The following is a 56,408-nucleotide window of genomic DNA, read 5'->3' on the forward strand; positions in this document are numbered from 1 at the left end:
CGCCGGGGTGTTCACGTCGCTGTAGTTGCCGACATAGGCCGTGCCGGTGCCGTTGACCGTGGCGCTCCACCAGCCGCCGCGCGGCGTGACTTCGGTGGGGTTCAGCGTCCGCTTGTAGCTGGCGCGGAACAGCTGCTGCTCGATCGGGTATTCCTTGCCGTCGCGCATGGAGGCGGTGAAGAAGACCTCGCCGGTGTCCTGGTTGACCCCCGCCAGCGACTTGACCGGATAGTCGCCGCGCGTGATCGCGCGCAGGCGGCGGCCGTCCTTGGCGTAGAGATACAGGTGACGCCACCCGCTCTCTTCGCTGGACCAGATGAAGTTGCCATCCTTCAGCGCCTTGAAGTCGTGGGTGACGTTGACCCAGGCCTTCGAGGTCTGGCTGGCGATCACGCGGCTGGCGCCCGTGGCCGGATCGACGCTCAGCAGGTCCAGCCGCTTCTGGTCGCGCGACAGGCGCTGGACGTAGGCGACCGAGCCGTCCGCCGCCCAGTTCACCCGGCCCAGATAGATGTCGGTATCGGCGCCCAGGTCGACCTTGACCCGTTGGCCGCTCTGCACGTCCTGGACATAGAGCTCGACCACGGCGTTGGGCCGTCCGGCGCGGGGGTAGCGCTGCTGGGCCACCGAGGCCCCGCCGCCGGTGATGTCCAGACGCGGGATGACGTCGACCGTGCTCTCGTCCGTGCGCTGCAGGGCGATGTAGCGCTCGTCCGGGCTCCACCAATAGCCGGTGTCGCGGTCCAGCTCTTCCTGGGCGATGAACTCGGCCGTGGCCCAGGTGATCAGGTCCTTGCCGTCCGTGGTGATCGCCTGTTCGGCGCCCGTCTCAAGGTTGATCAGGACCAGATTCTGGTCGCGCACGAAGCTGACGAAGGCGCCCTTGGGCGAGACCTTGGCGTCGATCTCATCGGCCGTCGTCTCGGTCAGACGGCGCACCGAGCCGTCGGCGCGGTTGGCCAGGAAGACGTCGCCTTCCAGCGGCGCCAGGATGTAGCGGCCCTGCTCGTCCCACGAATATTCGACCACGCCGCGCTGGGAAATCCGCATCCGCTCGCGTCGCGCCTTCTCGGCCTCGGACAGTTCGCCCGCGTCGGGGACCAGGGCGCGGGCGTCGATCAGCTTGAACGGTTCGCCCCCCTTCACCGGCGCGGCCCACAGGTCCAGCACGTCCACGTCGTCCTCGCGCGAGCGCAGGAAGGCGACCAGTTCGCCGTCCGGCGACAGGCTGACGCCGCGCGCCACCGGCCCGGCCAGCGACGGATTGGAGAAGACCCTCTCGACCGTCAGGATCGAGGAGGCGGGCGCCGCAGCGGCGGGCGGCGTCGCGGGCTGCGGCGTGGATTGGGCGAAGGCCGACGTCGCAGCCATCAGGATCGTCGAAGCAAGGAGAAAAGTGCGCATGGCGGCGAAGCTAGAGCCGGAATCCTTCGTCGTCATCCCTTCTTTCGCCCTTCCCTGTTCATGTCGGACGGAGGCTCGCCCCGATCAGCCAGCCTACCCTGCCGCCTGTGCTAGCCTGCGCGCCGACCACGAGAGACACGACCGCCCGTTGCAGGGGATTTCAGACGAATTGGACTCTCTTTTTCCCTTCTCCCCTTGTGGGAGAAGGTGGCCCGTCAGGGCCGGATGAGGGGTGTCGGCGCGACGCTCGAACGTCACTCAAGACAGGTCCGCGTCCGTCCGGATATCGAAGCGTTCACACCCCTCATCCGTCAGGCTCCGCCTGCCACCTTCTCCCACAAGGGGAGAAGGATCTTGACGCACTGTCGCTCCCGGCTGCCTCAAGCAACAGAAGGATCGCCGCACCACCTTTCGCAATCGGCCTCGACCGCCTAGTTAGGCCCCATGTCTGACGCCTCCCTCGCCGCGCCGCCCGTCAAGGCCAGTCCGTTCCATGAGTTGGAAGTCCTGTGGGTCCGCCACTGGAACGACCAGTTGTTCAGCTTCGCCCTGAAACGGCCCGAGGATTTCCGCTTCCGTTCGGGCGAGTTCGTGATGATCGGCCTGCCGGGCGAAGACGGCGGCAAGCCCGTGCTGCGCGCCTATTCGATCGCGTCGCCCTTCTGGGCCGAGGAACTGGAGTTCTTCTCCATCAAGGTCGAGGACGGCCCTCTGACCTCGCGCCTGCAGAAGATCGTCGCGGGCGACAGCGTGCTGATGGGCAAGAAGCCGACCGGCACCCTGGTGCTGGACGCCCTGACCGGCGGCGAGCGCCTGTGGCTGATCGGCACCGGCACGGGCCTGGCGCCCTGGCTCTCGGTGGCGCGCGATCCGGAAACCTATTCGCGCTTCAAGCAGGTCATCGTCTGCCACACGGTGCGCAACGTCGCCGACCTGGCCTATCGCGACTTCTTCAGCCACGAGATCCACGACGACCCGCTGATCGGCGACGAGGCCAAGGCCCAGCTGACCTATTATCCGACCGTGACGCGCGAACGCTTCGAGACGCCGGGCCGCATCACCGACCGCATCAAGTCGGGCGACCTGTTCGCCGACCTGCAACTGCCCAGCGGCTTCTCGCCCAACAGCGACCGCGTCATGCTGTGCGGCTCGATGGCCATGATCAAGGAGACCGGCGAACTGCTGGAATCCCACGGCCTGAAAGAAGGCTCGAACGCCGAACCCGGCGACTATGTTCTGGAGCGCGCCTTTGTCGGCTGACCTGATGACCTCTCCCCGCACCGTCGCCATCGACGAGCGCAAGGCCCCGGAAGACTGCGTCACCATGGTCGACGTGCGTCAGGGCGTGGATGCGCTGGACCGCGCGCTGGTGACCCTGCTTGCCGAGCGTCAGCGCTATATGGACGCCGCCGCGCGCATCAAGCCGAACCGCGACGCCGTCTTCGATCAGGCCCGCATCGACGACGTGGTGGCCAAGGTCCTGGCGGCCGCTGGCCCCGCCGGCCTGTCGCCCGACATCGCCGAGCCGGTCTGGCGCCTGCTGATCGACCGCTGCATCGCCCACGAGTTCGGAACCTGGGACCAGACGCGGGTCTAGCCTCGCTTCAGCCCTTCAAACTCCTAAGCGCCAGCTCATGGCGATACGCCGCCACATCGGCCAGGGCCGCGTCCAGCGCCGTGCGCACCCGCTCCAGGCCCGCCGGGGCGGCGGCCTGTTCGCCATGCTCCACCTCGGCGCAGATCTCGGCCAGAGCCTTGGCCCCGATGCCGGCCCCCGCGCCGCGGATGGTGTGCACGGCGTCGCGCCAGCCTTCGCTGGAGGCGTCCAGCAGGGCCGACCACATGCGGGCCTGTTCAGCGAACAGGCCCAGCACTTCTTCCGTCACCTCATCCATGCCGCCGGTCATGGCTTCGAGGACGGTGAAATCCACCGCCCCCGACAGGTCGCGCCTGGCCATTTAACCCTCGGCCTCTTCGCCCTTGGCGAGGCGAGAGTTACGCGACGACCAGACCAGGTAGACGGCCAGGCCGAACAGGTTCCACAGCAGGAAATACAGCTGCGTCGAGCTCTTCAGGCTGAAGAAGAAGACGATGCAGCCGATGATGGCGACGCCGCCGACCAGCGGCCACAGCGGCGCCTTGAACTTGCGTTCGCGGTTCGGCTCGCGCACGCGCAGCACGATCAGGCTGATCCCCACGGCCATGAAGGCCATCAGGGTGCCGGCGTTGGCCAGCGACGCCAGTTCGTCCAGACGCATGATGCCCGCCAGGAAGGCGACGACGACGGCGGTGAAGATCGTCACCACGGTCGGCACGCCGCGATTGGAGATCTTGGCAAGGCGATTGGGCAGCAGACCGTCCCGGGCCATGCCCAGGAAGATGCGGCTCTGGCCGAACAGGAAGGCCAGCAGCACGGTCGGCAGGGCTACGACGGCGGCGGCGGCGATCCACTGGGCGGCGACGCCCTGGCCCAGGCCGCGCATGATGTGCGCCAGCGGCTCGGGGCTGTCGGCGAAGCTGGCGACCGGAGCGGCGCCGATCGCAGCGGCGGCGACGGCGATGTACAGGATGGTGCAGACCACCATCGAACCGACGATGCCGATGGCCAGGTCGCGCTCGGGCTTCTTGGTCTCCTCGGCCGCCGTGGCGATGGCGTCAAAGCCGTAGAAGGCGAAGAAGATGATGGCCGCCGCCGCCATGACGCCCGTCTGAACAAAGGGCGCGCCGAAGCCGTAGGGCATGAAGGGCGTGAAGTTGGCCGCGTCGAAGCGCGGCAGGGCGATGGCCACGAAGGCCACCAGGGCGGCGATCTTGATGACCACCAGCACGGCGTTCAGCGTCGCGCTCTCCCGCGTGCCCAGCAGCAGCAGGCCGGTCACGATGCCGATGATGAAGACCGCCGGCAGGTTGATCAGCCCGCCCTCGACGTGCGGACCGACGGTCAGGGCGAACGGCAGGTCGATCCCCAGCCCGGCCAGGAAGGGCGCGGCATAGCCGGACCAGCCCACGGCCACGGCCGAGACGACCAGGGAGTATTCAAGGATCAGGCTCCAGCCCACGACCCAGGCGAAGATCTCGCCCAGGGCGGCATAGGAGTAGGTATAGGCGCTGCCCGAGGCGGGCATGATCGTCGACAGCTCGGCATAGGCCAGGGCGGCGCAGGCGCACACCAGACCGGCCAGGGCGAAGCTGATCAGCACCGCCGGACCCGCCAGCCCCGCCCCGACCCCGATCAGAGTCAAGATGCCGGTGCCGACGATGGCGCCGACGCCCAGCGCCATAAGGTGCGGCCAGCTCAGGGTCTTTTTGAGCCCCGGCCCCGAACTCGGGGCCAGCATCGCGTCGATCGAGCGACGACGGTTCCAGAACGCCATAATCTTTACTCCCCCTCGCCGCGTCTTCCGGCGGCTGATTCAAGGCGCGACCTTAGCGCGCGTTGCAATCATGATAAAAGACGCATTTGACGCTTGCACAGCCCCATCGCTGCGAGTAATAGGAGCGCCCTTCGCCGAGGTTGTTCACAACGCAGCGAAGGGCCGGCGCCACACCAAGGGCGCAGACGACGGTACGGGTGATTAGCTCAGTTGGTAGAGCAGCTGACTCTTAATCAGCGGGTCCACAGTTCGAACCTGTGATCACCCACCATCGTCTCTTTAATTCCTTCATCGCTGAAGACAGCCGCCCAGGCGGCAGGCCATCCGACCGCCGCCGGTTTCTGCTAGAAGTCGCGCATGTCCGACCCCGTCTCGATTCCCGCCCCCGCCCCTGCTTCTTTTGGCCCGCTTCACGGCGTGCGGGTTCTGGACCTGTCGCGGGTGCTGGCGGGGCCGTGGGCGACGCAGACGCTGGCTGATCTGGGGGCCGAGGTCATCAAGATCGAGCGGCCCGGCGCCGGCGACGACACCCGCCATTGGGGCCCGCCCTTCACCACCACGGCCGACGGCGCGCCCGGCGACGCCGCCTATTTCCTGTGCGCCAACCGGGGCAAGAAGTCGGTCGAGCTGGACATCGCCAGCCCCGATGGCGCCGAGGCCGTGCGCCGTCTGGCCGCGACCTGCGACGTGGTGGTCGAGAACTTTAAGACCGGCGGGCTGAAGAAATACGGCCTCGACTACGCCGCGCTGACGGCGGTCAATCCGAGGCTGGTCTACTGCTCGATCACCGGCTTCGGACAGGACGGGCCGGATGCGCACCGGGCGGGCTATGACTATATGATCCAGGCCATGGGCGGGCTGATGTCCATCACCGGCCAGCCCGACGGCGCGCCGGGCGCCGAGCCGATGAAGGTCGGGGTGGCGGTCGTGGATCTGTTCACCGGCCTTTACGCCTCCAACGCTATCCTTGCCGCCCTGTGGCACGCCCGGGCGACCGGCGAGGGCCAGCACGTCGACATCGCCCTGTTCGACGTTCAGGCCGCCATGCTGGCCAATCAGGCGACAAACTGGTTCGTGTCCGGCAAGGCGCCGACGCGGATGGGCAACGCCCACCCCAATCTGGCCCCCTATCAGCCCTTCGCCTGTTCCGACGGGATGGTGATCATCGCCGTGGGCAACGACGGCCAGTTCCGCGCTCTGTGCGGCGCCCTGGGGCTGGAGGTCGAAGATCGGTTCGCCACCAACGCCCTGCGGGTCGCCGAGCGCGAGGCGCTGGGACCGCTGATCGCGGCGAAGACGGCGGGCTTCACCATGCAGGAGCTGATGCAGGCGCTGGAGGCGGCGGGCGTGCCCTGCGGGCCCGTCAACACCATCGATCAGGTGTTCGCCGAGCCTCAGGCCATCCATCGCGGCCTGACGGTCGAACAGACGCGGCCCGATCTGGCCGATCCGATCCGCACCGTCGCCTCGCCCATCCGCCTGTCGAAGACGCCGGTGCGATACGACGCCCCGCCGCCGAAGCTGGGGCAGGATACGGACGATGTGCTGGGGGCGTTGAAGGCCGAGGAATGAGCGGAAACCGAAGGGTCAGCTGACCTGCCGCTTCTCCAGCTTCCGCGCCAGGGTACGGCGGTGCATCCCCAGACGCCGTGCGGCCTCGGAGATGTTGAAATCGGTCTCGGCCAGAACCTCGTGAATACGCTCCCACTCCAGCGTCTTGATCGAGGTGGGGCGGGCGGTCAGGGGGGCGTCGGGGTCGCCCGCCGCGCGACCGAAGGCGGCCTCGATGTCGTCCGTGCCGGCAGGCTTGGCGAGGTAGTGGCGGGCCCCCAGCTTGATGGCCTCGACCGCCGTGGCGATGCTGGCGAAGCCGGTCAGAACCACGATCACCAGGTCGGGATCGAAGGCGTGCAAGGTCTGAACGCAGGTCAGGCCCGAGGCCGTTCCCAGCTTCAGGTCCACCACAGCGTAGTCTGGATGATGCGTCTTCAGCAGCTCGACCATCTGGTCGTGACTGTGGGCGGCCAGCACCTGATAGCCGCGCCGCTCAAACGAGCGCCGCAAGGTGCGGGAGAAGGACTCGTCGTCCTCGACGATCAGAAGCTGGCGGGGTTCGTCCGTCATTTCATGCCCTCTTTCCAGACTGCTTACTTCGGGGCCAGGGCGTCGATGGGCAAGGCCAGTCGCACCACGGCCCCGCCGCCGGTCGCGCCCGGACGGTTGGCGGCGACGACCGTGCCGCCCAGTTTGCGCACCACATTGACCAGCAGGAACAAGCCCAGCCCCGCCCCTGCCCGCGCCTTGGTCGACTGATAGGGCTGGCCCAGCTTTTCCAGAATGCCGGGCGCGAAACCGGGGCCGTCGTCCTCGAAGGCGATGAACAGGCCGTCGGCGTCGGCGACGGCCCGCACCTCCAGGTTTCGCGCGCCCGCCTCCTGCGCATTGTCCAGCAGGGCGCTGAACACCTGTTTCAGAGCCGGGTCGGCGATGATGGACGGATCGCGCGGCGTTGGACCGCTGAGGACGACCTGCATGGCGTCGCCGGGTCGGCTGGCGGACCACTCGTCGATGATCTCGCCAAGGAAGCCGCTGAGGGCGGTGACGGTCGGCGCCTCGCCGCGGGCCTCGCCCGCCGACATCAGGATGTTGGTGACGATGGATTTGCAGCGGTCGACCTCGGCCTGCATCTGTTCAATGTCGTGGCGCAGGTCATCGTCGCCTGTCAGGGCGGGCATGCGCCGCCAGTCGCTGAGGATCACGGACAGGGAGGCCAGCGGCGTGCCGAGTTCATGCGCTGCGCCCGAGGCCAGCAGCCCCATGCGGACGATGTGATCCTGTTCCGCCGCCTGCTGCCGCGCCTCGGCCAGATAGGCGTCGCGGGCGCGCACGTTCTGGCTGGTGCGGGTGACGAAGGCCACCAGCAGCACGGCGATCAGGATGAAGTTGATCAGGGCGCCTTGCTGGATCAGGCCCAGCCGCGCGTCAGCTCCGGCAGGCAGGTCCAGCGGCTGACGCCACACCGCCAGAAAGGCCAGGCAGGCGCCCGTCGCCAGCACGAAGCCCCAGGCGTAGACCGGTCGCAGCAGCACGGCCGCCAGCACCACCTGCATCAGGTAAAGGGCCGCGAAGGGATTGGTCGCGCCGCCGCTGAAGTAGAGAAGCCAGCTCAGCGCCGCCACGTCGACGCACAGGGCCAGCAGGATCTCCGGGTCGGTGACGATCTTGCGCCGCAGGGTCACCGGCGCGCTGACCAGATTCATCACCGCCAGGGCCGTCGGCGCGAGCAGCAGCGGCCCTAGCGGGACGCTGATCTTCAGACCCCAGTGGACGATGACGATGGTCGCCACCTGACCGATCACCGCCAGCCATCTCAGCTGGATCAGCAGCAGCATGTTGCGCCGCCCCGCCGCGCCCGGCGACACCGGCGTCTCGGCGTTGGCGTCCATGCCCAGAACGGTGCGGAAGAAGCGGTTCAAAGCCTCAGCTTGCATCAACGTCCCCCAGCCCTGCGGCGCCGCTCGTCGCGCAGCCACAGAACGGCGCCGCCCGCCGACATCAAGGCCAGACCGAACCAGGTCAGGGCGTAGACCAGATGGCTGTTGGCGAACCGCACCACCGTCAGACCGCCGCGCGGCCAGCCGCCGGGATTGGGCGTCGAGTCAGCATCTATGAAATAGGGCGCGACGGCCCCTTCCAGCCCCTTGGCCTGCGCGATCGCCGCCACGTCGCGCGAGAACCAGCGGTCGCCGGCCGGATCGTTGTCGCGCAGGAAGCCGCCCTTGGGCTCGCTGATGCGCAGCAGGCCAGTGACAGAGACCGGCCCCTCGACCTGCCCTTCCGCACGACTTTCGGGCGCCCCGCGCTCTGACGGGACGAAGCCTCGGTTGATCAGGACGGTGAAGCCGCGGGCGTCTTCCAGCGGCGTCACGACCCAGAAGCCCGGCCCCAGGTCCGCCACCGCCTTCACCCGCGCCTCGCGGTCATGCAGGAACCGGCCGCTGGCCGTGACGCGGCGGTACTGGTCCGCCTCGCGCGTCACCGCGTCGAAGCCTGCAGGCCCCGGCGCTGGAACGGGATCGGCATGAATGCGGCTGTCGACCTGACGGATCAGCTCCTGCTTCCACGCCAGGCGCTGGACCTGCCAGACGCCCAACGCGCAAAAGCCCGCGATCAGCACGGCGAAGACCGCCAGTCCCGCGATCATCCGGCGGCGTGACGCCGGACGGGCGGCAGGCTCAGGGGCCGACGATGACGTCAAGCGGCGTCTCCGCGTGAAAGCAGGCTCAGCCCATCCCCTGCATGTCGTGGACGGGCATCATGTTGGTGTTCAGGTGATACATGACCCAGACCGAACCGGCGACGGCGATGACCACGATCACCAGGGTGAAGATCAGCGCCAGCATGTTCCACCCGCCCTCGGACCTGTGGTTCATGTGCAGGAAGAAGATCATGTGCACCACGATCTGCACCACGGCGAAGCCGGTGATGATCAGACCCGTCAGCTGCGGCGCCAGCACCCCGGCCATGACCAGCCAGAAGGGAATGGCCGTCAGAACGACCGACAGGCCGAACCCGATCAGATAGCTTCTGTAGGTGCCATGATCATGGTCGTCGCCGTGGTGATCTTCGTGAGTCACGGCGTGCTCGTTGTGGGCTTCGGCGCTCATCGCAGCATCCCGAACAGATAGACGAAGGTGAAGACGCCGATCCAGATGACGTCCAGGAAGTGCCAGAACAGGCTCAGGCACATGAGGCGGCGGCGGTTGGCCGGGATCAGGCCCTTTTGCGCCACCTGCACCATCAGGGTGACCAACCAGATGCAGCCGAAGGTGACGTGCAGGCCGTGCGTGCCCACCAAGATGAAGAAGGCCGACAGGAAGCCGCTGCGTTGCGGCGTCGCGCCCAGGTGGATCATGTGGGCGAACTCATAGAGCTCGATGCCCAGGAAGCAGAGGCCGAACAGGCCGGTGATCGCCAGCCAGGCTTGCGTCTGCGCGACCTTGTTGCGGTACATCGCCAGCATGGCGAAGCCGTAGGTGATCGACGAGAACAGCAGCATCGACGTGTTCAGCGCCACCAGCGGCAGGTCGAACAGATCCTTGGGCGCCGGGCCGGCCGCATAGTTGCCGCCCAGCACGGCGTAGACGGCGAACAGGATCGCGAAGATGAGGCAGTCGCTCATCAGATACATCCAGAAGCCCAGCATAGTGCTGTGGCCCTCGGGATGATGCGGCTCCTCGACCGGGTGGAAGATCGGCCGCCCGGCCTCGTCGATGTAGTCGGAGTGGATGGAAGGTGCGCGGCTCATCGGATCACCCCTGCGTCGCTGCGGCGGCCGTCAGGGCCTGGGTGCGCGCATCCTCGGTCGCCTGAACCGTCTCGGCCGGGATGTAGTAGTCGCGCCTGTAGTTGAAGGTGTGGAAGATGGCGTAGCCGATCAGGGCCGCGAAGCCCGCCGCCGCCAGCCACCAGATGTACCAGATCAGGGCGAAGCCGACGATCAGCGACAGCGCCGACAGGATGAATCCTGCGCCCGTATTGGCGGGCATGTGGATCGCCTTGAAGCCCTCGACCGGACGCTCATACCCGCGCGCCTTCATGTCCCACCAGGCGTCGCCGTCGTGAATGATCGGCGTCTTGGCGAAGTTGTAGTCAGCCGGCGGAGACGACGTCGCCCACTCCAGCGTGCGGCCGTTCCACGGGTCGCCCGTCTCGTCGCGCAGCTTGTCGCGGTTGATGATGCTGACGGCGAACTGGATCAGCATGGCCAGGATGCCGACGGCGATGATCGCCACGCCCACGCCCGCAACGATGAACCAGATCTGATAGGCCGGGTCGTCGAAGACCCGCATCCGCCGCGTCACGCCCATGAAGCCCAGGACGTACAGCGGCATGAAGGCCATCCAGAAGCCGACCACCCAGCACCAGAAGCTGACCAGGCCCCACTTCTTGTCCAGCTTGAAGCCGAAGGCCTTGGGCCACCAGTAGTTGATGGCGGCGAACAGGCCGAACAGCACCCCGCCGATGATGACGTTGTGGAAGTGGGCGATCAGGAACAGGGAGTTGTGCAGCACGAAGTCCGCCGGCGGCACCGCCAGCATGACTCCCGTCATGCCGCCGATCACAAAGGTCAGCATGAAGGCGACCGTCCACATCATCGGCAACTCAAACCGGATGCGGCCGCGGTACATGGTGAACAGCCAGTTGAACAGTTTGGCCCCGGTCGGGATCGAGATGATCATCGTCGTGATCCCGAAGAAGGAGTTCACGGACGCGCCCGAGCCCATGGTGAAGAAGTGGTGCAGCCACACCAGATAGGACAGGATCGTGATGACCACCGTCGCATAGACCATCGAGGTGTAGCCAAAGAGCTTCTTGCCTGAGAAGGTCGAGGTGACTTCGGAAAACACGCCGAACAGCGGCAGGATCAGGATGTAGACCTCGGGGTGGCCCCAGATCCAGATCAGGTTCACGTACATCATCGGGTTGCCGCCGAAGTCGTTCGTGAAGAAGTTGGTGCCGATGTAGCGGTCAGCCGACAGCAGGACCAGCGTCGCCGTCAGGATCGGGAAGGACGCCACGATCAGGATATTGGCGCACAGCGAGGTCCAGGTGAAGACCGGCATCTTCATCAGGCCCATGCCCGGCGCGCGCATCTTCACGATGGTCGCGATCAGGTTGATGCCGGATAAGGTGGTCCCTACCCCCGCGATCTGCAGCGCCCAGATGTAATAGTCGACGCCGACGCCGGGGCTGTAGCCGATGCCCGACAGCGGCGGATAGGCCAGCCAGCCGGTGCGGGCGAACTCGCCGATGAACAGCGAGGCCATGACCAGCACGGCCCCCATCGTGGTCATCCAGAAGCTGAAGTTGTTCAGGAAGGGGAAGGAGACGTCGCGCGCCCCGATCTGCAACGGCACCAGATAGTTCATCAAGCCGGTGATCATGGGCATGGCCACGAAGAAGATCATGATCACGCCGTGGGCGGTGAAGATCTGATCATAGTGGTGGGCGTTGAGGTAGCCCTCGGACCCGCCGAACGCCATGGCCTGCTGCAGGCGCATCATGACCGCATCGGCGAAGCCGCGCAGGAACATGATCAGCCCAAGGATCATGTACATGATCCCGATCTTCTTGTGGTCCACGGTGGTGAACCACTCCTTCCAGAGATAGCCCCACAGCTTGTAGCGGGTGATCAGGGCCAGAACCCCCAGGCCGCCGATGACGACGACGGCGAAGGTGGCGACCAGGATGGGCTCGTGGAACGGAAGCGACTCCCAGTTCAACCGGCCCAGAAGCGGCGATGTGGAATGTTCGACAGTCATGATCGTTCAGACGCTCAGGATTGCGACGCCGCGGGCGCGGAGAAGAGGGAGGCGAAACGCTCGCCCGGTTGGGATCGGCCGGGGCGCTCCAGCCCCTGGCCCATGACGCGGTTCAGCGGGGTGTCGCGGGCGATGTCCTCGCCGAAGGCCTGACGGCGACGGGCGGCCTCGACAGCGGCGGCCTCGGCCTCCAGCGGGGTGCAGATCGTCAGCACATAGGACTCGCCCGCGCCGAAGACGGCGTCGCCGCGACGGGCGTATTTGTCATAGACCAGCGGCAGGGTGTTCTTGACCGCCGTCAGGCCCAGACCGCCCTTGCGGTCGATGTCCATCATCTCGCCCATGCACATCTTGCCCGGCTCGACGCACATGTTGACCACGGCGTCGAACAGGCGGTCGTCGACCGAGGCGTAGTGGATGACGGGAACCTTCTCGCTGGGCTTCTCCAGCTCCAGATAGGTCTCGCGGTCCAGACCCTGACCGGCGGCGCGAACGCCCGCGACCCACTGATCGAAGCCCGCTTCATCCAGCCCGTGGAAGGCGAAGCGCATGTTGGAGAAGCCGTCGCCCGAATAGTTGGCCGAGAAGCCGACGTATTCGCCCGGGCGGTTGATCACGGCGTGCAGCTTCGTCTCCATGCCCGGCATCGCGTAGATCTGACCGGCCAGGGCCGGGATGTAGAAGGAGTTCATCACCCCGGTCGAGGTGATGTGGAAACGGATCGGCCGGTCGACCGGCGCCGCCAGCTCGTTCACTGTGGCGATGCCGTATTCGGGGTAGATGAACAGCCATTTCCAGTCCATCGCCACCACCTCGACCTGCAGCGGGCGATGCTCCTCGGCCACGGCCTGCCCTTTGGCGATGCGGTCCAGCGGCCGATACGGGTCCAGCAGGTGCGTCCCGGCCCAGGTGATGGCGCCCAGGCAGATGATGATCAGCAGCGGCGCCGCCCAGATCACCAGCTCCAGATGGGTCGAGTGGTCCCAGTCCGGCTCGTAGCGGGCTTCCTTGTTCGATTCCCGATACTTCCAGGCGAAGAAGACGGTCAGGATCATCACCGGAATGATGATGATCAGCATCAACACCACGGACATGACCAGCAGATCGCGCTGCTGTGCGGCGATGTCGCCGGCGGGCGCCAGCACCACGGCCTGACAGGCCGGCAGCATGGCCAGAAGGGGCAACAGCAACAGGGGGCGCAGTCGGCGCACGGCGGCTCCAGTCGAGGTTTGAGACAAGGGCTCGGTCATCGTCCTGCCCCCGTAAACCCCACCTCCGGAGTGCGACATTGGACAATCTGCCCTATCCCCTCTGCGATCCGAGGGGAGCAAAGGGACGCTTTAGCCATTCTATGATCGCGGGCGTGTACGCGCCCCGGTGCAGGGAGCCTCATGGTCATGAACGCAGCCAGCGGCGCGCCTTCTTCAGAGCCCCTTGAACGGGACGCCAGCCGGATCAACGCGCGAGACGGCAAAATCGACGCGGGCGAAATCGCCATCGGCGTCATCATCGGCCGAACGTCCGAGTTTTTCGACTTCTTCGTCTACGCCATCGCCTCGGTCGTGGTGTTTCCGCAGCTGGTGTTTCCCTATGCGGGGCCGCTGGGCGGGACGTTGCTGTCCTTCGCCGTCTTCGCCGTGGCCTTCATCGCCCGGCCCTTCGGCACGGCCCTGTTCATCGCCATCGACCGGCGCTTCGGGCGTGGCACAAAGCTGACCATCGCCCTGTTCCTGCTGGGCCTGTCCACCGTCTGCCTGGGCTTCCTGCCGAGCCATGCCCAGGTCGGCCACTGGGCGGCCGCCATGCTGATCGCCCTGCGGATCGGTCAGGGCGTCGCCCTGGGCGGAGCCTGGGACGGCATGGCCTCCCTGCTGTCGGTGAGCGCCCCTGAAAAGCGCCGTGGCTGGTACGCCATGGTCCCGCAGCTGGGCGCCCCGATCGGCCTGATCGTGGCCAGCGCCCTGTTCGCCTACTTCCTCAGCAAGCTGTCGGCCGCCGACTTCATGGACTGGGGCTGGCGCTACCCGTTCTTCGTCGCCTTCGCCATCAACGTCGTGGCCCTGTTCGCACGGCTGCGCATCGTGGTCACGCCGACGTTCCAAGCGGCGTTCGAGACGCTGGAGCTGCACCCCGCGCCCGTCGGCAAGGCGGTGCGCGAAGAAGGCGGCAAGATCGTCATCGGCGCCTTCGCTCCCCTGGCCAGCTTCGCCATGTTCCACATGGTGACGGTGTTCCCGCTGTCGTGGGTCTTCCTCTACACCGACGAGGCGCCCAGCCGCTTCCTGATCATCGAACTGATCGGCGCCGTCTTCGGCCTGTTCGCCATTCTGGCCTCGGGTTGGCTGGCCGACCGCTACGGCCGCCGCGCCCTGCTGGCGGCCACGGCGGCGGGCATCGCGGCCTTCTCGGGCTTCGCGCCCCAGCTTCTGGACGGCGGCCCCACGGGCGAGCTGACCTATATGATCCTGGGCTTCATCCTGCTGGGCCTGTCGTTCGGCCAGGCCTCGGGCGCGGTGGCCTCCAGCTTCAGCCTGAAGAACCGCTACACCGCCTCGGCCCTGACCTCGGACCTGGCGTGGCTGTTCGGCGCAGGCTTCGCCCCGCTGGCGGCGCTGGCCCTGTCGGGCAAGTTCGGCCTGGTGGCGGGCGGCGCCTATCTGCTGTCAGGCGCGATCTGCACCCTTCTGGCCCTGTGGCTCAACCGCGAACTGGCCAAGGGCCGCGCGGGAGCCAGGACCTGATGAACGGCGGGGGCGGGCGCGGCGCCCCTTGATCAACGCGCCACTGAAGCGCGCGAGGTTCATGCCTTCCCGGCCCGGTCACGTCTCCTTCCTCCCCTTGCTCCTCGCGGCGCACCGAATGGTTATCGTCTATTCACGATAGGATTTAAGCCCCCGCTAAGCCTGTCTGATCGCGTGACGTTAAGAGCGGCCCCGTTATCGTCACCTCGAGATCAAGGGTGATGAGGACGTCATGACCAAGCTGATGCCGGCAAAACGCCGTACGCTTCTGGCGATCGCCGCCGGCCTGACGGTCGTGACGGCCCCGCAGGTCGCGTCCGCCGGCCCCACGGCGGGCGGCTCCTATCAGTTGCGCGCTACCGTGCCGGTAGCCTGCTGGGTGCGCCCGAACACCGCCCTCATGGCGGAGACCGGCCGCATGGGCTCAGTGATCGAGGCCTGCAACAGCCCCGGCGGCTTCACGGTCTCGGCCCAGTACCGCCCGCTGGCGGAAAACGAGAAGGCTCGGATCATCTACGGCGACCGTTCGCTGGACCTGGCCAAGACCGGGATACTGGAACTGCGCCGCTCCAACATGGCGACCATCCGCACCGTTGATTATCGCTTCGATCACGTGCAACTGGACGAACCGCTGATTCTGGCCCTGACCATCCAGCCGATCTGAGGCGGCATTCTAGAACCACCAAGCGATGATCGCAGCGACCGCAATTGGAGCGACGTCGGTGTAAGCGAGCCTGCCTACCGCTGTCGATACGAAAGAAGGCTGATGGCTCCTGCGATTGCAACACTCCGGAATGATGGGGTACATGCGATGCGACGCGTTTGGGACGGTAGGGTCGTCGCCGCGCGCCAACAGCCCTCAGAGCGTCGCCGTCATAGGCGGCGCGGACGGAGGCAGTTCCTAAATCAAATCGGCTGCAACCGGCGCTTTGCCGCGCTAGCCAGGCGGAACAGTGAAGGCGACCAGCCGATCTCGACCGTTGACTGGCCCGTGCAGATTGTTGGTCGGGCCGCAACGTGATGAGCTAGCCGCTGACTGCCCCTTTTCCCGCTCGTCGCCGACGGGGGTGTATTAGCCCAGGTCCAATCCGAGCATGAGCTCGGCGAGTTCTCTGGGATGTGGGGGAACCAGCTCGGCCCCTAGAGCCGGAACGTGTTAAAATCCTCCGTTGGGGTCGTAGCTTCTGCCCTGCCACGGCTTTCATTGAAACGTCGTGCGATTTTTTAAGTAATGACGTTGATCGGCGAGCAATGTAATATGTCCTGTACACCGGGGTGTACAGGACATTTGATTGTCGACGGAGGAAACGGGGTGGGCCTGCACAACACGGCAAAGGCGCGTCCATTTGTCTTTGGATTGATTAAAGAAAACGACTGTTCTGAAGCTTGGAGCAAGAGTTGCAGCCGTGCGGCGATGATCATCACGCCCAGTCTCCACCTTTTGTGGTGCAATGAAGAAGGGCGGCGGCTTCTCGACATCGACCAAGATCTTGGAGAAGTCGGGAGTCGACTAAGTTTTTCTCAGCGCACCGGTGTTTTCGCCTTCGCCGCCTTTCTGGAGAACCTAGGCGAGGAGCCACGGGCCTGGGTCCTGGCGCGGCGCGACGGCGGCGGAAACTGCCTGATCATACGGGCTGTGCGGATCACGCTTGGCGACGCCGACGCGTTCATCCTCGCCTTCAGCGACACGGCAGGGTCGCGCCAACTATGGGCCGACTTCGGTCCCGCGCTCGACCTGACGTCGGCCGAGACCACCCTGCTGAAGCGGCTTGTCGACGGCGCGACGGTGACCGAAGCCGCGCGCGACCTCGGCGTGAGCCTGGAAACAGCCCGGACGCACGTCAAGCGGGCCTACGCCAAGCTGGGCGTCAGCAGTCGCGAAGAGATGTTCGCAAAGATATCGCCCTTCCGCATGTCCTGATCTGCGATCAGGGATCAGGCGACGGGACAGGACGGCGGCGGATCGCGCACGATGCGCACCACCTCGTCCGAACGCTCCGGGCCCGAGCGCATCGCCGTGGTGCGTCTGACCTCAGACACCCAGCCGTCCATGACATAGAGGATGGCGCGCGCATCGCGATCTATCCTGGTTGCCGCGTCGGAGACTCCCGATGTTTCGGCGACGAACGAGCGCGTTAGCAAGAGATTGCACCCGTCGGCGGAGCGGGACGCGGATTGTGCGCCTGACCTCGACACCTCGCCTGTACTCTGAGGGAACTGTTCGAAACGACCTTCCAACAATGGCTGCCGCGGCTGCATTTCCGCCAGCAAGGCGACGTCGCTCAACAGCAGCGACAGTAGGTCCGAGCGGTCAAGCCCAGCCGCCAAGGCGTCTCGTTCCCTCTGCGCCAGTCCCAGCTCGCTAAGCCTCGCGAGGTAGGCCGCTCGGACGGTTGGCCAGTCCGCGAAAGCCAGAGGGCGGCCAGACATGTCCGCAGTGATGACCACGTCCACGCCCACCCAGCCTTGAAGCAGCCGCTCCAGACCGGAATCGCGACTGTCGGTCAAGGAAGCTTCCAGCAGCCGGAACCGGAGGGTCAACCGTTCGGACGAGGCCGCCAGGGTCTCCAGTTCAAACCTCTGGCGGTTGACCTGACGGGCCTCGCTGCCTCCTGCATAGGACGTAAGTTCGGTCTCGCTGACGAACACGCGCCGATCGCCCACAGCGTCAGGCTGACGCTGCACCTCGAGGGTCGGCGGCGGGGTATCGGCAAGCGCGACTACGGGCGGCGGCGTCTGCGGCGCCGCGAAGTACAGGACGGAAAGCGCCGTCAAAAGGATCTTCATGCGGCCTTTCTCACTCGGCTCGGACGTGAGGCTACGGCGCCTCAATTCGCGCTTGCGGCGAATTGCATCGATTAATCATGAAATTAACTATCTTTTCTTTCGGCGCGTACCCCATATTGGGGACGATTAACAAAACCCTAACGTGCTCCTTAGCCCTCAGATGAGGGAGCGGCGACATTCGCCGGGGAGCCGATGCGAACAGCCTGTTTGCTTGCAGCCGCGATGCTGGTCACAGCGGGAACGGCGGCCAAGGCTGATGACGCCGGGCGCAAGGCGCTGGTGCTCGAAGCCGTCGGCCGTATTTCCCCCAAATGCGACATCGGCGCCTTGGGCGGCGTCGATCTCGGCGATCTGCGACGCAGCGGCTTGGCCGTCGAGACGCGCTTCGGCCTGAGCTGCAACGTCCCCTTCGACATCAATCTGCGCTCCGCCAACGGCGGGTTGGCGCATGAGACCCTGCCGCGGGGCCAAGGGCCGTACAGCGGTCTGGCGGCCTATCGCCTGGCGATCAACGTGCCCCTGGAAAGCGGGCATCCGGGCCGAGGCGGCCTAGGCGGCGCAGCGACCGGCGACTTCACCAGCCGGCAGTTGATGGCCGGTCAGGTGATCTCGAGCCGCGGCGGCGTCGCCTTCGACGGCGGCCGCCTGAACATAGAGATGATGGAGCCCGAAGGCGCCGGCCTGCTGGCCGGGCGCTACTGGGAAACCGTGGAGATCAGCCTCGTGCCGAGGCTGTAAGGACCGGCGATGGTCGTGAAGCACAACGAGCGTCGAGCGGACGCCTGGCGCCCCAGCGGGCTGCTGAGCGGACTGTGCGAAAGCTCGGCGCGTGCAGCGCGGCCAAAGCGGGTGTGACTCGCGCAATCCTGCGCACTTCTTGGAGGAAGACTGAAATGAAAGCCTATCAACTGATCGCCGGCGTCGCTGCGCTGGCCCTGTCCGCTACCGCCGCTTCGGCCGGCAGCTTCAGCCAGAGCGCGTACAACATCGGGCCGTTCATCGGCGGCGCCACCAGCAGCCAAAACTTCGTTGCTGGCCAATTGGCTGCCGGTGTTGGCAAATCGGCCAACCTTCTCAGCGGCGGCGACGAAATCGCCTCGTGGATCTCGGCCTCGGGCAGCGTCGCCAACAACATCGGCACCGCCGGCAACGCCCAAGCCAGCTTCACCCTGAAGGGCGAAGTCTCGCAGGACTGCTCCTTCTACTCGGGTGCCATCAACACCGTCCTGAACTTCGGCCAGATCGGCATCAACACGCTGGACAACGGCGGCGTTGACGACGCCTTCGACATGGTCAGCCCGGCCAACGCCTCGATCGAGACCAACACCGCAGGCTGCAACACCCGCAACGAAGTGCGCATCACCAAGACCAACGGCGCCATCGGCATGAAGTCGAACTACGCCGGCGCTTTCGACGGCGCGCAGTTCCAAGCCAACCTGCCTTACAAGGTTGACGCCAGCTGGACCGGCGTTCCCGCCGGCGCCGGTTCGGCGACCGCCTCGACGCAAACGCTGAGCGTCGGCGCCAACCAAGCGGGCGACGTGAAGGTCCAGGGCGCCTGGAAGTCGCACTTCAACGTCAACATCAACGTGCCGGTGCCGACCAAGTCGCTGGTCTCGGGCGTCTATCAGGACACCCTGACGATCGAACTGGCCGCCATCTAAAAACGGCTGAGTAAGACGCGAAGAAGCCCGCCCGGCCCTGTCGGGCGGGCTTCGACCGTCATTAGCCAAGTATTGGCGTATCAGTGGCACGAATTCTGCATGACATCGGTACACGAGTCAGCAGGCCACGGGGGAGGATCATTATGGGATCAGGGCTGAAAGAGCGGGCGGCGCCTCGCCCTCATCGACACAAGAAGATGTCCCGCCTTGGGCTGCTCCTGGTCGCCACCCTGTTCCTGGGAATTACCGCCACCGCCGTCGAAGCGATGCGGGTATCGCCCATGGTCGCGGAAATCTCATCGCGCGGCGCGGGATCCTCGGCCCGGATCGAAGTGCAGAACCTCGCAGCCAAGGCTCTGCCTTATGAGACGCGGATCACGCGCATCTCCTTTGACGCGGACGGAAAGCTGGTGGAAACCCCGGCGGACGAAGACTTCCTGGTCTTCCCGCCTCAGGGCGTCGTGCCGGTTCGCGGACGCCAGGTGATCCGGGTCCAGTGGGTCGGCGACCCCGACATCGACGTGTCGCGCGCCTATTACGTCGGCATTCGCCAGCTTCCGGTCGAACTGGAGGAAGGCGCCAATGGCGACCTCGCCGCCCAGGTCCAGGTCGTCTACCACATGAAGTCGCTGGTCACAGTCGCGCCCCCCGGGGCTACGGCAGACGTCTCGGTCGTCAGCGCCCGGGCGATCGAAATCGACGCCGCCCCGGCCGCCCCCGTCATCGACGAGAGCGTTGGCGGCACGGGCGAGGCCGTCGCCCATCCGGATGCAGCCAAGGTTCCTGGCGTCGAGGTCCGTGTGCGCAACGCCGGACGCCGCTACGCCCTGATGAGCGGCGCCACCTGGTGGGTCGAGGGCCTTGGTCCCGACGGCGCGCGCACCGAAATCCGTCTCGACGCCTCCACGGTCAACGAAGCTGTGGGCGCCGGCTATCTGGAACCCCTGAAAGGCGATCGTACCTTCTACCTTCCTACCAACGTCGCCTTCTCGCCTGATGCGCCGATCAAGGTGCGTTTCAGCCAATGAAGCCGCGCCTCGTCCCCACGGCGATCCTGGCGTCGGTGCTGGCGTCAAACGGCGGGGCGCCCGCCGTCGCGGCGCCGTTCAACGAGGACGCGCCGATCATCACCGCGCCGCCTCGGTTCGAGGAACCGCCCCAGGCGCAAAGCCCAGAAGCGCAAAGCCCGCCTTCTGCCGCCGCCCAAACCAGCGACCAGCCGGCGGTCGTCGTGCGCCCGGACATCAACCCCTACAACCGCGACATCACCCTGACGGCGCCGCTGACGTTCAATCGGCGGCCGCTGGGCGAAGTCCCGGTGACGCTGACCCGCGACGACCGCTTCATTGTCGAAACAGCCGCCTTCCTGGAGCTGATCACGCCGCTGCTTACCGACGATGCGGCCGCTGCGCTGGCGTCCCGTCTGGCCGGTCAGCAGGGCTTCGAAGGCGAGGAGTTGGCCGAACAAGGGGTATCCCTCGAGTATGATCCGACGGCCCTGTCGCTGCTGGTGGTCCGCATCGCCCCCAACCTGCGGCGGCTCGAGGTGTTGTTCGAGCGCGGGGATCGCGAAGCGGAAGGTTTGGCCCCCCTGCCCTTCTCCGCCTTTCTAAACGCGGCGGCGTCCTGGAGCTATCGCCATGCGACCGGCGACGCCCCCGCGCCGAACGTCTATTTGAACGGCGCCAGCCGCTGGCGCGGGCTGGTGCTGGAGGCGGAGGTTCAAGGCCGCGAGACGCTGGGATCGGGCGACTATGAATGGCTACGACGGTACGCTCGTTTCGTCTTTGACCAGCCGCAGGACTATCGACGCTGGACCCTCGGTGATCTCAACCCCGAGTTCCGGGGTCTGCAAGGGTATGCCGACGTGGGCGGCGTGGGGGTGACGCGCCAGCGGCGCCGCTTCGATCCCTATCGCCCCAACGTCTTCCGTCAGGACAGGCAACTTTTGCTGCAGAGCGAGTCGACGGTACGTATCCTGCGCAACGGCGCCCTGGTGCGCGAACTGCGCCTGGACCCCGGCCAGTACGACCTGTCGAACCTGCCGGTGCAGACGGGGAGCAACGATCTCGAAGTCGTCGTAGTCGACGGATCGGGGGCTTCGCAGTCCTATCGCTATAGCGCCTATATAGACTCTATCGACCTGGATCCTGGCGAGTATGAGTACGGCGGCTATTTCGGCGTGGCCGGGCGGCCCAGCTTCGGACAGCCCGATTATTCCAACGGCGACCTCGCCTTCACGGGCTACTGGCGCAAGGCCTTCATCGACCGGCCGGCGCTGGGCTTGGGCCTGCAGGCTAGCGAGCGGGTCCAAATGGGCAACGCCCAGACCCAGTTCATCCTGCGCAACGGGTCACGCCTCAACCTCCAGGCCGGCGTTAGCAATAGCGAGACCGCCGGCAGCGGCTACGCCGTAGTCGCGGCCTACGACTTCTATGTCGACCGCCCCACCACCTCGGATTTCTTTACAGTCCAGTTCGAACACGTGTCTGAGGGGTTTGCGACCCTGTCGGACCCCGACGCCTCCAACCCCGTAGCCTGGCAGGTCTATGGCCAGTATTCCCGCGTCTTTTCCGATCGCCTCTACGGCAGCTTGGGCCTAGCCTACAACAAGTCGCGTGACGACGCCGGGCTGGGCGATTCATTCCGCTCGGACCTCACAGCCAACTACGCCATCAACCGTCAGTGGAGCGCACAGGCGGGGTTGAACTACCTCAAGTATGAGGACACGCCCGGCGGCCGCCGCGATCGCGACGGCTGGGGCTTCACCTTGGCTCTGACCTGGCGTCCTTCAAGCGATGTGCGCGCCGACGCGCGTTACGATTCCAACCTGAACAGCGCTTCGGCCTCCTTCTACAAGATCCCTGAGAACCTGGCCGGATCGTTCGGCTATTCCGCCATCGCCACCTATGACGACGGCCCCGCCAGCTTGCTGGGCGGCGTCGACTATGTCGGCAATCGCTTTAACGCCTCGGTTTCGCATGCTGGCTACGGTCAGGACTTCGGCTCGATCGGCGATCAGCAGGTCACGACGGCCAGCGTCTCGACGGCTATCGCTTTCGCTGGCGGCAAAGCCGCCATTGGCCGCCGCGTCGCCGACAGTTTCGCTATCCTGTACGGCCACCCCAGTCTGCAAGGTCGGCCCGTCATCGCGGGCGAAGTCCTGCGCGATGGCCGGTACTCGGCGGCCAGCGGCCCGCTCGGCCCCGTGTTGTATCCTTACCTGGGATCGTACGTGAACGACTCCGTCTACTATGACGTCATCGACGTGCCCGCCGGCTATGACATCGGCGAGGGCGTGCGAAGGGTGAGGCCGGCCTATCGCAGTGGATATGCGTTCGAGATCGGGTCGGACGCCTTTGTCAGCGCGGTGGGCTCCGTCACCGGACGCGGCGCCGCCGGCCCTGCACCGCTGTCGCTGATCGGTGGGCGCGTCATCGCCCTGGACGAGCCGGACGCTGCACCGCAGCCCTTCTTCACCAATAGCGTCGGCCGGTTCGCCGTCCAAGGATTGAAGCCGGGCGGGCGATATCGCGTTGAACTGTTCACGGATCCCAGGGGCGGTTTCGACTTCACCGTCCCGGCCGACAATGACGGCCTCTACAATCTGCGTGTCGTCCACGTCGACATCGCTGCGCCCGAGGGAGATTAAGCATGAGCGTTCTTCAAAAACGTGCGGCGTCAGCTTTAGCCGGCTTGGCGCTGGTCGCGACGCTGGGGGCGACCGGAGCCGCCTCGGCACAGCCGTCCCGGCCCTCGTCAGGTTGCCTGTTGCGGATCGAGCCGCAGTTGGCCCGGTGGGAAATCCGAGGCTATGACCCCTATGGAGGCGACGCCGCTTTCGCCACCTTCGATATAGCGTGGACGAATGAGGGCGAGGCGGCCTGTGACGGCGAGGTGGAGGTCAACACCCAGGGCCTGCCCTTCGGCTTGCGGCCCGCCACCGGGCCGAGCGGTCGCTGGACCACTTTGCCCTACAGCCTTACGGACGAATATTCGGCGGCGAACCTGACCCCAGTGGCGGGGCGATCTCAGGCCCGCCCAGGCGGCGTGTCTCTGGCGCTTCAACCCGGCGCTCGCCTCATGCGTCGCTATCGCTTCGAAGTCGACGTCGATCAGCTGAGCCAGGACGGCCTTTTCGAGCAGACGGTGCAGTTCGCCTTCCGCTCCACGGACAACCGGATAACCGTCGACAAACTGGTGGTGCTTGCGCTCAACGTCCAGCCGTCGGCGGTCATGGGGCTGCGTGGCGCCTTCATCCGCACGGACGGCGGCGGACGGATCGAGCTGGGCGAGCTGACCGAGGGCGGGACCAACCTGCCGTTGCAGGTGTGGGTCAAGAGCACCGGCGGCTATCGCGTCGCCGTGTCGTCGCGCAACAAGGGGCGTCTCGTGCTGGCGGAGGACTCGTCATGGTGGGTGCCTTATCGCCTAAGTCTGAACAGCCGCCCTATCAACTTGGGCATCGGCGGCCACGTGGAGAGTCGCAAAGGCACAGGCATGAACGAAGACGCCTATGACCTACAACTTCAGGTAGGCGAGACAGCCAGGCGCCGGGCTGGCCTCTATTCCGACCTAATCGAACTGACCGTTGCACCAATCTAAGGTCTGAACTGGGGACAGCCCTCCTCTCTCGCCTTGGCCTTGCGCCGCCAGTGGGTCAGCAGGTGCTCGGTATATCCGTTCGGCTGCTCCCTGCCCTTGAACACCAGGTCGCAGGCCGCCTGCCAGGCGGGGCCGTCATATCCGGGCGCCAGCGGGCGATAGGCTGGATCGCCTGCGTTCTGGCGATCCACCACCACGGCCATGCGCTTCAGCGCCTCCATGACCTCGTCCTCGGTCGTGACGCCGTGGCGCAACCAGTTGGCCAGATGCTGGCTGGAGATGCGCAGCGTCGCCCGGTCCTCCATCAGGCCCACGTCGTGGATGTCCGGCACCTTGGAGCAGCCGACGCCCTGATCGATCCAGCGCACGACATAGCCGAGGATCCCTTGCGCGTTGTTGTCCAGTTCCAGCCGGATTTCATCCGCGCCCGGCGTTCCGGTCGCGAACGGCGGGGTCAGCAAAGGCGTCAGATCGGTCGGCGCGCGCGTGGCGATCTCGGCCTGGCGCGCCCAGACGTCGACCTCGTGATAGTGCAGGGCGTGAAGGGTCGCCGCCGTCGGCGACGGAACCCAGGCGGTCGAGGCGCCCGCGCGCGGATGGCCAGCCTTGGTCGCCAGCATATCGCCCATGCGGTCCGGCGCGGCCCACATCCCCTTGCCGATCTGGGCCCGGCCCGACAAGCCCGCCTTCAGGCCGATGTCGACGTTGCGGTCCTCATAGGCCTTGATCCAGCCGGTCTCGCGCACCGCCTCCTTGCGGACGACGGGGCCGCCTTCCATCACCGAATGGATCTCGTCGCCGGTGCGATCCAGGAAGCCGGTGTTGATGAAGACCACCCTGCCCTTCGCCGCCGCGATGCAGTTCATCAGGTTGACGCTGGTGCGGCGCTCCTCGTCCATGATGCCCATCTTCAGCGTCAGGGCGGGCAGGCCCAGCATGGCCTCGACCGCGCCGAACAGCTCGTCGGCCAAGGCGACCTCGTCCGAACCGTGCATCTTGGGCCGCACGACATAGACCGAGCCCGCCGAACTGTTGCGCGCCTCGGCCGGACGGCGCAGGTCGTGCAGGCCGATCAGACCGGTCATGGCGATGTCCAGCACATGCTCGGGCGTCTCGCGCCCATGGGCGTCCAGCACGGCGTCGGTCGTCAGGTGCAGGCCGACGTTGCGCACCAGCATCAGGCTACGCCCCTTCAGCGCCCGCGTCGAACCGTCCGGCGCCGTATAGAGGCGGTCGGGGTTCAGGCGCCGCTCGACCGTGCGGCCGTCTTTCTCGAAATCGGCCTGAAGATCGCCGCGCATCAGGCCCAGCCAGTTGGCGTAGACCAGCCGCTTGTCCGCCGCGTCGACGGCGGCGACGCTGTCCTCGGCGTCAGCGATGGCCGACAAGGCCGCCTCGACCACGACATCGGCGACGCCCGCCGGGTCGTCGCGGCCGATGCGGTGCGCGCGGTCGATGACGATCTCTAGATGCAGGCCGTTGTGGCGCAGCAGAACGCCCGACGGCGCCGCCGCCTCCCCCGCATGACCGGCGAAGACGGCCGGATCGGCCAGCCCTGTTTCACGCCCGCCTGACAGGGCGACAACCAACCGCCCGTCCTCGACGCGATAGCCGACCGCCTCGGCATGACCGCCCTCAGCGAGCGGCGCCGCCTGATCCAGGAAGGCGCGGGCCCGGGCGATCACGCGGGCGCCGCGTTCGACGTCATAGCCGCCCGGCTTCGGCGCCTCGCCCAGCGCATCGGTGCCGTAAAGCGCGTCATACAGGCTGCCCCAACGCGCATTGGCGGCGTTCAGCAGATAGCGGGCGTTGGTCAGGGGCACGACCAGTTGCGGCCCGGCCAGGGTCGCGATCTCGGGGTCGACGTCGGCGGTCTCGGCCTGCACGCCCCCGCGTTCGGGCTCGATGTAGCCGATCTCGCGCAGGTAGGCCTGATAGGCCGCCTGATCCGGGCGGCCCGGATAGACGCGGTGCCAGTCGTCCAGCTTGCGCTGCAGTTCGTCGCGATGCTCCAGCAGCTCGCGGTTGCGACGCCCGAAGCGGGCCAGCAGCCCCTCAACCCCTGCCCAGAAGGCGTCGGCGCTCACGCCGGACCCCGGCGCCGCCTGCTCACGCACGAAGGCGTCCAGTTCGACCGCGACCTTCAGGCCGCCGTGACGGACATAGGCGTCGGCGGGGGTGTTGGGGGCATCGAACATGGCGGTCTCCTTCAGGCTGAAGACTAGGCCTGAATGGCCGCCGCTATCCACGGCGCAGAATGAGGCCTATCTTTGCTAAATATGCAACGATAAAAGCCCATCATGCTGGCCGAGTATGAAATCTTCGTCCGCGCCCTGGAGGAGGGCAGCCTGTCCGCCGCCGCGCGCAGGCTGGACCTCTCGCCCGCCGTGGCCTCGCGCAGGCTGGCGCGGCTGGAGGACCGGCTGGGGGTGCGGCTGATCGAGCGCACCTCGCGCCGCCTGGCCCCGACCGAGGCGGGACGGCTGGTCTATGACCGCGCGGCGCAACTGCTGGAGGGGGTCCAGGACCTGGAGGCCGTGGTGTCGCGCCGCACCACCCAGGCGCGCGGCCTGCTGCGGGTCTCGGCGCCGACCTCGTTCGGGCGGCGACGGCTGGCGCCCCTGCTCCAGCCGTTTCTGGCGGCGCAGCCCCGCCTGACGCTGGAGCTGAACCTGACCGACGCCTTTGTGGACCTGATGGCCGAGGACGTGGACGTGGCGGTGCGGATCGGGAGCTATGAGGCGGCTGATCCGCTGATGCACCGACTGGCGCCGAACCGGCGGGTGCTGTGCGCCTCGCCCGCCTATCTGGCCGAGCACGGCGCGCCGCAGACGTTGGACGACCTGCGCCGCCACGCCCAGCTGGCGGCCGAGAACCAGTCGACCTGGCGGCTGGAGGGTCCCGAAGGTCCTGTCGTCTTCCGCGCCCGCAGCCGGGTGCGGACCAACTCAAGCGAAGTGGCCCGAGAGTTGGCGCTGGCGGGCCTCGGCGTCGCCCTGCGCTCGACCTGGGATGTCGGCGACGAACTGCGCGACGGGCGGCTGAAGGTGGTGCTGCCGCAATATGCCGGCTCGTCCGACGTGGCGATCTTCGCTCTGACGGCAGGGCGGGCGCGGGCCGAAACCCGCGTCCGCGCCTTTATCGACTTCCTGACCGGCCTCTACGGAGAGACGCCGGAGTGGGACCGCTGACTATTCCTGAGACGAAGTAGTCGTCGGCTTCATCCAGCGGTCCAGCCAGGCGCCCATCTCATACAGGGTGTGGCCGACAGACTCCCGCGCGCGATAGCCGTGGTCCTCTTTGGGCAGAACCACATATCGAGCCGTGGCGCCATTGCCCTTCAGCGCGGCGTAGAAGCGTTCCGTCTGGATCGGGAAGGTGCCGGAGTTGGCGTCCGCCTCGCCGTGGATCAGCAGGATCGGCTCGTTGATCTTGTTGGCGTAGGTGAAGGGCGACATGGCGTTGTAGGTGTCGGTCGCCTCCCAATAGGACCGCTGCTCGGCCTGGAAGCCGAACGGCGTCAGGGTGCGGTTATAGGCGCCCGAACGCGCGATGCCGGTCTTGAACAGGTCGGTGTGCGCCAGCAGGTTGGCGGTCATGAATGCGCCGTAGGAGTGGCCGCCGACGGCGATCCGGTCGCGATCCGCCACGCCCAGCGCGACCACGGCGTCGACCGCCGCCTTGGCGCTGGCCGACAGCTGTTCGATGTAGGTGTCGTTCGGCTCGGCCCCGTCGCGGCCGATGATCGGCATCGTCGGGTTGTCCAGGATGGCGTAGCCCTGCGTCAGCAGGAACAGATGGCTGGAGCCGCCCGGCCGCACGAAGCGATTGTCGGTGTCGACGACCTGACCGGCCACAGCGGCGTCGGTGAACTCGGCCGGATAGGCCCACATCAGCAGCGGCAGCGGGCCGTCGCGGCCCTTGTCGTAGCCGGCGGGCAGATAAAGCGTCCCCGACAGCTCCACCCCATCGTCGCGGGTATAGGTGATCAGTTCGCGGCTGACCCCGGCCAGTTGCGGCGCCGGGTCCGGGAAAGCGGTCAGGGCCGTCACGCCGCCGTCCAGATCCCGCACGCGCAGGTTGGCCGGGTCGGTGCGGCTTTCGCGATAGGTGACCAGCTTGCGGCCGTTCTCGTCCAGCACGCCGACGACGGTCTCGTACTCGCCCTGGGCCGAGCGCCACAGACGCTCGGAGGCGCCGGTCTTCAGGTCCATCAGATCGAGGAAGGGATATTGCCCCTCGCGCGTCGCGCCCCCGCCCTCGACGAAGACCTTGGAGCCGTCGGCGTTGAAGCGCATGACCGAGCGGCCGCGCGCGTTCGGCTCGGTCATCACCGAGCCCGGATCATTATAGCGGTCCTGATAGTTGCGATCGACCAGGATGCGGCCCGCGCCAGGGTTGGACGGATCGACCAGGGTGCGCGTCTCGTGGCGGGTGTTGAACCAGCGGCTGTTGACGATGGCCACGTCGTCACGGCCCCATGTGGTTCCGGCGTAGCGCTCCTTCAGGTCAAGCAGCACTTGCGGACGGTCGTTGAACGGCGCGCGCAGCATGAAGACGCGGTCGCGCACCTCGGCGGCGTTGCGCGGATCGCCGCCGTCCTGAGCCTCGGCCCAGACCAGGGTGGCGTCGGCGTCCGCCCGCCACTGGACCGAACGCGGCCCCGGCGCCACGGCGTCGAACGGCGTCGGCACATTGTCCCGCAGCGGCAGGTCGGCGACGCGGTGCGCCTCGCGCCCATTGAGGTCAGTCACGATGATGTCCGACGGGAACAGGCTGGCCGGCACCACATAGGAATAGGGCTTCTTCACCCGCGTCTGCAGGATGTAGCGGCCGTCCGGCGAGGTCGACAGGCCCAGCACGACGCCGGGCTGTCCCACAGTGCGGGCGCGGCCGTTCAGCGACACCACGGTCGGCTGGCTGGTGAAGTAATAGTCGAACAGGGCCTCGTCGCCTGCATTGGACAGCAGGTCCTGATAGGTGCGCACCGGCGCGGCGCGGCCGCCGGTCTCAGTGATGATCGGACCCTCGGGCGGATGATCCACGTTGGGGGCCACGCCGCGCCCGGCCGGAACGGCCAGGACCAGCAGGCCAGAGGAATCCGGCAGCCAGGAGAAGCCCGAACCCGAAGCGGCGTTGACCATCGGCCCGTTCAGCTTGCGCGCCTTGGCCTGGGCGACATCGGCGACCCACAGCTCCAGGCCGTTGGGGACGTTGACCAGGAAGGCGACGGTCTTGCCGTCCGGCGCCCAGCTGGTGTTCGTCAGGCGCGCATTGGCCGGCAGGCCCGACACGGGCCGCGCGGCGCCGCCGTCGATCGATTGGAAGCTAAGCCCGGTCAGCCAGGAGACGCGGCTGTTAGCCGGGCCGTTGTTGCGCGGGTTGATGCGATAGCCCGCCAGCCGCAGCATCGGCTCAGACAATTCAGCGATGCTGGGCAGATTAGAACGGTCGGTCAGCAGCAGGGTCTTGCGATCCGGGCTGACGCTGACGCCCGGATTCGGCTTGGCGTCCAGAATCTGGGCGATCGGCGCCGGCGGTTGCTGATAGGTGGGCGCCGCATCCTGGGCGATCGCCGCGACCGGCAGCATCAGGGCCGGCACGGCCACAGCCAGAACCAGGGCGGGCAAGGCGGCCCCCATCAGTCGATTGCGCATAAAGTTTCCCCACTGAGTTCAGTCTTGTGCGGCCGTAGGTGTGTCGCCCCAAGGTCGCGGGGTCAACCGCCCGGCGTTTCGACGCATGGCGCTTGCCCCCCTTCGCCGCCCGCTTTAAGGACGAAGGAGACGGCGATATTCATCAGATGGTGAAAAAGGGAGTCCGATGGGCAAGATTTACGCTGACGTGAAGTCCGCGCTGGAGGGGCTGACATTCGACGGCATGACCGTCATGTCGGGCGGCTTCGGCCTGTGCGGCATTCCCGAGAACCTGATCGCGGGTCTGCGCGACACAGGCGTCAAGGGCCTGACCGTCATCTCGAACAATGCGGGCGTGGACGGCTTCGGTCTGGGCCAGCTGCTGGAGACGCGCCAGATCGCGAAGATGATCTCGTCCTACGTCGGCGAGAACAAGGAGTTCGAGCGCCAGTATCTGGCCGGCGAGCTGCAACTGGAGTTCAACCCGCAGGGCACCCTGGCCGAGCGCATCCGCGCGGGCGGCGCAGGCATCCCCGCCTTCTTCACCGCCACCGGCGTCGGCACCCTGGTGGCCGAAGGCAAGGAAGAGCGCGAGTTCAACGGCCGCCGCTACATCATGGAAACCGGCCTGGTCGCCGACCTGGCCATCGTCAAGGCGTGGAAGGCCGATGAACGCGGCAACCTCGTCTTCCGCAAGACGGCCCGCAACTTCAACCCGATGATGGCGGCGGCCGGCAAGGTCACCGTCGTCGAGGTCGAGGAGATCGTCCCCGTGGGCTCGCTGGACCCCGACCACATCCACACGCCGGGCGTCTATGTCGACCGCCTGATCCAGACCGTGTCCGAAAAGCGCATCGAACAGCGCACTGTCCGTCAGAAGGGAGCGTAACCATGGCCCGCACTCGCGAACAACTGGCTGAACGCGCCGCCAAGGAGCTGCAGGACGGCTTCTATGTGAACCTGGGCATCGGCATCCCGACGCTGGTGGCCAACTACATCCCGCAGGGCATGACCGTCACGCTGCAGAGCGAGAACGGCATGCTGGGCATGGGCCCCTTCCCCTATGAGGGCGAAGAAGACCCCGATCTGATCAACGCCGGCAAGCAGACGATCACCGAGATCCCCGAGAGCAGCTATTTCAGCTCCGCGGACAGCTTCGCCATGATCCGCGGCGGCCACATCAATCTGTCGATCCTGGGCGCCATGGAAGTGGCCCAGAACGGCGACATCGCCAACTGGATGATCCCCGGCAAGCTGGTGAAGGGCATGGGCGGCGCCATGGATCTGGTCGCGGGCGTCAAGCGCGTGGTCGTGGTCATGGAGCACGCCAACAAGCACGGCCAGTCCAAGGTGCTGAAGGCCTGCACCCTGCCGCTGACCGGCACGGGCGTGGTCAGCCGCATCATCACCGATCTGGCGGTGTTCGACGTCAAGCCGGACGGTTCGGGGCTGGAGCTGATCGAACTGGCCGACGGCGTCACTCTGGACGAGGTCGCGGCCAAGACCGAGGCCGAATACACGGTGGCGCCGGGCGTGGGCTGAGCCCACTTCCCGTCTGTTCCTCCCTTCTCCCCTCGAGGGAGAAGGTGGGCGCCGGAGGCGCTCGGATGAGGGGGCTGTGTCCACGTGTAGGACGGCTGACATCAAGGGCGAAGCCGACCTACCCCTCATCCGTCTCGCTCCGCGAGCCACCTTCTCCCCCAAGGGGAGAAGGATTCTATTGTGTCGCCTGGCTGGCCTGCTGGTCGGTCCAGACGACGATCTGGCGGCTGGCCTCGGCCGTGGCGCGGTCGAAGGCGGCGACGATGGCCGACTGGCGGTTCTCGCCGGCGTTCTCGCTGACCGAGATGCGGTCTTCGGCCACGATGGAGCGGTCGCCCGGCCGAACCAGACGCAGCAGCACGACGATATTCGCATCCGGCACGGCGCCCGGCGCGGCGTAGGTCGCCTCGAACCGGCGGACGTCCACGCTCAGCAACAAGCCGTCGCGCGTCAGCGGACCGGCGCTCAGAACCGTGCAGGTCGCCCCGTCCAGAAAGGCGTTGCGCAGGGCTTCTTCGAACAGGGTCTCGGCCGGAGACACCCAGCGTGCGCCCTGGATATAGGCCGCCTCGGCCCCTGTGACGGCCAGCACGCGGTCGCCACGCGCGGCCTCAGGGAAATCGACGCGGCGCATGGCGACATGAACGTCAGGACAGGCCGAGGTCGCTCCCGTCCCGGCGAAGGCCGAGGCGCCGCCAAAGCGGTACAACTGCACCGGATCAGGCGACGACAGCAGGGCGCACCCGGACAGCGCGCCAGCCAGGGCGACCGACGCCGCCGCAATCATCAGAGTGGAACGGATCACGGCTGCACCTCGATTTCCTTGGACGGCGCCTTGGCGATGAAGTCGCGCGGGCTTTCACGCACATTGTCGATCAGCGACTGAAGCGAACGCGTCGCCTGATCCAACTGGCGGATGGTGTCGTTCAGTTGCGGCACCGTCTGCGTGCCGAAGTCGCCCAGCGGCCCTTCCAGTCCGGTCGCCGAGCGGTTGATGGAGGCGATGGCGGCCTGCGCCTCCTGCGTCGCCTTGTTGATATTGGCGATCGCCTGCCTGCCGTCGGTGTCGATCATCTGACGCGCGCTGACGCCCAGGGCCTGATATTCGCCGACAGCGGCGTTGGCCTTGGTGATCGTCTCTTCAAGCTGCTGGAACATGCCTTTGCGGGCTTCGAGTTCGGCCGTCAGGGCCTCGACGTTCTTCACGCTGGTCGAGAAACTGCGGATGTTGTCGTCGGACATGACCCGGTTGATGCGGTTCAGGGCGTCCACCGTCTGAGCCAGCACCGTGCCCGAGCCGCTCAGCAGTTCGGCGATGGGGCTGGGCTGGCTCTGGATCACCGGCACGACATTGTCGGGGTATTGATCTTTCAGCAAGGCGCTCTCGGGCGTGCCGGCCGTGATCTGAATGTAGTTCAGGCCCGTGATGCCCTGCGGCTCCAACTGGGCGCGAGAGGTCACGCGCACCGGGGTCGTGCCGTTCAGGCGGACGCGGGCGATGACCTGATCGCCCTTCTTGGGGTCAAGGTTGAGGTTGGTCACCTCGCCGACGCGAATGCCGTTGAAGTGGACTTCCCCGCCCTCCGACAGTCCGCGCACGGGTCCGTAGAAGACGATGTCATAGACATCGTAGTCTTTGTTGAACTGCAGCCGCGCCAGCCAGATCGTGAAAACCGCCAGCGCCACCAGAAGGGCGACGGTGGCGATGCCGACGGCGGCGTAATGAGCGTCTCTTTCCATCGTTTCGCGTCCTCCTCAGGCCGCGGTCTTGTGGGCGGCGCGTCCGCGCGGCCCCAGGAAGTATTCCTTGATCCAGGGGTGGTCCGAGCGTTCCAGCTCAGCGACCGGCGCCTTGGCCACCACATGTTTATCGGCCAGCACCGCCACCTGGTCGCAGATGGCGTAGAGGCTATCGAGGTCATGGGTGATCATGAAGACGGTCAGCCCCAGGTCGTCCGACAGCTGACGGATCAGCTCGTCGAACGCCGCCGCCCCGATGGGGTCCAGCCCCGCCGTCGGCTCGTCCAGAAAAACCAGTTCGGGGTCCAGCGCCAGGGCGCGGGCCAGGCCGACCCGCTTGCGCATCCCCCCCGACAGTTCAGCCGGCTTCAGATAAAGCGCTTCGGGCTTGAGCCCCACCATGGCGACCTTCATCTCGGCCAGTTCACGGATCGTGTTCTTCGGCAGATGGGTATGTTCGACCAGCGGCGAGGCGACATTGTCCAACACCGAGAGAGAGGAGAACAGCGCCCCCTGCTGAAACAGCACGCCGGTGCGGCGCTCGACGGCGGCGGCCTCTTCCTTGGTCATGGCGCTGCGGTCCTCGCCGAACAGGCGCACTTCGCCGCCTTCAGGCTCTTTCAGGCCGATGATGGAGTTGAGCAGCACCGTCTTGCCGGTGCCCGACCCGCCGACGACGCCCAGCACTTCGCCACGCATCACGTCCAGGTCCAGGTCCTGGTGGATGACCCGCTCGCCGAACTGGCTGAGCAGGCCCCGCACCTGGATGACGGCCTCGCGGTCGTCCGGTTTGCGCGTCTCGCCCGTCATATTTTCAGCTCGATGAAGATCAGGGCGAAGACGGCGTCCAGCAGGATGATGGCGAAGATGGCCTGCACCACGGCCGCCGTGACCCGGCGCCCCAGGCTTTCGACGTCGCCCGCCACCGACATGCCCTGGCGACAGCCGATCGCCGCGACGACAAGGGCGAAGACGGGCGCCTTGATCAGGCCCACCATCATGTGGGTCGGCATATAGCCGTCCTCGACCAGCCGCTGGAAGAAGAAGACCGGGCCCAGATTCAGCTGGCTCCACGACACCAGCACCCCGCCCAGCAGTCCGCCCACCATCGCCAGGAAGGTCAGCAGCGGCAGCATCACCAGCAGGGCCGCCAGACGCGGAATGACCAGGGCCTGGAAGGGATCAACCCCCATGACCCGCATGGCGTCCACCTCCTGCGTCATGCGCATGGAGCCGATTTCGGCGGCGAAGGACGAGGCCGAGCGTCCCGCCAGCAGCACCGCCGTGATCACCACGGCGAACTCGCGGAAAACGGCGACGCCGATCAACTGCACCGAGAAGACCCCCGCGCCGAACTGGGTCAGCAGGTCCACGCCGATGAAGGCCACGACTGCGCCGATGAAGAAGTTGGTCACCACCACGATGGGAATGGCGTCCAAGCCCGTGCGCTCGGCCTGGCTGAACCAGGCGGCCCAACGGATCTTGCCGGGATGCTTCAGCGTCGTGACCATGGCGGCCATCAGCCGGCCCAGGAACGCAAGCGACAACATCGCCTCGGCGCCGAAATCGTAGACGCCCCGCCCGACCTTGGCGAAGCCGCGCGTCATTGGCGCCGCCCGGCGGGGCGGTTCGGTCGTCATACAGTCCAGCCGGGCCACCATGCGGTACAGCCGACCCGCTTCGGGCCGCGCAGACCAGGCGGATTCGGGAATGGGTCTGCTCATGGCCTGAGCCACCGCCAGAGCGCCCGCGGTATCGAAACGGCCGAGGTCGTCCAGGTCCAGAACCGTGACCGGCCGACCGTCAAGCTCGGCTATCAGCCGGTCGCCGAGACGGCCGACGGACACGGTCGACCAGTCCCCGGCCAGGCGCAAGCGCGTCTGGCCGTCCTGCTGATCCTCAATCTGGAAATCCGCCCGCTTCATGAATTCGACACTGACACAGGCCCGTTCGCGCGCCTACGCGGCTTAAAGCTATGCTTTTCGCCGGACGTCAACGACTGATGACAACTCTTGATCTCTTCCGGCCTTGCTGAGCGCAAGCCAAGCCCTCCCCCGTCACGGCGCAGCTTTGTGAACGTCGTGGGGCGATTTTTGTTCAGAGGCGTCGAAAAGCAAAGGCCTAGCGCAGATAGTCCAGCAGCGAGACCTGCCGCAGTTGGCTGATCACCTGGGCCGAAGCCTGCAGGGCGACCTGGGCCATCTCCAGCTCCACAACCGCCTCGGCCATGTTGGCGTCAGTCTTGCCAGACAGGATAGTGTCGACCGAGATCTTGCGCGCCTCCTGCGACTCCAGCAGGCGGTCCACCCGGTTCTGCATTCCGCCGTTGGCGGCCTGCAGTTCAACGACGCCCTTCGCCGCCGCCTCGAAGCGCCCCATCTGCGTCGTCAGAAAGGCTTTCTGCGCATCGGTCATCTGTCCTTCCAGCGGCGCCGCCTCATGGGCCAGCTGAATGTCGCGGAAGATGGCGAACAACTCCGCCCCCATAGCGTCGGCCAGGAAGCCGGTGTCCATCGACACGTTCTCGTCCAGCCAGGACGATTGCTTCAGCTGATCGTTGCGGAAGGCGGCATTCTCATCAGGCAAAGCGGCCAGCTTGGCCATCATGGTCGCGCCAGGCTGGCCAGGGATGTCAGGCAGGTCCGCGGGCGCGCGGTCAGAAGCCCCGCCGCCGAACAGATATTTGCCCTGATGCTTCATGTTCAGCCCGTCCTGAGCCTCCATGAACAGGCTTTCCAGCGAGCCCATCAGCGCGTCCATGCGTCCGGCCGCGATGGCGTCGGCAAGGGCCTGGCGCGCGGCGGTCGCGGCGTCGGCGACGCGGTCCATCGCCAGGTCCTGGGTCTCCAGCCGGGCGGCGACGGCCTTGTTGGTGTCGATGAAGGTCTGGATGCGGGTCTGGCTGGACTTCAGCGCGCTGACCGTTTCCGATCCCCGCCCGAAGCCGACCAGATCGGTGGCGTTCTTCTGGGTGTTGACCTTCTTCTGGGCCGTCTCGGCGCGCGACTGGGCCGACATCAGGTCCAACAGGGCCGATTGGTAGTTTCCAAAGGTCGAGACGCGGGTCATCGCACCATCCCCAGCAGGATATCGTACATGTCCTTGGCGGCCTGAACCATGCGCGCCGAAGCGTTAAAGGCTTGCTGATAGGTGGTCATCAGCACCAGCTCCTCGTCCAGATTGACGCCTTCGACCGAGGTTCGCCGCGCCGTCGCCTCCTTGGCCAAAGCCGTGGCGCTGACGGCGCTGTTCTTGGCCATAGCGGCGCGGCTGCCGATTTCGCCCGATAGTTCGGACGCATAGCGCGACAGCGACATGGAGCCGCCCGCCGATCCGCCCGCCGCCGAGAAGGTCGTGGCGTTCTCGCCCGCCGCGGCCAGAAGCCGGGCGCCGCGCGCGTCATTCCGGCCGACGACGGCCGTGCCCAGACCGCCCGTGGCGTCCGCCTTGGCGAAGGCCATCAGCGCGGGATCACGCACAATGTCCGCCCGGACTGAAAAGGCGTCCGCACGCGAGGCGCGCGCCCCGCCCAGGCCGAACAGGGCGCTCATCGATACGCCGGACGGAACCTGAGTGGTGCGGTCCTGCAGCACCGAAAGCTGGGCTCCGGAACCGGGCCGGGGCGTGAACGCCATCTCGCCCGCCGCATTGAGGCTGAAGGTTCCCATGCGTCCGGCGCCCGTCATCGGGTCGTTCAGCGCGGCCAGCAGGCTGGTCATGTCGCCGCCCGCGGGGACCGCCACCTGGACATCGCGCAGCTTGGCGCCCGCGGCATCGCTGAAGCGGAAGGTGATGGTCTCCCCCGCCGGGAAGCCATGCTGCGACGCGCCCGTCATGCCGGTTTCGTACATCGCCGGCTGGTCGGTGGAGATCAGGTCGTTCAGGCCGAAGAAGTGCGAAAAGCCTCGCCCGCCCTTGTTCGTCGGCGCGGCGGGGTCGTCGACCACCACGACCCCCGTGCCCGGGGCGCCCTCGATTTTCAACCGCCCGTCGACGAAGCTGGCGCTGCCGTTGGTTCCCAGCTGGGCGTTCAGATCGGCCAGGAAGGTCGCCGGGTTCGCCGTCGCCAGATCCAGGTCCACCTTGTGCAGGGCGACGCCCTGGTCATTGGTGATGACGATGGAGGTCCGGCCGGTGAAGCCCGCCAGCGCGGTCTCCAGCGACTGGCCCATATTGCGCCCGGTCAGGCTGTTCGGCGGCGGCGCGGCCGAGGAGGCGTTGTGCGCCCGGTTCAGTTCGTCGGCCAGCCGCGACATCAGTTCAGCCAGACGCTCGGCCGTGGCCGGGGCCTCGCCGTCGCGCAGTTCCAGCAGGCCCTTGATCTCGCCCGACCCCAGACCCTCGGCCAGAGAGCGGGCCTTTCCGGCAGGCGGCTCTATGACCGTGATCTCGTTGAACACCGTCTCGGCCGCGACAGCGCCCGCGCGCACATAGTCCAGCTTGGCCGCGCCCTGCCCCGCCAGCAGGATGCCGGCGCCGGTGCGGATTTCGACCCCGCCGACCGCGCGGCCGGTGATGCGAACGTCCATCAGGCCGGACAACTGGTCGATCAGGGCGGCCTGCGCCGTCTGGGCGCCGGATGAGTCCGCATTGACCACCGTGGCCTTGGCGATCTCGACGTTCAGTTTTTCGATCTGCTCCAGCAGGCTGTTGGCCGTCTCGACCGCGCTCTTGATGCGGGCGTCGGCGTCTTCGCGCACCGACTGGATCTGACTGTTGATGCGGGCCGCTTCGTCGAACAGCCCTTGGGTCTTCCAGATGGCGTCCTGACGCGCGGGACCGGAGGTCGAATTCTCGGCCGAGGCGGCGAAGGCGGCGAAGACGCTGTCGATCTGCGAGAAGAAACCGCTGTTGGCGCCGGGGTCGCCGAACATCGACTGGATGCGGTCATACAGTTCATAGCGCACCGTCTGGCGCCCGGCGTCGGCGCTGGCGTTCAGGCTGGCCGCCTGAAGGAAGCGGTCGGTCGCCAGGCGGATGCGGGCGATCTCGACGCCGGCGCCGACGCCCTGACTGGCCCATGACTGCTGGTCGGCGATCTTGCGGACATAGCCGGGCGTGTTGACGTTGGAGACGTTGTCCGAAACCACCCGCAGCTGCGTCTGGGCCGCATTCATGCCTGAGGTGGCGATGTTCATGATCGAGTTGAGGGACATCAGACGGCTCCTGCGCCCAGGCTGATCGATGGGCGGATCGACGGGCGCGCGCTCGGCAAGCCTTGCAGGCAAGCGTGCAGATCTTGCCCGGCGAATTGAGCGGGTCTTCTGACCATCTCTTTGATTTTCCTCGACATCGGCATTCGGCCCCTGTGCGTTCACAGGTGAGGGAGGCAAGGCGCGGGCCAATTCGCGCGGCGCCGTCTTCGCCCGGCAAAAAGCGACAGGCGCGGCAAGAAGCGCCCGGCGTTGGAGAGGGCTAGCAGCGTGCCGTCGAGATAGAACCCTGCTTTATATCAACGAGTTAGCGCCTACACCTGCATTTGGCCCGGGGCTTGCGGAGGCTTTGCCGAATGACCCAGGCGCAGCAGGCGCCGCCCTACCGACCGAAAGCGCCTGCCTCCGCATGTCCGCCCTCAGCATCCTGTCTGTCCTGACGCCCGCCGCCCCCGACGGCGCGGGCCCGGACGCCTCGATCGAGGCGGCGGCGGACAGCGCCATGTTCGCGGACCTGATGCTTAAGGAAGAAACGGGCGAGGCCCCAGCCGCCGCTCCCTCGCCCGTCAGGGCGCCCGCGGCACAGACTGAGCCTGAGGACATGGGCGCGGCCATCGTCATGATTCCGATCTGGTTCGCTCCGAAGCCTGAGCCTCAACAGCTGGCCGTCAGCGAACCGGCGCTGGCAGGTGAAAGCGACAGCGCGCCGCTGCACGCGCCCCCCGCGCCCGAACAGCCCGTACCAGAACAAATCGCCGGTGCGTCGCCCGAAGCAGAGGCGCCGAACGCAGACGCGGCCCCCGTCGCCGCGCCAATCGCTCCATCCGCACTTTCGCCGTCCGCCCTTTCGGCCCCCGTCGGTCCGGCGGTCGCTGCGACGCCCGCTGCGACTGCGCCTGCGGCCGACTCCCTGGCCGGCCCCGTGGCCGCAGCTAAGACGACGCCTCTCCTCGTCGCCGAAGATGCTGAAGCCCCGCCTGACGCCGCGCCTGCCGAGGGCGAAGAGCTGGCCGAGCCTCCCGCGCCCGCCCGTCCCGCCTCGCCTGCGTTGTCCAGCCCGATCCCCGCCCTGCCGGGCGTGACCGGCTTCCGCTCGGGCGCCGGAGAGCGACTGGCCTCAGCGCGCGAAGCCATCCCAGCATCAGCCTCGGCGGAGGACGGCTCGGAGCGGTCTTCGGCCGAGCGCCTCACGTCAACCGATAATCCGACGGCCGCCACAGCGCCCGCCGCTCGCCCCTCCCCCGCAGCATCGCCTGCTGCGCCAACCGCGCCCCCGCCCGCGCTCGCCCCGCCTTCGGCTGACGCGGACGCGCCGGTTCCGCCCCCGGCCTTCGCCGAAACGGTCGGGCCCGAGGCGTCTGCCGCGTCGCGCGACCTCGGCCTGTCCCATCTGTCGCGCGCCACGGTCGAGACCACCGCCCAGATCGCCGCCCAGATCATCAAGAAGCTGGACGGCCGCTCGACCCGCTTCGACATGGCGCTGACGCCCGAGGGTCTGGGCCGGGTCGATGTCAGCCTTGAGATCGAGTCCGATGGTCAGGTCACGGCCCGTCTGGCCTTCGACACCCCGGCGGCGGCGGCCGATCTGCGCGCCCGCGCCGATGAACTGCGTCGCCAGCTGATGGAGGCGGGGCTGCACCTGTCGAGCGACGACCTGGAGTTCGCCGAGCGCGACCCCTCGTCCGGCTTCGGCGGCGGGGCCTTCGAGCGCCAGCCCGACCGCCGCGCCTTCACCGGCGCCGCCCGCCTGGCTGCAGAGGCCGATTCTCTCGTTCCGCCGCCCAGCGCCTGGACATCCCTTTCCCTGACGCCTGACCGCGTCGATCTGAAGGTCTGACGATGGTTGACGCCGTCTCCACCAACAACGCCGCAGGCCGGGTGAACGCCGGGGGCCAGATGCTGGCCTCCAACTTCCAGACCTTTCTGTCGCTGCTGACCACCCAGCTCAGGAATCAGGACCCGCTGTCGCCGGTCGATTCCAACGAGTTCACCGCCCAGCTGACGCAGATGGCGGGCGTCGAGCAGCAACTGCTGACCAACGACCTGCTGACCGGTCTGCTGAAGGCCCAGCAGGGCGACGGCCTGACCGGCGCCGCGCCCTATATCGGCAAGGACGCCACCGCCGTCTGGTCCGCCACCCGCTTCGAGGACGGCGAAGCCAGCTGGAGCTATGAATTGGCGTCCGATGCGACCGACGCCACGCTTCAGGTGCTGGACGCCTCGGGCAAGGTGGTCTGGAGCGGCCCGGCGCCGGACAAGACCAACGGCCTGCATGACTTCAAGTGGGACGGAAAGACCACCGGCGGCGGCCAGGTGGACGATGGCGGCGTCTATACGCTGAAGGTCGTCGCCAAGGACGGCGCGGGCAAGGATGTCGGCAGCCAGGTGCTGATCCGCGGCCGCGTCACCGGGGTCGAGATGTACGACAACACCCCCTTCGTCGTCATCGGCAAGTCGATCATGCCGGTGTCCAGCCTGATTGCGCTGGAGGAGCAGAAGGCCGCCGCCAAACCCGATTCCAACGAGGACGCGGGCGCGCTCAGCGCCCTGGCTTCGAAACTCAACCCCTTCAATCTTCTCTCGTAAGGAACCCCAGCCATGAGCATCAACGGCGCCATGCTGGCCGGCGTGTCCGGCCTGACCGCGAACGCCGCGGCCCTTTCGACGATCTCGCAGAACATCGCGAATGTGAACACGGTCGGCTACAAGCGTGCGGCGACGGAGTTCTCCACCGTCGTCAACGCCCAGACCCAGGGCGTCGGCTATTCGGCCGGCGGGGTGCAGGCGACCGCCCGTCACTTCATTAGCCAGGCGGGCCAGCTTCAGCGCACGACCTCGGGCACCGACCTGGCCATCGCCGGCCAGGGCTTCTTCGTCGTGACGGAAAAGTCCGAGAACCTAGCCCTGTCTGACGCGCGCCTGTTCACCCGCGCCGGGGCGTTCAAGATCGACGACCTCGGCTATCTGCAGAACACCTCGGGCCTGTATCTTCAGGGCTGGCCGGTGGCCAGCGACGGCACGGTCAACGCAGACCCCTCGGACATGAGCCGCCTGCGCACCATCAACGTCGGCTCGGTCGGCGGCGCCGCCGAACCGACCACCCGGGTCAGCCTGAACGCCAACCTGAAGTCCAGCATCGAGCCCGACGCCGCCGCTCTGGCGCGATACGCCGCGGGCGAAACCATGGCCGCCTACAAGGCGGACGCCGTGCCGCCGGTCGGGGTCAAGCCTGACTTCGAAATCTCCATTCCCGTGTCGGATTCCAAAGGCGGTCAACAGAACCTGACGGTCGCCTTCCTGAAGGGCGCCAACCCGAACGAATGGCACGCGGAAATTTATGGGCCTGCCGGCAAGGTCATGAATGCCGACGGCACCCCCATGACCATCAACGCCCCGATAAAGAGCGGCATCGTCAAATTTACCCAGGACGGGCGCCTGGATACGTCCTTCACCGGGCCTGCCGCCCTGTTCCCCGACGCCACCAACGCCACCATCACGCTGGGCGCCTCGCCGACGACGCCGCCGACGCCGCCGATCCCCGGCGCGCCGACGCCGGACGTGCTGTGGGACACCGATCTAGGCGTCGCCAGCCAAACCATCGCCATTGATCTGGGGGCTTCCACTGGCGGCCTGACGCAATACGACAGCACCTCGATCGTCCAGGCCACCTATACGAACGGCACCGCCTTCGGGAATCTGACCGAGGTGAAGATCGACGAGGCCGGCTTCGTCACCGCCATCTTCGACAACGGCGTCATGCGCAAGATCGCCCAGGTCGCCTTGGCCACCTTCCCCAGCGCCGACAGCCTGACCGAAGTCGCGGGCAACGCCTTCCGGGTCAGCCAGAACTCCGGCACCTTCAACCTGAAGGCCCCCGGCACGGGCGGCGCAGGCCTGTTGGGCGCGCAACAGCTGGAAGCCTCGACCGTCGACCTGTCGACCGAGTTCACCGGCCTGATCACCACCCAGCGCGCCTATTCGGCCTCGTCCAAGATCATCACCACCGCCGACGAGATGCTGGCGGAGCTGATCAACATCAAGCGCTGATCGGCCAACAGGAATCCATGAGCAAGGTCTCGTTAGACTCGATGAATCCTTCCTTTAGGCGGCGCAGAAGGCGCCCGGCCGGACGGATGCGTCTTAGCCATTCCTTCACCACGACGCTTAAACGCCCTTTAGCGGGCGGGGGCCTAGCCTGCGCGTCTATGGTGGTGGTGAGAGAGGCTTAAGCCCATGCTGCAAGAGCGACGCCTTAACAGTAACGGCGAACAGTACGTGGTCGGGCCGACGGGCACGCCCCTGACCCTGCGCGACCTTCCGCCCTCGGACACGAACCGCTGGGTCATCCGGCGCAAGGCCGAGGTGGTGGCCGCGGTGCGCGGCGGGCTGATCAGCCTGGAAGACGCCCTGGAGAAGTATCGCCTGACGGCCGAGGAGTTCCTGGCCTGGCAGAAGGCCATCGACAAATGGGGCATGCAGGGCCTGCGCACCACGCGCATCCAGAGCTACCGCGACTAGGCTTTTTCGCCTGACCGCATGATCACGGCCGCTCCAGAAACGGGGCGGTCTTTTTCATTGGCGCGCCATCGTTTTAAGCCAGGCCTCGAAATCGCGCGCCTTAAGGCCTAAATGGCGGCGATGACTATGGACGCCCTGACCGACGACATCCTCTGCCCCGTTCCCGACATCGCCCCCATGTCGCAAGCCGACATGGACGCCGCGATCGAGAGCGTGCGTCAGGCCGTGGGCCTGCCCGCCGGCGCGCGCGTGGTCGCCGCCATGTCGGGCGGCGTGGACTCCACCGTCGTCGCCGCCCTGCTGCACAAGGCGGGCTATGACGTGGTGGGCGTGACCCTGCAACTCTACGACCACGGCGAGGCGCTGAAGAAGAAGGGCGCCTGCTGCGCCGGTCAGGACATTCACGACGCCCGTCTGGCCGCCGATCTGATCGGCATCCCGCACTATGTCCTGGACTACGAAAACCGGTTCAAGGACGCGGTGATCGACCAATTCGCCGACTCCTATCTGAAGGGCCAGACGCCGGTCCCCTGCATCCGCTGCAATCAGACGGTGAAGTTCCGCGACCTGCTGGACGTCGCGCGCGATCTGGGCGCCGAAGCCATGGCGACCGGCCACTACGTCCGCCGCGCCACCCACGGCAACCGCTCGCAGATGCGCAAGGCGGTCGATCACTCGCGTGACCAGTCCTACTTCCTGTTCGCAACGACCCAGGATCAGCTCGACTATCTGCGCTTCCCCCTGGCCGATCTGGAGAAGCCTCAGGTGCGGGGCGTCGCCGCGTCCCTGGGCCTGCGCATTGCGGCCAAGCCGGACAGCCAGGACATCTGCTTCGTGCCGACCGGCGACTACCGCACCCTGATCGACCGGCTGCGGCCGCAGGGGCGCGAGGCGGGCGACATCGTCCACATGGACGGCCGGGTGCTGGGCCGCCATTCGGGCATCACCGACTACACCATCGGCCAGCGCCGGGGACTGAACGTCGCCGTGGGAGAGCCTCTGTTCGTGGTCAAGCTGGATCCCGAGCATCGCCGCGTCATCGTCGGCCCGCGCGAAGCCCTGCTGACCGCGCGCCTGACGCTGGAGGAAACCAACTGGCTGGGCGACCAGGCCACCATCGAGGAGGCCGCCCGCGACGGCGCCCCGGTGCTGGCCCGCGTTCGCTCGACGCGCCAGCCCTCCTCAGCCCGGCTCATGTTCGTAGAGGACGCCGTTCAGGTGGTGTTCGATCAGGGCGAGGAAGGCGTCGCCCCTGGCCAGGCCTGCGTCCTGTACGACCCGGCCGACGATGAGCGCGTGCTGGGCGGCGGATTTATCGCGTCCACCACGGCGGTTGCTGTCTGACGCCTACGCCGCCTTGTCATCGGCCGGCATGACCTCGCCTACGGTCGCGCGGTTCTCGGCGAAGACGACTTCGACGTCGCGCGGTCGGACCATCTCATTGCAGCAGCCGCAGGCGATGCGGGGCTGCAGGTCATGGCCGCAGGTCTTGTGACGCAGGATGATGCCCGAAGGCTCCTCTCCGTAGACATGCTTGGCGCCCCAGGCGTTCAGGGTGACCAGGACGCCGTACAGATCCTTGCCCTTGGCCGTCAGCACGTACTCGTTGCGGGGGGGACGCTCGGAATAGGGTCGCGGCTCCAGCACGCCATGACGCACCAGCGACTTCAGTCGGGCGGCAAGGACGTTGCGCGCCACGCCCAGCCGGTCCTGCCATTGCTCGAAGCGGGTGACGCCGTTGAAGGCGTCGCGGATGACCAGCATGGTCCACGGGTCGCCGATCACCTCGAGGGTGGCGGCGACCGAGCAGCTCTGGCGCGAATAATCGGCGGTGCGTCCCATTTCCCGGAAAGTGACCCCGCGTCAGCCGTTTGACAAGGGTTGCCAATCGCGACGGAGTCAGTCAGTTTCTATTTGCAACGGACATGGCCGCCCCGGGGCCATGTCCTTCCCTCGACTCGGGGGCGGCGCTGTCGCAGGTTCCGCCTCCGCTTTTCGATGTTGTGTGATGACCGAAGCCGACTTGATCCACGCTGCCTTCCGCCTGACGCCCGAGGATGAAGGGGTTCTGACCGCCACCCTGTCCGGCGAGTTCTCCAACGGCCCGATCAGCGCCCCGCCCGAAGCGGGCTTTCCCTTCGGCGGCCTGCTGGCGGCCTTGTGCGCCGGGGCCATGCGTCAGGGACTGGGGATCGAGGCGCCGCTGCGCAGTCTGACGGTCCAGTATCTGGCCGCCGCCCGTTACGGCCAGTCCCTGAACTTCCGGCCCCGGATGCTGCGGGGCGGCCGCAATGTCGCCTATTCCGTGGTCGAGGGCGGGCAGGGATCGAAACTGACACACCACGCCAGCGCCACCTATGGCGCCGACGGGCCGACGCCCGCGCCTCTGACGCCGCTGCTGGCGGCGCCGCCCTCGCTGGACAGCCTGATGGACGCGCCAGGCATCAGCGGCCCGATGGCGCCGCGCTTCGCCCAGCACGTCGACTATCGCTTTGACGGCGGCCCTAACATCCTTGGCGGCAATGAAGCCAAGCCCGTCGTCGAGCGGGTCTGGATGCGGGTGAAGGACGGGGCGCCGCTGGACGAGCTGCGGATGTGCTACCTGCTGGACGCCCTCTATCCGCCCGCCTGGACGGCGTTCAAGGCGCCGCCGATGATGACGACGGTAGACCTGCGCTGCGACTTCCTGAACGATCCGACGCCCGACAATGCGCCAGGCGGCTGGGCCTTCTTCGAATACCGCCTGCTGGACCACGGCCTGGGCTGGTCGGTGGACGAGGCCGTCGCTTGGGGCGCAGACGGCCGCCCGCTGGCCCTGGCCCGCCAGCGCCGCAAGCTGCTGTAAGCCGCCCCGCTTGCCAGCGGGCCTTCGCCTCCCCTAATCCCCCGCGAAACGATTCACTTACGGAAACGCCCCACATGACCGCCGCCGCTGATCCCGTCGTCATCTGCTCCTTCGCCCGCACGCCGATGGGCGGCTTCCAGGGCGCGCTGTCGCCGGTCAAGGCCACCGACCTGGGCGCTGTCGCGGTCAAGGCCGCTGTCGAGCGTGCAGGCGTCGCGCCTGAAAAGGTCGAGCAGATCTTCATGGGCTGCGTCCTGCCCGCCGGTCTGGGTCAGGCCCCGGCGCGCCAGACCGCCATCGGCGCAGGCCTCGGCAAGCACGTCGAGGCGACGACGGTGAACAAGATGTGCGGCTCAGGGCTCCAGGCGGCCATGATGGCGCACGACGCCCTGCTAGCCGGCACGGCCGAAGTCATCGTCGCGGGCGGCATGGAGTCGATGACCGGCGCCCCCTACCTGATGAACAAGCACCGCGGCGGCGCCCGCATCGGCCACGATGTCATCGTCGATTCCATGATGATGGACGGCCTGGAGGACGCCTACTCCCCCGGCAAGGCCATGGGCGTCTTCGCCGAGGACGCGGCGGCCCAGTATCAGTTCACCCGCGAGCAGATGGACGAATACGCCATCGAGAGCCTGACGCGCGCCAAGGCCGCCATCGCCTCGGGCGCCTTCAAGGCCGAGATCGTCCCGGTCGAGGTCGCCACTCGCAAAGGCCCGGTGACGGTCAGCGAGGACGAACAGCCCGGCAAGGCCGACGCCGCCAAGATCCCGACCCTGCGTCCCGCCTTCACCAAGGACGGCGCCATCACCGCCGCCAACGCCTCTTCGATCTCGGACGGCGCCGCCGCCCTAGTCATGACGCGCGAGAGCACAGCCAAGGCCCTGGGCCTGCCCATCGTCGCCCGCGTCGCCGCCCACGCCGCCCACGCCCACGAGCCGGGCCTGTTCACCACCGCCCCGGTCCCGGCCATGCAGAAGGCGCTGAAGAAGGCGGGCTGGTCGGTCGAGGACGTCGACCTGTGGGAGGTCAATGAGGCCTTCGCCGTCGTCGCCATGATCGCCCAACAGGAGTTGGGCATCAACCGCGACAAGCTGAACGTCAACGGCGGTGCCACGGCCCTGGGCCACCCCATCGGCGCCTCGGGCGCGCGCATCTTGTCCACCCTGCTGGCGGCGCTTCAGGCGCGCGGCGGCAAGAAGGGCGTGGCCTCGCTGTGCATCGGCGGCGGCGAAGCGGTCGCCATGGCCGTGGAACTGCCCTGATCCTGTGGCGTTGTCCGCGGTCAAGCTAACTGTGGAGACCTCCCCCTTGAAACTCCCTGCCCTGCTCGCCGCCGGCGTCGCCGCTCTCAGCCTCGCCGCCTGCGCCACGGCCCAGGCGGAAGGCGCCATGCCCCAGAACGACACTGTCGCCGGCCAGGCCGGTTCCGCTGACCTCAAGGCCTTCCCGGCTGCGACGCCGGGTCAGACCCGCCACGTCATCAACCTGCCGGCCCAGTCGGACGAGGACGCGCTGAAGGTCGAACTGATCCTGGGCAAGACCCAGACGGTCGACTGCAACCGTCAGTTCTTCGGCGGCCGCCTTGAAACCCGCACCGCCGAGGGCTGGGGCTACGACTACTATGTCCTGCCCGCCCTGGGGAACGCGGCCAGCACCCTGATGGGCTGCCCTCCGGGATCGGAGCGCCAAGCCTTCGTGACGACGCAGGAACAGCCGCTGATCCGCTACAACTCGCGCCTGCCCGTGGTGGTCTACGCCCCGTCGGACGTCGAGGTGCGTTATCGCGTGTGGCGCGCAGGCGAGACCCAGATGGCGCGCTGATCGCCGCCGTTCTTTGAAATCAGACGCGGGCGCCGGTCGGGTTCGATCGGCGCCCGTTCTGCATCAGGCCCGCGTCTTCCGTTCGCATCCCGCTGCATCAGCGAGGCCAGGCAGGCGCATCCGGCGCTCAGAACGATCATGGGCCAACTCCTGCGTTTGCGAATCATTTGCAGATTTGCGCATAGTCGGCCGTCGTGCAAGCGTCCGTCTCCATTTCTCTCGGAGAGTCGCCATGCGCGAAGACGGCAAGCTGGATTATCTCGAACTGCCCGCGACGGATCTGGCGGCGCACAAGGCGTTTTACGCCGAGGCGTTCGGCTGGCGCTTCCAGGACTATGGCCCGGACTATTCGGCGTTCAGCGAGGGGCTGGACGGCGGCTTCACCCCCGACGCCATGACGCCCAAGCCCCTGCCCATCCTCTATGCCCATGATCTGGAGGCCATGCAGGCCAAGGTCGAGGCGGCGGGCGGCGCGATCACCCACGCCATCTTCGCCTTCCCCGGCGGGCGTCGTTTCCATTTCCGCGACCCGTCCGGCAACGAACTGGCCGTCTGGTCCGAAAACTAGACCTTATTTCGGGTCCACCGTCTGGGCGATGCGCTCGGCCTCGTCGCGATCGGCGCCGTCCTGGGCCATCACCCAGACGTGGATCTCGGCGGGTTGCGCCGAGCGCTGGAAGAGGTGTTCCATTGCGATACGACGCGGGCCGTCGGTCGTCACCACGGAGATGCGGCCGCCGGCCGTCACCTGCTCGCCGTCATAGATGGGAAACTGCGACGACGGCCCAGCGTAGACCATCAGATAGGTCTTGCCCGCCTTGCGCGCCGAATAGACGTGAGCGTTGGGGCCCGACCGGCCTTCGACCAGTTGGAAGCCCGGCGGCAGGTCGATGCGGAACGGAAGAGCCGCCCGCTCTGCGGCGCTCAGACCTTGCGGCGCGGGCGCAGACGGTGCGGGCCTCGGCGTCGCCGGCGGGGCCGAGGCGGGCGGCGCCTGGGTCGTCGTCGATCGTCGAACTGGCGCCTCCTGGGCGGGTTGCGCCGGGCGGGCCAGAGTTTGGGGCTGGACGGCGGCCGGTGCGGGCGCAGAGGCGGGCGGACGACGGATCGGCTCGACGCGCTGGGGCGCAGGCGCCGGGGTCGGGCGCGGCGGAGAAACAGCTCCCGGCTCAGCCCTTGGCGGAGCGCCGTTCAGGCGACGGGTCAGTTCTTCGATCCGGGCGCGTTCTTCCGGGTCCTGGCGGGCGGCAGGCCCGGCCGGGGCCTGGGTCACAGATGTCTGGGTCGCAGATGTGTGGGTCGCAGATGTGTGGGTCGCAGGCGCCGAGGCGGGGCGTGACGGCGCCGTCGATTGCGGAGCGGGCGGGGCGCCGTTCAGGCGGCGGGTCAGTTCTTCGATGCGAGCGCGCTCGTCCGGGTCCTGCTGGGCGGCGGCGGGGGTCGCAACGACCGCCAGCGGGGCGATAAGCGACAGGGCGACGAGAGCGGCTTTCATGGCTCTGACATTGGCGGCCCGGGCCGCGCCGGGTCAAGCGGCCATATCAGCGGAGCTGTTTCAGACGCCCGGGATCTCCACCCAGAACGTCGCCCCTTGCCCGACCACGGAATGCACGCCGATATCGCCGCCCTGCAGTTCGACCAGCCGCTTGGCCAGCGTCAGGCCGACGCCGTGCCCTTCGATGCTGGAGCGATCCAGGCCCAGGCGGTTGAACGGCTCGAAAAGCTGAGCCTGCTTGTCTTCCGACAGGCCCGGCCCCCGATCGATCACCTCAATGCGGATGCGGTCGCCGCTCCATGCCGCCCGCAGAACGACCACCCCGCCCGACGCGCCGTATTTCATGGCGTTGCTGGCCAGGTTGCCGACCACCTGCGTCAGTCGCTGGGAGTCGGCCATCGCCACCAGGGCGTCGCCATCGGCGATCACGTCGATCCGCAGGCCTTCCGCCTCTGGCAACAGCGCCATGGACCGGCGCACGTCTTCCAGTACGCCGCTGACCTCGGTCGGCCGCAGGTCGACCTTGACCGCCCCGGCTTCGGCGCGCGCCACATCCAGCAGATCATGCGTCAGCGCCTCGATCTGGCGCGCCGTCTTGACCAGCATCTGCGCCATTTCGACCTGGCTGTCCGTCACCTGGCCCAGATGGCCGCCCGCCCACAGTTCGCCGATGCCGATGACGCCGCCGACGGGGCTCTTGATCTCATGAGCCACATTAGCCAGCAGCCGAGACTTGGCGGCCGATGCCCGTTCGGCGCGCAATCGTCCCTCCTTGGCGCGCTGCATCAGTTGGTCGCGCTCCTCGAGCAGGGCGGCGACCACGAGGATCGGCATATAGCCCAGCAGCACCAGAAGCTGCGCCAACAAGGCGCGATCCTCGGCTGCGAACTGATGATAGGGCCCGTGCCCCGCCATCGTGCCGCCGATGGCGACCACCGACACCATTAACAGAGCCCATGCGGCTCCGATGACGCGGAACCTTACCGCTGCGAGCAGGATCAAGGGCAGCAGCAAGAAGCCGAACGGCAGGCTAAGATGGGAAAAGAGCGCATAGCAGGCTCCCCCGAGCAGGGCGCCGAGGCCGAGACCTTCGGCCAGTCGCGCCGGTTGCTTCAACACTCGCCAATGCGCCTTGCGCAGGCTCAGCCCGACGACGCCGATCACGGCGAATCCAAGGGCGTGGCCGCTCCACCAAATGCGGAAGGCGTCGAGGGAATCCTGTCCGCCCACGTTCGCCACAGCCACACAACCCAGCAACGCCGCCGGAAGAGGGGCGATGGCGCATATGGTCCAAAACCGGGCTAGCCCCTGGACGCTATCGACGTGCAGGCCCGTCACCATTCGGCGCGTCAGCACGACCGCAAGCACGATTTCCAGCACATTGCTCAGGGTGAACAGGGCCGAAAGCCACAAAGGGTTTCCGGCCAGTATCTCGCCCGCGAACACCCCCGCCGCCACAACGGCGCCGAAACCCAAATCGTATTGAAGACCGCGGCCGCTGCGCAGCCAGGCGGCCATCGCCAGCCCGCCTGCGCCCCACAAGCCGGCGATCAGTCCGTTGGTGCGAGCGAAGCTGATCGCCAACACCACCAGGATCGCGACGCCCAGCGCCGTCAGGATGGGCGCCAGCGGCTGGCGGAAGAAATCAGCGTTGGGCGGGACCTGGGTTTCAACCCCGATCGCCCCCTTCGCTGTCGCTTCCAGTGCGACCTCACTCCTGTGGAGCGCGCGGCTCATGCTCATCAATCCGGCCCAGAATTAGAGTCTCGGGACCTGATCTTGATCGATGTTCCTAAACATCCTCTGAAATCGACGCGGGACTTCAGGACGCGGCGCTCAGCACCTCGTTGAAGGCGCGCACGGCCGCTGCGGCGCCATCGGGATGGCGCCACACGCCAGCGCTGACCGCCACGAAGTCCGCGCCCGCCGCCGCCAGCCCGCCGGCGTTCTCGACCGTCACCCCGCCGATGGCGACGCAGGGCGTCTCCATGGTTTCCTGCCAGATAGTCAGGATACCCGGCTCGGCGTGGTGCACGACGTCCTTGGTCTGCGTGGGGTAGAAGGCGCCGAAGGCGACGTAGTCGGCGCCCCCCTCGGCCGCCTCCATCGCCAGGTGGCGGCTGTCATGGCAGGTGACGCCGATCATGGCGTCCTCGCCCATGATCCGGCGCGCGTCGGCAAGCGACGCGTCTTCCTGGCCGACGTGAACGCCGTCGCAGCCCGTAGCGCGGGCCAGATCGGGGCGGTCGTTCAGGATCAGAGCCACGTCGTGCGCCTGGCAGATCGGCCTCAGCCGGGCGACGGCGGCGCGGATCTCATCGTCGGAGGCCTCCTTCAGCCGCAGTTGCACGGCGGCGCAGTCGCCGGCGGACAGGGCGGCCTCCAGCTGGACGGCGAAGGCTTCCAGGTCCGGCAGGGCCGAGGGCGTGATCAGATACAGCCGGCAGGGCGGACGGGCGGGAATTTGCGGTTGACGAGCCATGACACCGCCCTGCCCTCCGACGCCGACGGCGTCAATGTCGCAGAGCGCATGAGAATGATTTGCACCCGCCTTAATAGATGCTATAGCGAGCCATTCTCAAGTTCCGGGTGCCTCGCCTTGTACGTTTGCAACTGTAACGGTCTCCGCCAGCGTGACGTCGCCCTCGCCATCGAGGCGGGCGCTAGCCGCCCGAAGGACATCTTCGCCAGCCACCAGTGCGCGCCGCAATGCGCCAAATGCGTGTGCGAGATGCGCCAGATGATCCAGGAGCAGCAGTCCGCCTTCGCCATGGCGGCGGAATAATCCGTTTTTGAAAGCGGATTTCACTCGCATTATCAATGCAGTGATAAAAACTCGCAAATAAGCTGCGACGGCAAAGCCGTGGTATGTAGTCGTCACGGGCGGTCCCGAGGCTCGGTCTTGCGTCAAGGCCGACTCGCCGCTGCTTTTAAAGGACGACGACCATGAAGGGCGATCCCGCGATCATCCGCACCCTCAATGCGGTGCTGACCAACGAGCTGACGGCGGTGAACCAGTACTTCCTGCACGCCCGCATGTTCGAAAGCTGGGGCCTCAGCCACCTCGGCAACGTCATCTACGAAGAATCGATCGGCGAGATGAAGCACGCCGACATGCTGATCAAACGCATCCTCTTCCTGGACGGCCTGCCCAACCTGCAGGACCTTCACAAGCTGAAGGTCGGCGAAGATCCGATCGAGTGCCTGGGCGCCGACCTGCAACTGGAGATCGACAGCCGCGCGACGACGCGCGACGCCGTCACCCAGTGCGAGCAAGCCCGCGACTACGTCAGCCGCGACCTGCTGATGAAGATCCTGGCCGACACCGAAGAGCACGTGGACTTCCTGGAGAACCAGCACAGCCTGATCCAGCTGATGGGCGCGCAGAACTATCTGCAGTCCGCCATGAAGGAAATCGTCACCGACGGCGCCGCCACCGGCAACTGATCCAAGGGCCGGGCGCGGCGTCAGAGAGCGGGAACGTCCGCCGCGCCCGGTTGTTTTGGCTGCATGACCAGCATGGATGACGCCCTCGACGCCGCCCGCGATCACGCAGCGGATTTCCTCAATGCTGAAGGCCGCGACTGGCGGCACGTCGCCCTGGGGGCGGCGGTGACCGTCGGTTTCGCCCTGGCGGCTACCGTGGTCGCCACCCGCGCCGTTCCCCCGCAAGCCCGCAGCCTGACCGGCGCCCGAAGGCGCGAAGGCCCGATCACCGAGCGCCCGCGCGGGCCGTTCAGCCTGATCCTGCCCGCCGTCTTTTCGGCCACGACCCTGTCGGCTCTGCGCGTGTGGAACGCGCCGGCCCGGCCCGGCCGCAACGCCGCCATGGGCCTGTGGGCCGTCGCCCAGGCGGTCAACGCCGTCTGGCTGGCCGCCCGCCCGACTGGGCGCTGGACCCAAATTCTGGCCGCCATGTCCTCAGCCGGCCTAGCCGCCGCCTTCGCCCATGAAGCGCGCAAGCTCGACCCCGGCGCAGCCAAGCTGGCGGCGCCTACCGGCATCGGCGTGCGTCTGGCCAATCGGGCTGAGCGCAGCCTGGACGGCCCGGCCTGAAACAACGCGCGGCGGCGCCCGCGCCATTGCCCTTTTTCGCCTTATCCTCTAGGGCTCGCGGCGATTTGGCGCGCCACGCTCTGGCGGTCGGCGCCAGCCGCCCCCCAGCAACGAGCCCTACGGTTCTCATGAAAATCAACGCCAACACCATCAAGCCCGGCATGGTCCTGCAACACAACGGCGGCCTGTGGGTCGTCACCAAGGCCAGCCACGTCAAGCCCGGCAAGGGCGGCGCCTTCGCCAACGTCGAGGCCAAGAACCTCGAGACCGGCAACAAGCTGAACGAACGCTTCCGCTCGGAAGACAAGGTCGAGCGCGTCACGCTGGAACAGCGCGACTACTCCTACCTGTTCGACAACGGCGAAACGCTCGTCTTCATGGACGACGAATCCTACGAGCAGATCGAACTCCAAAAGGGTTGGGTCGGCGAAGACCGCATCCCCTACCTGCAGGAAGGCATGAAGGTCGTCATCGAGTCGCACGAAGAGCGTCCGATCGGTCTGGAACTGCCGGAACAGGTCGTTCTGGAAGTCGTCGAGACCGAGCCCACCGTGAAGGGCCAGACCGCCTCGTCGTCCTATAAGCCCGCCAAGGCTTCGAACGGCATCCGCGTCATGATCCCGCCCTTCATGTCGACCGGCGAGAAGATCGTCGTCGACACCTCGACCGGCGAATACGTCCGCCGCGCGGACTAAAAAACACCGCCTTTCCCGGCCAAGGTCGGGCAAGTTAAGACTACAGGGGCGCGGATGGTCCGCGCCCCTTTTGCTTCTCCGTCCATCCGGGCCACCGGCCTTTTGAGGATCGACGGATCAGGAGAACTGCCTATGGCCCTCGCTTCCGCCCTGCTCCAGGTCATGATGGACGCCGTCCGCAAGACCGCCCGCCCGATGCTTCGGGATTTCGGCGAGGTGTCCCAGCTGCAGGTGTCCCGCAAGGGCCCCGGCGACTTCGTCACCGCCGCCGACATCAAGGCGGAACAGACCCTGTTCGAACTGCTGCTGAAGGCCCGCCCGGGCTACGGCTTCCTGGGCGAAGAGCGCGGCATGATCGAGGGAACCGACAAGACCCACACCTGGATCGTCGACCCGATCGACGGGACCACCAACTTCATGCACGCCATGCCCCACTTCGCCATCACGGTGGGCCTGGAGCGCAAGCACCCCGACGGCACGGCCGAGATCGTCGCCTGCGTCACCTACAACCCGGTCATGAACGAAATGTTCTGGGCCGAAAAGGGCAAGGGCTGCTACCTGAACGACACGCGCATCCGCACCGCCGGGCGCGCCGACATGGCCGAGTGCCTGATCGCCACCGGCCTGCCCTTCATCGGCAAGACTGGCCACGGCCAGGCCATCAAGGACATCCACGCCGTGGGCCAGCGCGTCGCGGGCATCCGCCGTCTGGGCGCCGCATCGCTGGACTTCGCCTGGGTCGCTGCGGGCCGCTACGACGCCTATTTCGAGCGCAACCTGCAGCCGTGGGACGTGGCGGCGGGCATCCTGCTGGTCACAGAGGCCGGCGGCGTCGTCACCACCATCGACCAGGACGGCGATCCGATGAAGGGCAAGCAGATCGTCGCCGGCAACCCCGACATCCAGGCCAAGCTGCGCAAGATCCTGCGCGAGGCGTAAGGCAAAATTCTCCCTCCCCTTCATGGGGAGGGTGGCTGAGCCCGAAGGGCGAGGCCGGGTGGGGGCGGCGCCGCTAACGTGGCGCCGCCTTCGTCATGCCTGGCTCCGCCCTCCCCACCCGCTCGTCGCTCCGCGACGACCACCCTCCCCATGAAGGGGAGGGAGAGATCACGCGCCTGTCACGTGCTGCCCCTACCCTTCGCGCATGATCGCCGCCATCCTGACCGCCGTCCTCCTGTCGTCGAGCCAACCGGCCATGTCCGCTCCCTCCGCCAAGCCTACCGTCATCGCCCACCGCGGCGCCTCGGGCGAACGGCCGGAGCACACCCGCGCCGCCTATGAGTTGGCGATCGAACAGGGCGCGGACTTCATCGAGCCGGACCTGGTCATGACCCGCGACGGCCACCTGGTCGTCCGCCACGAGAACGAGATCGGCGAAACCACCAACGTCGCCGATCACGAGGAATTCGCCGCGCGCCGCACGACCCGCGACATCGACGGCCGCCCCGTGACCGGCTGGTTCACCGAAGGCTTCACCCTGGCCGAGTTGAAGACCCTGCGCGCGCGCGAGCGTCTGCCCGCCCTGCGCCCCGCCTCGGCCGCCTTCGACGGCCAGGAGCCGATCCTGACCTTCGAGGAAGTGGTCGCCATCGCCCGCGACGCCAGCGTCCGCACCGGCCGCGTCATCGGCGTCGCGCCGGAGCTGAAGCACCCCAGCCATTTCGCCGCCCTGAACCTGCCGATGGAGGACGCCTTCGTCGCGACGCTGGAGCGCCACGGTCTGACCGGCGCGGACGCCCCTATCCTGATCCAGTGCTTTGAGGTCGGCACGCTGGAGCGGCTGGCGGCGCGCATCGACGCGCCGCTGCTGCAATTGATGCAATCGAGCGGCGGCCCCGCCGACCGGCCCGGCGCGACCTACACTGAGATGGCGACGCCGCAGGGGCTGGCCGAGATCGCCCGCTACGCTGACGCCATCGGGGTGCAGGATCTGATGGTCGTGCCGCGCGATGACGCGGGTCGCGCGCTACGGGCTTCGTCGCTGACGAAGGACGCCCATGCGGCGGGCTTGAAGGTCGTGGTCTGGACCTTCCGAACCGAGAATCTGTTCCTGCCCGCGCAGTATCGCAGGGGCGCAGCGCCCGCCGACCACGGCGACCTGACGGGCTGGCTGAAGGCGATCTACGCGCTGGGCGTTGACGCTGTATTCAGCGATTTCCCTGCGATTGCCATAAACGCGCGCTGACGCCTTTCCTCCCCATGAAATGGGGAGGGGGACCGCGAAGCGGTGGAGGGGCCGGGACCGCGGGACCAAGCGGCCCCTCCGTCACGTCGCCTCCGGCTCCGCGCCACCTCCCCATTGCATGGGGAGGAGAAGGTTTACGTCCCCTGGAACTGCAGCTTGGCCAGCCGCGCATAGAGGCCGCCCTTGGCCGTCAGTTCGGCGTGCGTGCCTTGCTCGACCACCTGGCCGCCGTCCATCACCACGATGCGGTCAGCCCGCAGCACGGTCGCCAGGCGGTGGGCGATGACCAGGGTGGTGCGCTCGGACATGGCCTGATCCAGCGCGGCCTGCACCAGACGTTCGTTTTCGGCGTCGAGCGCGCTGGTCGCCTCGTCCAGCAGCAGGATCGGCGCCTCGCGCACCAAGGCCCGCGCGATCGCCAGACGCTGACGCTGGCCGCCCGACAGGCTCTTGCCGCGCTCGCCCAGCGGGGTGTCGAAGCCTTCCGGCAGGGCGTCGATGAAGCCGAGCGCTTGGGCCTCGGCGGCGACGGCGCGGGCCTCCTCCAGCGTAGCGGCCTCGCGGCCGAAGCGAATGTTCTCCAAGGCCGAGCCCGAGAACAGCGGCGCCTCCTGCGACACCCAGGCGAAGCGGTCGCGCACCGCGACCGGATCGGCCGCGCGCACGTCCACCCCGTCGACCGACACGAGACCGGACTGCGGGTCATAGAAGCGCAGCAGCAGACGGAAGACCGTGGACTTGCCCGCCCCCGACGGCCCGACCAGGGCCACCGTCTCGCCCGGCCGCACGGTCAGGCTGAAGCCCTTCAGCGCCGGCAGG

53 protein-coding genes and 1 tRNA gene (2 of these 54 cut by a window edge) are annotated in these 56,408 nt (G+C 67.2%); 30 read left to right on the forward strand and 24 right to left on the reverse strand.

Annotated features, from left to right (window positions below):
• Positions 1–1,440: the 5' portion of a S9 family peptidase gene (locus DA69_RS08095; protein ID WP_235599136.1), read on the reverse strand. The gene continues 879 nt to the left of window position 1, outside the view; 1,440 of the gene's 2,319 nt are visible here — the first part of the coding sequence; the start codon lies at positions 1,438–1,440; the stop codon falls past the left edge of the window.
• A 408-nt stretch (positions 1,441–1,848) separates the two neighbouring features.
• On the opposite strand from DA69_RS08095, the gene DA69_RS08100 reads away from it, so the two are divergent.
• Both DA69_RS08100 and DA69_RS08105 read left to right on the forward strand, forming a co-directional pair.
• Complete coding sequence (locus DA69_RS08100) at positions 1,849–2,664, forward strand: ferredoxin--NADP reductase (protein WP_025978243.1); 816 nt, start codon at positions 1,849–1,851, stop codon at positions 2,662–2,664.
• Positions 2,665–2,668: 4 nt separating this feature from the next.
• On the forward strand, positions 2,669–3,001 hold the full coding sequence (locus DA69_RS08105) for a chorismate mutase (protein ID WP_025978242.1): 333 nt from the start codon (positions 2,669–2,671) through the stop codon (positions 2,999–3,001).
• Between the two features lie 7 nt (positions 3,002–3,008).
• Here DA69_RS08105 and DA69_RS08110 read toward each other — a convergent pair whose 3' ends face one another.
• Positions 3,009–3,362, reverse strand: a complete 354-nt coding sequence (locus DA69_RS08110) for an Hpt domain-containing protein (RefSeq protein WP_025978241.1) — start codon at positions 3,360–3,362, stop codon at positions 3,009–3,011.
• Positions 3,363–4,778: an amino acid permease gene (locus DA69_RS08115; protein ID WP_025978240.1), complete on the reverse strand. Its 1,416-nt coding sequence runs from the start codon at positions 4,776–4,778 to the stop codon at positions 3,363–3,365. It abuts the gene before it with no gap.
• Positions 4,779–4,973: 195 nt separating this feature from the next.
• Between DA69_RS08115 and DA69_RS08120 the strand changes: the two genes are divergently transcribed.
• Together DA69_RS08120 and DA69_RS08125 are read left to right on the forward strand one after the other, a co-directional pair.
• Positions 4,974–5,049, forward strand: a tRNA-Lys gene (locus tag DA69_RS08120).
• A gap of 86 nt (positions 5,050–5,135) precedes the next feature.
• Complete coding sequence (locus tag DA69_RS08125; RefSeq protein WP_025978239.1) at positions 5,136–6,350, forward strand: CaiB/BaiF CoA transferase family protein; 1,215 nt, start codon at positions 5,136–5,138, stop codon at positions 6,348–6,350.
• Between the two features lie 15 nt (positions 6,351–6,365).
• Here DA69_RS08125 and DA69_RS08130 read toward each other — a convergent pair whose 3' ends face one another.
• From DA69_RS08130 to cyoA, 7 genes are all read right to left on the reverse strand, one after another.
• The gene (locus DA69_RS08130; RefSeq protein WP_025978238.1) at positions 6,366–6,902 is read right to left on the reverse strand and encodes a response regulator transcription factor; all 537 of its coding nucleotides are present in this window, start codon (positions 6,900–6,902) and stop codon (positions 6,366–6,368) included.
• 23 nt (positions 6,903–6,925) lie between these two features.
• Entirely contained in the window at positions 6,926–8,269 is a 1,344-nt protein-coding gene (locus DA69_RS08135; RefSeq protein WP_025978237.1) for an ATP-binding protein, read from the reverse strand.
• Positions 8,269–8,982: an SURF1 family protein gene (locus tag DA69_RS08140; RefSeq protein WP_035302630.1), complete on the reverse strand. Its 714-nt coding sequence runs from the start codon at positions 8,980–8,982 to the stop codon at positions 8,269–8,271. Before DA69_RS08140 ends, DA69_RS08135 begins: the two co-directional genes overlap by 1 nt.
• A gap of 79 nt (positions 8,983–9,061) precedes the next feature.
• Complete coding sequence (gene cyoD / locus DA69_RS08145) at positions 9,062–9,445, reverse strand: cytochrome o ubiquinol oxidase subunit IV (RefSeq protein WP_025978235.1); 384 nt, start codon at positions 9,443–9,445, stop codon at positions 9,062–9,064.
• Positions 9,442–10,086, reverse strand: a complete 645-nt coding sequence (gene cyoC / locus DA69_RS08150; RefSeq protein ID WP_025978234.1) for a cytochrome o ubiquinol oxidase subunit III — start codon at positions 10,084–10,086, stop codon at positions 9,442–9,444. Before cyoC ends, cyoD begins: the two co-directional genes overlap by 4 nt.
• A 4-nt stretch (positions 10,087–10,090) precedes the next feature.
• The gene (cyoB, locus tag DA69_RS08155) at positions 10,091–12,103 is read right to left on the reverse strand and encodes a cytochrome o ubiquinol oxidase subunit I (RefSeq protein ID WP_025978233.1); all 2,013 of its coding nucleotides are present in this window, start codon (positions 12,101–12,103) and stop codon (positions 10,091–10,093) included.
• 14 nt (positions 12,104–12,117) lie between these two features.
• Positions 12,118–13,353, reverse strand: coding sequence for a ubiquinol oxidase subunit II (gene cyoA / locus DA69_RS08160; RefSeq protein WP_201105607.1), 1,236 nt, complete (start codon positions 13,351–13,353; stop codon positions 12,118–12,120).
• 147 nt (positions 13,354–13,500) lie between these two features.
• Here cyoA and DA69_RS08165 point away from each other — a divergent pair, with 147 nt between their 5' ends.
• The 3 genes from DA69_RS08165 (at position 13,501) to DA69_RS14360 (ending at position 16,765) form a co-directional block, all read left to right on the forward strand.
• Positions 13,501–14,844, forward strand: coding sequence for an MFS transporter (locus DA69_RS08165; protein ID WP_025978232.1), 1,344 nt, complete (start codon positions 13,501–13,503; stop codon positions 14,842–14,844).
• Between the two features lie 232 nt (positions 14,845–15,076).
• On the forward strand, positions 15,077–15,508 hold the full coding sequence (locus DA69_RS08170) for a hypothetical protein (RefSeq protein WP_025978231.1): 432 nt from the start codon (positions 15,077–15,079) through the stop codon (positions 15,506–15,508).
• 648 nt (positions 15,509–16,156) lie between these two features.
• Positions 16,157–16,765 carry a helix-turn-helix transcriptional regulator gene (locus DA69_RS14360; protein ID WP_167349648.1) on the forward strand — a complete coding sequence of 203 codons (609 nt, stop codon included), beginning with the start codon at positions 16,157–16,159 and terminating at the stop codon, positions 16,763–16,765.
• A gap of 14 nt (positions 16,766–16,779) precedes the next feature.
• On the opposite strand, the gene DA69_RS08180 is transcribed toward DA69_RS14360, so the two are convergent.
• On the reverse strand, positions 16,780–17,631 hold the full coding sequence (locus DA69_RS08180; protein WP_025978229.1) for a hypothetical protein: 852 nt from the start codon (positions 17,629–17,631) through the stop codon (positions 16,780–16,782).
• A 207-nt stretch (positions 17,632–17,838) separates the two neighbouring features.
• Between DA69_RS08180 and DA69_RS08185 the strand changes: the two genes are divergently transcribed.
• From DA69_RS08185 to DA69_RS08205, 5 genes are all read left to right on the forward strand, one after another.
• A complete protein-coding gene (locus DA69_RS08185) occupies positions 17,839–18,369 on the forward strand; it encodes a hypothetical protein (protein WP_145915909.1) in 531 nt (176 codons plus the stop codon).
• Between the two features lie 155 nt (positions 18,370–18,524).
• The gene (locus DA69_RS08190) at positions 18,525–19,295 is read left to right on the forward strand and encodes a spore coat protein U domain-containing protein (protein WP_025978227.1); all 771 of its coding nucleotides are present in this window, start codon (positions 18,525–18,527) and stop codon (positions 19,293–19,295) included.
• A 197-nt stretch (positions 19,296–19,492) separates the two neighbouring features.
• Positions 19,493–20,323 carry a hypothetical protein gene (locus tag DA69_RS08195; RefSeq protein ID WP_025978226.1) on the forward strand — a complete coding sequence of 277 codons (831 nt, stop codon included), beginning with the start codon at positions 19,493–19,495 and terminating at the stop codon, positions 20,321–20,323.
• On the forward strand, positions 20,320–22,947 hold the full coding sequence (locus DA69_RS08200) for a fimbria/pilus outer membrane usher protein (RefSeq protein WP_025978225.1): 2,628 nt from the start codon (positions 20,320–20,322) through the stop codon (positions 22,945–22,947). Before DA69_RS08195 ends, DA69_RS08200 begins: the two co-directional genes overlap by 4 nt.
• 2 nt (positions 22,948–22,949) lie before the next feature.
• Positions 22,950–23,900 carry a hypothetical protein gene (locus tag DA69_RS08205; RefSeq protein ID WP_145915910.1) on the forward strand — a complete coding sequence of 317 codons (951 nt, stop codon included), beginning with the start codon at positions 22,950–22,952 and terminating at the stop codon, positions 23,898–23,900.
• On the opposite strand, the gene DA69_RS08210 is transcribed toward DA69_RS08205, so the two are convergent.
• Positions 23,897–26,098, reverse strand: a complete 2,202-nt coding sequence (locus DA69_RS08210) for a malate synthase G (RefSeq protein ID WP_025978223.1) — start codon at positions 26,096–26,098, stop codon at positions 23,897–23,899. The genes DA69_RS08205 and DA69_RS08210 overlap by 4 nt on opposite strands.
• A gap of 102 nt (positions 26,099–26,200) precedes the next feature.
• On the opposite strand from DA69_RS08210, the gene DA69_RS08215 reads away from it, so the two are divergent.
• On the forward strand, positions 26,201–27,091 hold the full coding sequence (locus tag DA69_RS08215) for a LysR family transcriptional regulator (protein ID WP_025978222.1): 891 nt from the start codon (positions 26,201–26,203) through the stop codon (positions 27,089–27,091).
• Here the strand turns inward: DA69_RS08215 and DA69_RS08220 are convergent, their stop codons facing one another.
• Positions 27,092–29,557: a prolyl oligopeptidase family serine peptidase gene (locus DA69_RS08220; protein WP_029972666.1), complete on the reverse strand. Its 2,466-nt coding sequence runs from the start codon at positions 29,555–29,557 to the stop codon at positions 27,092–27,094.
• Positions 29,558–29,723: 166 nt separating this feature from the next.
• Here DA69_RS08220 and DA69_RS08225 point away from each other — a divergent pair, with 166 nt between their 5' ends.
• Positions 29,724–30,425 (forward strand): CoA transferase subunit A, encoded by a 702-nt coding sequence (locus DA69_RS08225; protein WP_025978220.1) that lies wholly within the window; start codon positions 29,724–29,726, stop codon positions 30,423–30,425.
• Positions 30,426–30,427: 2 nt separating this feature from the next.
• On the forward strand, positions 30,428–31,078 hold the full coding sequence (locus DA69_RS08230; RefSeq protein ID WP_025978219.1) for a 3-oxoacid CoA-transferase subunit B: 651 nt from the start codon (positions 30,428–30,430) through the stop codon (positions 31,076–31,078).
• 175 nt (positions 31,079–31,253) lie between these two features.
• On the opposite strand, the gene DA69_RS08235 is transcribed toward DA69_RS08230, so the two are convergent.
• The 6 genes from DA69_RS08235 to flgK all read right to left on the reverse strand — a co-directional run bounded on the left by DA69_RS08235 (position 31,254) and on the right by flgK (position 37,974).
• The gene (locus DA69_RS08235) at positions 31,254–31,883 is read right to left on the reverse strand and encodes an ABC-type transport auxiliary lipoprotein family protein (protein ID WP_025978218.1); all 630 of its coding nucleotides are present in this window, start codon (positions 31,881–31,883) and stop codon (positions 31,254–31,256) included.
• Complete coding sequence (locus tag DA69_RS08240) at positions 31,880–32,818, reverse strand: MlaD family protein (RefSeq protein WP_025978217.1); 939 nt, start codon at positions 32,816–32,818, stop codon at positions 31,880–31,882. The genes DA69_RS08235 and DA69_RS08240 overlap by 4 nt, the downstream gene beginning before the upstream one ends.
• A 15-nt stretch (positions 32,819–32,833) precedes the next feature.
• The gene (locus tag DA69_RS08245; protein ID WP_025978216.1) at positions 32,834–33,628 is read right to left on the reverse strand and encodes an ABC transporter ATP-binding protein; all 795 of its coding nucleotides are present in this window, start codon (positions 33,626–33,628) and stop codon (positions 32,834–32,836) included.
• On the reverse strand, positions 33,625–34,743 hold the full coding sequence (locus DA69_RS08250; RefSeq protein ID WP_025978215.1) for an ABC transporter permease: 1,119 nt from the start codon (positions 34,741–34,743) through the stop codon (positions 33,625–33,627). The genes DA69_RS08245 and DA69_RS08250 overlap by 4 nt, the downstream gene beginning before the upstream one ends.
• A gap of 196 nt (positions 34,744–34,939) precedes the next feature.
• Positions 34,940–35,887, reverse strand: coding sequence for a flagellin (locus DA69_RS08255; protein ID WP_025978214.1), 948 nt, complete (start codon positions 35,885–35,887; stop codon positions 34,940–34,942).
• Entirely contained in the window at positions 35,884–37,974 is a 2,091-nt protein-coding gene (gene flgK / locus DA69_RS08260) for a flagellar hook-associated protein FlgK (protein ID WP_025978213.1), read from the reverse strand. The genes DA69_RS08255 and flgK overlap by 4 nt, the downstream gene beginning before the upstream one ends.
• 406 nt (positions 37,975–38,380) lie before the next feature.
• Here flgK and DA69_RS14900 point away from each other — a divergent pair, with 406 nt between their 5' ends.
• The 5 genes from DA69_RS14900 to mnmA all read left to right on the forward strand — a co-directional run bounded on the left by DA69_RS14900 (position 38,381) and on the right by mnmA (position 43,833).
• Entirely contained in the window at positions 38,381–39,808 is a 1,428-nt protein-coding gene (locus DA69_RS14900; RefSeq protein WP_235599137.1) for a flagellar hook-length control protein FliK, read from the forward strand.
• 2 nt (positions 39,809–39,810) lie between these two features.
• Positions 39,811–40,557, forward strand: a complete 747-nt coding sequence (locus DA69_RS08270; protein ID WP_025978212.1) for a flagellar hook assembly protein FlgD — start codon at positions 39,811–39,813, stop codon at positions 40,555–40,557.
• 12 nt (positions 40,558–40,569) lie between these two features.
• Positions 40,570–42,018, forward strand: coding sequence for a flagellar hook protein FlgE (locus tag DA69_RS08275; RefSeq protein ID WP_025978211.1), 1,449 nt, complete (start codon positions 40,570–40,572; stop codon positions 42,016–42,018).
• Positions 42,019–42,204: 186 nt separating this feature from the next.
• Positions 42,205–42,489, forward strand: coding sequence for a DUF1153 domain-containing protein (locus DA69_RS08280; RefSeq protein WP_025978210.1), 285 nt, complete (start codon positions 42,205–42,207; stop codon positions 42,487–42,489).
• Positions 42,490–42,600: 111 nt separating this feature from the next.
• Positions 42,601–43,833: a tRNA 2-thiouridine(34) synthase MnmA gene (mnmA, locus tag DA69_RS08285; RefSeq protein WP_025978209.1), complete on the forward strand. Its 1,233-nt coding sequence runs from the start codon at positions 42,601–42,603 to the stop codon at positions 43,831–43,833.
• A 3-nt stretch (positions 43,834–43,836) separates the two neighbouring features.
• Here the strand turns inward: mnmA and DA69_RS08290 are convergent, their stop codons facing one another.
• A complete protein-coding gene (locus tag DA69_RS08290; RefSeq protein WP_025978208.1) occupies positions 43,837–44,331 on the reverse strand; it encodes a winged helix-turn-helix transcriptional regulator in 495 nt (164 codons plus the stop codon).
• Between the two features lie 166 nt (positions 44,332–44,497).
• Between DA69_RS08290 and DA69_RS08295 the strand changes: the two genes are divergently transcribed.
• From DA69_RS08295 to DA69_RS08310, 4 genes are all read left to right on the forward strand, one after another.
• Positions 44,498–45,334, forward strand: a complete 837-nt coding sequence (locus DA69_RS08295) for an acyl-CoA thioesterase (protein ID WP_025978207.1) — start codon at positions 44,498–44,500, stop codon at positions 45,332–45,334.
• A gap of 74 nt (positions 45,335–45,408) precedes the next feature.
• A complete protein-coding gene (locus DA69_RS08300) occupies positions 45,409–46,599 on the forward strand; it encodes a thiolase family protein (protein ID WP_025978206.1) in 1,191 nt (396 codons plus the stop codon).
• Positions 46,600–46,645: 46 nt separating this feature from the next.
• On the forward strand, positions 46,646–47,158 hold the full coding sequence (eco, locus tag DA69_RS08305) for a serine protease inhibitor ecotin (RefSeq protein ID WP_029972665.1): 513 nt from the start codon (positions 46,646–46,648) through the stop codon (positions 47,156–47,158).
• Between the two features lie 232 nt (positions 47,159–47,390).
• Positions 47,391–47,726, forward strand: coding sequence for a VOC family protein (locus DA69_RS08310; protein WP_025978204.1), 336 nt, complete (start codon positions 47,391–47,393; stop codon positions 47,724–47,726).
• A gap of 3 nt (positions 47,727–47,729) precedes the next feature.
• On the opposite strand, the gene DA69_RS08315 is transcribed toward DA69_RS08310, so the two are convergent.
• The 3 genes from DA69_RS08315 to thiE form a co-directional block, all read right to left on the reverse strand.
• Positions 47,730–48,653, reverse strand: coding sequence for a hypothetical protein (locus tag DA69_RS08315; RefSeq protein WP_025978203.1), 924 nt, complete (start codon positions 48,651–48,653; stop codon positions 47,730–47,732).
• A 60-nt stretch (positions 48,654–48,713) separates the two neighbouring features.
• Positions 48,714–50,390: a sensor histidine kinase gene (locus DA69_RS08320; protein ID WP_235599138.1), complete on the reverse strand. Its 1,677-nt coding sequence runs from the start codon at positions 50,388–50,390 to the stop codon at positions 48,714–48,716.
• 85 nt (positions 50,391–50,475) lie between these two features.
• Entirely contained in the window at positions 50,476–51,135 is a 660-nt protein-coding gene (gene thiE, locus DA69_RS08325; protein WP_025978201.1) for a thiamine phosphate synthase, read from the reverse strand.
• A 117-nt stretch (positions 51,136–51,252) separates the two neighbouring features.
• Between thiE and DA69_RS14905 the strand changes: the two genes are divergently transcribed.
• From DA69_RS14905 to DA69_RS08355, 6 genes are all read left to right on the forward strand, one after another.
• Positions 51,253–51,438 (forward strand): (2Fe-2S)-binding protein, encoded by a 186-nt coding sequence (locus DA69_RS14905; protein WP_025978200.1) that lies wholly within the window; start codon positions 51,253–51,255, stop codon positions 51,436–51,438.
• 161 nt (positions 51,439–51,599) lie between these two features.
• Positions 51,600–52,100: a bacterioferritin gene (bfr, locus tag DA69_RS08335; RefSeq protein WP_025978199.1), complete on the forward strand. Its 501-nt coding sequence runs from the start codon at positions 51,600–51,602 to the stop codon at positions 52,098–52,100.
• Between the two features lie 63 nt (positions 52,101–52,163).
• Positions 52,164–52,709 carry a hypothetical protein gene (locus DA69_RS08340; RefSeq protein ID WP_025978198.1) on the forward strand — a complete coding sequence of 182 codons (546 nt, stop codon included), beginning with the start codon at positions 52,164–52,166 and terminating at the stop codon, positions 52,707–52,709.
• 128 nt (positions 52,710–52,837) lie between these two features.
• Complete coding sequence (efp, locus tag DA69_RS08345) at positions 52,838–53,404, forward strand: elongation factor P (RefSeq protein ID WP_025978197.1); 567 nt, start codon at positions 52,838–52,840, stop codon at positions 53,402–53,404.
• 132 nt (positions 53,405–53,536) lie between these two features.
• Positions 53,537–54,343: an inositol monophosphatase family protein gene (locus DA69_RS08350; protein WP_025978196.1), complete on the forward strand. Its 807-nt coding sequence runs from the start codon at positions 53,537–53,539 to the stop codon at positions 54,341–54,343.
• Positions 54,344–54,548: 205 nt separating this feature from the next.
• Complete coding sequence (locus tag DA69_RS08355; protein WP_025978195.1) at positions 54,549–55,589, forward strand: glycerophosphodiester phosphodiesterase; 1,041 nt, start codon at positions 54,549–54,551, stop codon at positions 55,587–55,589.
• Positions 55,590–55,723: 134 nt separating this feature from the next.
• Here DA69_RS08355 and DA69_RS08360 read toward each other — a convergent pair whose 3' ends face one another.
• Positions 55,724–56,408 carry the end of an ABC transporter transmembrane domain-containing protein gene (locus tag DA69_RS08360; protein WP_025978194.1) on the reverse strand. 1,160 nt of this gene lie beyond the right edge of the window, so the window shows 685 of its 1,845 coding nt (coding positions 1,161–1,845); the start codon falls outside the window, past its right edge; the stop codon is at positions 55,724–55,726.

The sequence above is a fragment of the Brevundimonas naejangsanensis genome (assembly GCF_000635915.2).
Taxonomy (GTDB): Bacteria; Pseudomonadota; Alphaproteobacteria; order Caulobacterales; family Caulobacteraceae; genus Brevundimonas; species Brevundimonas sanguinis.

Excerpts from the sequence above, each read along its gene's own strand:
- DA69_RS08100 (WP_025978243.1), top strand. The coding sequence starts at position 1,849 with ATGTCTGACGCCTCCCTCGCCGCGCCGCCCGTCAAGGCCAGTCCGTTC.
- DA69_RS08105 (WP_025978242.1), top strand. The coding sequence starts at position 2,669 with ATGACCTCTCCCCGCACCGTCGCCATCGACGAGCGCAAGGCCCCGGAA.
- DA69_RS08110 (WP_025978241.1), bottom strand. The coding sequence starts at position 3,362 with ATGGCCAGGCGCGACCTGTCGGGGGCGGTGGATTTCACCGTCCTCGAA.
- DA69_RS08115 (WP_025978240.1), bottom strand. The coding sequence starts at position 4,778 with ATGGCGTTCTGGAACCGTCGTCGCTCGATCGACGCGATGCTGGCCCCG.
- DA69_RS08125 (WP_025978239.1), top strand. The coding sequence starts at position 5,136 with ATGTCCGACCCCGTCTCGATTCCCGCCCCCGCCCCTGCTTCTTTTGGC.
- DA69_RS08130 (WP_025978238.1), bottom strand. The coding sequence starts at position 6,902 with ATGACGGACGAACCCCGCCAGCTTCTGATCGTCGAGGACGACGAGTCC.
- DA69_RS08135 (WP_025978237.1), bottom strand. The coding sequence starts at position 8,269 with ATGCAAGCTGAGGCTTTGAACCGCTTCTTCCGCACCGTTCTGGGCATG.
- DA69_RS08140 (WP_035302630.1), bottom strand. The coding sequence starts at position 8,982 with ATGATCGCGGGACTGGCGGTCTTCGCCGTGCTGATCGCGGGCTTTTGC.
- cyoD (WP_025978235.1), bottom strand. The coding sequence starts at position 9,445 with ATGAGCGCCGAAGCCCACAACGAGCACGCCGTGACTCACGAAGATCAC.
- cyoC (WP_025978234.1), bottom strand. The coding sequence starts at position 10,086 with ATGAGCCGCGCACCTTCCATCCACTCCGACTACATCGACGAGGCCGGG.
- cyoB (WP_025978233.1), bottom strand. The coding sequence starts at position 12,103 with ATGACTGTCGAACATTCCACATCGCCGCTTCTGGGCCGGTTGAACTGG.
- cyoA (WP_201105607.1), bottom strand. The coding sequence starts at position 13,353 with ATGACCGAGCCCTTGTCTCAAACCTCGACTGGAGCCGCCGTGCGCCGA.
- DA69_RS08165 (WP_025978232.1), top strand. The coding sequence starts at position 13,501 with ATGAACGCAGCCAGCGGCGCGCCTTCTTCAGAGCCCCTTGAACGGGAC.
- DA69_RS08170 (WP_025978231.1), top strand. The coding sequence starts at position 15,077 with ATGACCAAGCTGATGCCGGCAAAACGCCGTACGCTTCTGGCGATCGCC.
- DA69_RS08180 (WP_025978229.1), bottom strand. The coding sequence starts at position 17,631 with ATGAAGATCCTTTTGACGGCGCTTTCCGTCCTGTACTTCGCGGCGCCG.
- DA69_RS08190 (WP_025978227.1), top strand. The coding sequence starts at position 18,525 with ATGAAAGCCTATCAACTGATCGCCGGCGTCGCTGCGCTGGCCCTGTCC.
- DA69_RS08195 (WP_025978226.1), top strand. The coding sequence starts at position 19,493 with ATGTCCCGCCTTGGGCTGCTCCTGGTCGCCACCCTGTTCCTGGGAATT.
- DA69_RS08200 (WP_025978225.1), top strand. The coding sequence starts at position 20,320 with ATGAAGCCGCGCCTCGTCCCCACGGCGATCCTGGCGTCGGTGCTGGCG.
- DA69_RS08205 (WP_145915910.1), top strand. The coding sequence starts at position 22,950 with ATGAGCGTTCTTCAAAAACGTGCGGCGTCAGCTTTAGCCGGCTTGGCG.
- DA69_RS08210 (WP_025978223.1), bottom strand. The coding sequence starts at position 26,098 with ATGTTCGATGCCCCCAACACCCCCGCCGACGCCTATGTCCGTCACGGC.
- DA69_RS08215 (WP_025978222.1), top strand. The coding sequence starts at position 26,201 with ATGCTGGCCGAGTATGAAATCTTCGTCCGCGCCCTGGAGGAGGGCAGC.
- DA69_RS08220 (WP_029972666.1), bottom strand. The coding sequence starts at position 29,557 with ATGCGCAATCGACTGATGGGGGCCGCCTTGCCCGCCCTGGTTCTGGCT.
- DA69_RS08225 (WP_025978220.1), top strand. The coding sequence starts at position 29,724 with ATGGGCAAGATTTACGCTGACGTGAAGTCCGCGCTGGAGGGGCTGACA.
- DA69_RS08230 (WP_025978219.1), top strand. The coding sequence starts at position 30,428 with ATGGCCCGCACTCGCGAACAACTGGCTGAACGCGCCGCCAAGGAGCTG.
- DA69_RS08240 (WP_025978217.1), bottom strand. The coding sequence starts at position 32,818 with ATGGAAAGAGACGCTCATTACGCCGCCGTCGGCATCGCCACCGTCGCC.
- DA69_RS08245 (WP_025978216.1), bottom strand. The coding sequence starts at position 33,628 with ATGACGGGCGAGACGCGCAAACCGGACGACCGCGAGGCCGTCATCCAG.
- DA69_RS08250 (WP_025978215.1), bottom strand. The coding sequence starts at position 34,743 with ATGAAGCGGGCGGATTTCCAGATTGAGGATCAGCAGGACGGCCAGACG.
- DA69_RS08255 (WP_025978214.1), bottom strand. The coding sequence starts at position 35,887 with ATGACCCGCGTCTCGACCTTTGGAAACTACCAATCGGCCCTGTTGGAC.
- flgK (WP_025978213.1), bottom strand. The coding sequence starts at position 37,974 with ATGTCCCTCAACTCGATCATGAACATCGCCACCTCAGGCATGAATGCG.
- DA69_RS14900 (WP_235599137.1), top strand. The coding sequence starts at position 38,381 with ATGTCCGCCCTCAGCATCCTGTCTGTCCTGACGCCCGCCGCCCCCGAC.
- DA69_RS08270 (WP_025978212.1), top strand. The coding sequence starts at position 39,811 with ATGGTTGACGCCGTCTCCACCAACAACGCCGCAGGCCGGGTGAACGCC.
- DA69_RS08275 (WP_025978211.1), top strand. The coding sequence starts at position 40,570 with ATGAGCATCAACGGCGCCATGCTGGCCGGCGTGTCCGGCCTGACCGCG.
- DA69_RS08280 (WP_025978210.1), top strand. The coding sequence starts at position 42,205 with ATGCTGCAAGAGCGACGCCTTAACAGTAACGGCGAACAGTACGTGGTC.
- mnmA (WP_025978209.1), top strand. The coding sequence starts at position 42,601 with ATGGCGGCGATGACTATGGACGCCCTGACCGACGACATCCTCTGCCCC.
- DA69_RS08290 (WP_025978208.1), bottom strand. The coding sequence starts at position 44,331 with ATGGGACGCACCGCCGATTATTCGCGCCAGAGCTGCTCGGTCGCCGCC.
- DA69_RS08295 (WP_025978207.1), top strand. The coding sequence starts at position 44,498 with ATGACCGAAGCCGACTTGATCCACGCTGCCTTCCGCCTGACGCCCGAG.
- DA69_RS08300 (WP_025978206.1), top strand. The coding sequence starts at position 45,409 with ATGACCGCCGCCGCTGATCCCGTCGTCATCTGCTCCTTCGCCCGCACG.
- DA69_RS08310 (WP_025978204.1), top strand. The coding sequence starts at position 47,391 with ATGCGCGAAGACGGCAAGCTGGATTATCTCGAACTGCCCGCGACGGAT.
- DA69_RS08315 (WP_025978203.1), bottom strand. The coding sequence starts at position 48,653 with ATGAAAGCCGCTCTCGTCGCCCTGTCGCTTATCGCCCCGCTGGCGGTC.
- DA69_RS08320 (WP_235599138.1), bottom strand. The coding sequence starts at position 50,390 with ATGAGCCGCGCGCTCCACAGGAGTGAGGTCGCACTGGAAGCGACAGCG.
- thiE (WP_025978201.1), bottom strand. The coding sequence starts at position 51,135 with ATGGCTCGTCAACCGCAAATTCCCGCCCGTCCGCCCTGCCGGCTGTAT.
- bfr (WP_025978199.1), top strand. The coding sequence starts at position 51,600 with ATGAAGGGCGATCCCGCGATCATCCGCACCCTCAATGCGGTGCTGACC.
- DA69_RS08340 (WP_025978198.1), top strand. The coding sequence starts at position 52,164 with ATGACCAGCATGGATGACGCCCTCGACGCCGCCCGCGATCACGCAGCG.
- efp (WP_025978197.1), top strand. The coding sequence starts at position 52,838 with ATGAAAATCAACGCCAACACCATCAAGCCCGGCATGGTCCTGCAACAC.
- DA69_RS08350 (WP_025978196.1), top strand. The coding sequence starts at position 53,537 with ATGGCCCTCGCTTCCGCCCTGCTCCAGGTCATGATGGACGCCGTCCGC.
- DA69_RS08355 (WP_025978195.1), top strand. The coding sequence starts at position 54,549 with ATGATCGCCGCCATCCTGACCGCCGTCCTCCTGTCGTCGAGCCAACCG.